Origin of the sequence: Streptomyces sp. NPDC093064 (assembly GCF_044754605.1) — a bacterium.
In the GTDB taxonomy this organism is placed as follows: Bacteria; Actinomycetota; Actinomycetes; order Streptomycetales; family Streptomycetaceae; genus Streptomyces.
In genome coordinates, this window is record NZ_JBIVPK010000012.1 from 57,672 (window position 1) to 114,283 (window position 56,612).

Below are 56,612 nucleotides of genomic sequence, written 5' to 3' on the forward strand. Positions count from 1 at the left end.
GCGTCCACCCAGTTCGGCGGCACGCTCGCGCATCGCGGTCACACCGACACCGGGCAGCCACGGACCGGCGGACGTACCGTCGTCGCCCACCCGCAGCACCAGCTCCCGTGCGGAGGCGTCCAGGCGTACGCGGCACTGCCGCCCGTCGCTGTGGCGCACCGCGTTCGTGATCGCCTCGACGGCGGTGCGGTAGGCGGCGACCTCGACCGCGGCCGGCAGGTCGGGCAGCTCGCCCGCCTCGACGGTGACCCGCAGCGGCGAGCCCGCCGTGAGCCGGTCGGCCTGCGAGCGCAGCGCTCCGGCGAGCCCGAGGTCGTCCAGGCTGGGCGGGCGCAGCCCATGCACCACCTTGCGCAGGTCCGCCAGCGCCTGGGCGGCGGCCTCGCGGGCCTCGGCGATGTGAGTGTCGGCCGCGGGCGGGTCGGAATCCAGCCGCGCGCGGGCGGCATCCAGGGTGAGGCCGATGGCGGTGAGCACCGGACCGAGGCCGTCGTGCAGTTCACGGCGCAGCCGCCGCCGCTCCTCCTCCCGCGCGGCGACCAGGCGCTGCTGCGACCGCAGCAACTCGGCGGTGAGGGTCCGGGTGTGCAGTGCCAGACCGAGCTGGCCGGCGATGTCGGACAGCAGGGCGCGGTCGCGGTCGTCGAAGCCCTCCTCGCCGCGTCGGGCCGACGCGACCAGGTAGCCCTCGATCTGGCCCTCGTACAACAGCGGCCGGCGTTCCAGCGGCTCCACCGGTGTGCCGTAGGACGCGACCGGGGTTCCGTCGGCGCGCTCGACGGCCACGTACGGCAGCCGCAGCGCGGACGCCACCGCGTGGCCGAACGAGCCGAGCGCGTCGCCGCCCGGGACGGCGTTGAGCCGCTGCCCGAGGTCCCGCAGCGTGCGGTACGGATCCTGACGGCCGCCGTAGAAGAGGCGGTCCACCAGGTGTTGCGTGCGGTCGCGCAGCGGCACGAAGGACAAGGCCACGGCCGCCGCGGCGACCGGGGCCGCGACCTGCCGGGAGACCACGCGGGTGGCCAGCCCCGTCAGCACGGCGAAGCCGACCACCAGGGCGGCGGTGATCGCACCGTAGACCAGGGAGCGGCGCAGGATCGTGTCGATGGACCAGAGTCGGTAGCGCAGTACCGGAAGGGCCAGGGTCAGGACGAACACGACCGCGTCCACGCTGTTCGTCAGCGACGGCAGTTGCTCGGTGACGGCGAGCGGGAACAGCGCCAGCGCCACGACCACGCCGACCGCACGCCACTTCAACTGCTGGCGGGCGACGCCCTCGGCCCGGGCGAACCGGACCACGACACCGATGCCCGCGATCAGGCCGAGCAGTACCACCACGGGCGCCAGGAGGGTCGCCGCGTCGGCGATCCGGCCGATCGCGCTCCCGCCGGTGAGCGGGTGGGAGAGGCCGGTCACGCCGTCGCCGACGTCCCGCAGCGTCGTGCCGCCGAGCAGTCCGCCCACCATGACCAGCACGGTGCAGGCGATGATCACCTTCTCGAGGACCGCGCTCCACCGGCCGGCCGGTCGCCCGGACGGGAACCGGATGTTGATCAGACCCTGCGCGGCGACCGGCGCGAAGGCGAAGGTCCCGGCGGTCAGCCCCCAGCGCGCCGGGACGCCGCGGTCTCCGTCCAGGACGGCCGCGTACGCCGGCGGCAGGACCAGCACCAGCACGACGACCAGCACGGCCGCCCCTGCGAGCAGCCACCCGAACGGCAGGTCCGGACGCCGGTCGATGAGCAGGGCCCCCGTCACCCCGTACGCGATCATCGCGACCAGCGGCTCCACCCAGGCCGGGGACCCGCCGGAGTCCGGCATCGGATGCCCCGCCGTCACCCACCACAGCAGGAAGCCCACCCCGACGAGGACAGCCGCCAGCGTCGCGGCGGCCCATCGGCCGCCGTCCCGGGTCCGGTGTCCGCGCGGAGTGTCGATACGGCGAGTATCCCGATCCGTGTCCGCCGCCATCAACGGCCGCGCTTCCCGGATTTCCGGGAAACCTTCCCGGTCCGACTGGGAAACAGGGTGCCCGGCGGCGGACGCGACGGCGCCGACCCGGGAAGGCGAGCCCTGGGCCGGGGATCCCGGCGCGCCCGACGCTGGCCCGGCAATCGCCGTATCCAGGAGGCCGCCATGAGGACCATCCGCCGCTCCGCCGCCATCGCGACCCTCGCCATGTCGCTGCTCAACCTTCCGATCGCCCTCGATGACGGAGGCAACGGCATCCCCGCCCCGGCCGCCTGGCTGATCAGCCTGCTCGGCGTCATCGGCGTCGTCGCCGCGATCGCCCTGCTCCGCTCCGCCGCCTGGGCCGGGCCCGCCGTGCTCACCGTCGGCGCGCTCAACCTGGTCGGCGCGGTCGTCGCCCTCGTCCGCAGCTGGGACGGCGCCGTCATCGGCCTCGTCCTCAGCGCCGCCTGCACCGGCCTGGCCCTCGCGTACGCCGTCGGCCGGCCGGCGAAGACGCCGCAGGCGAGCTGACCCACCCCCACCTCTCCCCACCGGAACGGAGGTTCCACCATGCAGTCCGACACCGGCACTCAGCCGACCCAGGCGGCTTCGCCGCAGCAGCCCAAGCCGCTGAAAGACGTACGAGGGTTCTGGCGCGTCCTGCTCGCCGTCCTCGCCCCGCTGCCGATGACCGGCATGGGACTCAGCTACATCCTCAGCCCCGTCGACGGGGGTTCGTCGTTCGAGGACACCGTGACCGCCTACACCGGCCACCTCGACCAGGCCCGTGTCACCCAGTACCTCGGTGTGCCGTTCCTGGTCCTGCTGATTCCGGCGACGTTCGCCGTGATCTGGGTGTCCCGCCGGGGCGCGCCCCGGCTCACCACCGCCGGGGCGCTGCTGGCACTCCTCGGCCAACTGGCCGGCTTCCCCTTGAACCAGGGCGGCGACCTGCTCGCGTACACGACGGCGAAGAACGGCCTCGACGTGACGACCGTGGCCGCGCTTCAGAAGGCCCTGGAGGAGGACCCGTTGGCCCTGACGGGCGGCCTGCTGTTCATCATCGGCATCGTCCTCGGGCTGCTGCTGCTCGGCCTCGCCCTGTGGCGCAGCGGCGCCGCGCCGGCCTGGGCGGGCATCGCCCTGGCACTGGGCGGCTTCACCCACCCCTTCATGCCGGGGCACATCCCAGCCGGCGTCGGCCTGCTGGTCGCCGCGGCCGGCTTCGCCGGGGCCGGCTGGGCGCTCCTGCGCATGAGCGACGACGACTTCGACCGGGCACCCGGCCGCCCCGCCTGAGAAGGCCTGCGGGACGGCCGGCTACCGGGACGTCGGAATCAAGCGCTGAATCGCGGGCGGCGCGGCCGGGATCCGTTCCAGGACGCCGCCCGCGAACACGTCGTACAGCGGCAGCGTCTCCAGGTGGACGTAGCCGATGTGGCAGTCGCACACGGCCAGCGGGCACGGGCGGGGGCGCAGCGCCCGCCGGTAGGAGCCGTCGTACAGGTTGCCCAGCTCCGATCGGACGAAGTGGCAGCGGCGCACCGTGCCCTCGCCGTCCACCGATATGACCGACTCTCCCGTACGGCAGGGCAGGCCCGCGCTGCGGTGCGGATGGCGGCTGTACGGGAACAGCGGGTCCAGGGCCGTCCACCGGTCGGCCTCGGCGTCGGTGTAGGTGTGGCCCTCCGCGGCGTTGACCCACAGGTACATGTGGTCAGGCAGGTCGTCCCGCAGCCGGCGCGCCTGCTCCAGGTGCTCGGGAAGCCCGACGACGCCGACGCTGTGGCGGACACCGCGGGCGGCCAGATCGTGGCACTTGGTCAGGAAGCGGTCGTACGGTGTCTGCCCGGGGTGGAAGGTGCACCACAGGGCGACGGTGTCCAGGTCGGCCGTGTCCAGCCAGTCCGTACGGCAGCTGAGGTTGGTCTGGATCGCCACCCGGCGGATGTGCGGCAGCCGGCTCAGCTCCGCGAGCGTACGCCGGTACCAGGACCGCACCAGGCCCTCGCCCCACGGCGTGAACAGCAGCGAGAGCCGGTCGTCGCGCTGCGCGCCCGCCCAGGCGGCGAAACGCTCCAGCGCGGCACGGTCCGCGGTGAGTTGGGCGCGGCTGTCCCGTCGCTTGGCGAACGGGCAGTACGGGCAGTCGTAGTCGCACGACGCCAGCGGGCCGCGGTAGAGGATCGTCAGGTCCATGCCCGCTCCGTCACTTCGGTTCGTACGCGGCCATGCGCTCGCGCACCGCGACGGAGAACAACTCGGGCCCCAGCGCGTCGGAGTGGGCCAGGCCCTCGGGGGACAGCCGCAGCAACTCCGCGCCCGCGCGGTCGTCCAGCCAGCCCCGCTCGCGGAACCGGTCCAGCTCGGCGGCGAAGTCGTCGCCCGGCGCGCTGCCGAAACGGGTCCGGTAGTCCGCTACGGGCAGGCCCTCGGCCTGGAGCAGCGACTGGAGCAGATGGCGGCGCCGGGACTCGTCCGCGTCCATCTCCCAGCCGAAGTCCGCGTGCCGGAAGTCGTCGGCCGGGCGTGCCGTGTAGTCGTCGATGATCCCGCGGATGCGGTGCATGTCCACGGCGTAGTCGAAGGAGTAGTGCAGCGTGGAGGTGTACGAGCGGGAGCCGCAGCCGAGGCCGACCATGCCGTCGGTCTGGCACGCGTAGTCCTCTCCGCCGGTGGAGGGGGCGTCCGCACGGCGGAACATGCGCATCGACACCTGCTCGTAGCCCCGCGCGAGCAGGTGGTCGCGGCCGTGGCGGTACAGCCGCAGCCGCTGCTCGTCCCAGTCGGCGTCGCCGCCGGGCGCCGACCCGCGGTGCCGGCCGAGACCGGTGAGCGGGCGCACGTAGAGCGGGTAGAGGTACAGCTCCTCCGGCTGCCAGGCGAGGGCGGCGTCCAGGGAACGGGTCCAGGACTGCTCGGTCTGGCCGTCGATGCCGTAGATCAGGTCGATGTTGAGGACGGGTATGCCGGTGTCGCGGATCCGGGCGAGGGCCGCTTCGACGTCCGCCCGGCGCTGGGGGCGTACGGCCGTGCGTGCCTCGGAGTCGACGAAGCTCTGCACGCCCAGGCTCAGCCGCGTGGTGCCGCGGGCGGCCAGTACGGACAGCCGGTCGGCGGTCGCCGTGGCGGGGGAGGCCTCCACCGACAGCGGGATCGCGGCGAGGTCGGCACCCAGGCCGCGCTCGGCCAGATCGCACAGCAGCTCCAGCTCGGCCGCCTCCAGGAACGTCGGAGTGCCGCCGCCGAAGGCCGCGTTGGCGTAGCGCGCCCCCTCGCCCAGTGCCTCGCGCACCGCGGCCGCCTGACGTTCCATCGCGTCCAGGTAGGCGGTGGTCAGACCCTCCGGCGCCCCGATGCGGGTGAAGAGATTGCAGAAGCCGCAGCGGACTTCGCAGAACGGGATGTGGAAGTAGAGCGAGAGGGTGTCCTTCGGCTCGTCCGCCCACAGTGCGCGCAGGGACGCCCGCTCCCGGGCGAGCGGACGGTACGCGGTCTTGTGCGGATACGCGTAGACGTACTGCTGGTACGGGCGGACGGTGCCGGCCGCGGCCGCCGCCTCGGTGCTGGTGATGGCCATGGTCATCGGGCCCCGTCGACGAAGAAGTGGGCGTAGGGCACGGTCCAGACGACGTCATGGCCGATGCGGTGGCCGCTGTAGCCGTCCTCGCCGTACGCCGTGCCGTGGTCGGAGCACACGACGGCGAAGCACGGACGGCGGCCGGCGACGGCGGCCAGGAGCCGTCCCATGTGCCGGTCCACGTACTCCAGCGCCGCGGCGTGGGTGGCCCGCGTGTCGCCCGCCTCGCGGGTGGCCCCGGGGAGGTGGAACCAGTTGGGCTGGTGCAGGGCCGACACGTTCAGGAACAGGAACAGGCGCTGGTCCTGGGGGAGCCCGGCGACGACCTTCTCCGCACAGGCCACCTGTGCCTCGAAGGACGTGGGGGAGGCCACCCCGAACTCGGGCTCCCAGTGGCTCTCCTGGAACATCCCCGGTAGTACGGAGCCCAGTGGTCCCTGCTTGTTGAAGAAGCCGACGCCGCCGATGCACACGGTGCGGTAGCCCACGGCGGCCAGACCCGAGACCAGGTCGGGAGTGTCGTAGACGAAGGTGCCGTCCGCGGTGGTCTCACTGCCCGCGAAACGGGCGGCGAAGAGCCGAGGATGCGGGCCCGGCGCGGCCGGTGTCGGCAGGAAACCCGCGAACATCGCCTGGTGGGAGGCGTACGTGAAACTGCCGGAGGCGTGCCGGCGCTCCCAGGTGCCGCCGGGCAGATGCCGGGCCAGGTTCGGGATGCGTCCGTCCGCCGCCAGCTCCCGCGCCACGTCGTAGCGGAGTGTGTCGAGCGTGACGAACAGGAGGTCGTGGCTTCCCACGACGTCGTTCATGTCAAGCGGTGGTGTCATGGTGGTGCTCCTTGCGTTCTGCTCGCCGGACGGCGGCCGGGGCGGCGGCTCGTGCGGCGTTCTGCACGGTGGCTGGTGCGGCGGCAGCGGGGGCGGCGGCGGCCGGTGCGGGGGCTGGTGCCGGGGTTCGTGTGGCGTCCTGCACGGAGGCTGGTGCGGCGGCTGGTGTCGGGGTGCGTGCGGTGTTCTGTTGGGCGGCTGGTGCGGCGGTGGGTGCGTCGTCCTGCACGACGGCTGGTGCGGCGGCCTGCACGAACGTTGGGGCCGCCGCGACCTGTGCGGCGTACGTGTCCAGGCCCTCCGCGCCGCTGCCCGGCAGGCCGGTGAGGCGGGGCAGCAAGTCCCCGAAGGCGTTCACCTCGCCGACCGTGAAGCGGCGCCACCCCGTCGCCGGCAGGATGTCCACGCCGACGCACAGGGTGCCCGGGAAGCACGCGGCCGCCCGCTCGGCCACCTTCAGTACATCGGTGAAGTCGCCACCCGCGGCCCGGATCGCCGCGCGTGCCGCGTCCAGATCGCCGCGGGCGCCACCGAGGTGCAGATTCGTCATGGGGTGCCGGCTGGTCCGCACCACGGCATGGGTGGCGCGTCCTGCCACCACGACCACCCGCAGGTCGGCGGCCCGGCCGCCCTGAGAGGCCTTCGGCAGCCACCGCTCGACGTGGATCCCGTCCGGGACCAAGGCGTCGACGAGGGCGGCGACCTCGGTCTCCGAGGTGTAGTGGCGCACCCGGAGGGAGTTGTGGAGGCAGCCGTCGGCGGTGGTCTCCACGGAGGTCGTCGCCCTGACCCGGCCAGGTCCCGCCACCGTCAGCGCCACGACACCGGAGGCCGACGACCCGTGCGCCGGCTTCACGAACGCCCGTGAGATACGGGCCGCCTTCAGCTGCTCCCGGAGCCCGTCCCGCCCGGACCAGCCGCCGATCGGACCCGCCAGGGCCGGCGGGACCGGGACGCCCGCGGCGGCGAGCCGGGCGTGGCAGAGCCGCTTGTCGAACATGACCGCGACGTCCTCCGGGTCGGCGGTCGTCGCCGCGCCCGCTCGCCGTGCCGCGGCGGTCACGTCCCGGACCGCGGCGGTGAAACGGCGGTGCCACAGAGCCGTTCCCTCTACCCGGGTGGGGTCGTCGGTGTCCCGCAGCAACCGGTCGACCTCGGCGTTCTCGCCGGGGGAGTCGATCCGTACCAACTCGCCCGGCGTGAAGGCGTACCGTCCGCGCAGCACGTCCCGCCACGCCAGCACGCGGGGTGCCGGGTGACCGGCCGCGTGAACGGCATCGGCGAACATCGTCGTCCGCCGGTTCTCGGGATTGCCGACGACGGCGAACCGAAGGCCGGTGGTGGTCGCCGCGCTACTCGGAGACCGCGACATAGCGCCACTCCTGGTCCCCCCAGCTGTCCGGAGTCCGGTGATCCGACAGGTCCACCTCGGTCCCGGTGGCGTCGAAGGCCGTACGGATCCGGTCGGCCATGGGCTCGCTCAGGAAGTGGTGGCGCAGGTCCAGCCGCTTGAGTTGGGCCAGCGGCCGGCCGAGGAGCAGCGCTTCGGCACCGGTGTCGGTGAGCGTGCCCATGGACAGGCTCAGCGACTCCAGTTGCGCCACGACCGGCGCCGGGGCGAGGGCCGCCGCGATCTCGTCCTGCACCTCGCTGTTCTGCACACCGAGATGGCGCAGCGCCGGGAAGCGCCCCTGGACGAGGAGCGGCGCGAGGTCGGCCACCGTCGCGTCGCCGCCGTAGTGGGACACGCCGAGCCACAATTCCAGACGCTCCAGCGCGGGCAGTTCGCAAGCGCCGACCGAGCGCACCACCTGGCCGGGCAGGCCGCCCGACTCGAAGCGCAGCACACGCAGCGCGTCGTGGCGCACTGGGCGCAGCGACAGCGGTTCCTCGCCGAGGCCCTGCGAGTCGCCGCCGCGGACGCCCAACTCCTCAAGCAGCGGAAAGTGCTTCAGGACGGGGGTGATATCCGTGAGCTGGAGCCAGGAGATCTCGCACTCCTCGCCGGTGACATCGGCGAGGAACAGGGCGCGCAGCGCGGGGAAGCGCTCCGCGTCGGCCACGATCAGCTCCAGCGCCGGACGCAACTCGGTGTACTCGTCGTCCCACCAGGGCCCGATGACGAGAGCCCGCACCTGAGCGCTCGGCACCCGGTCGGTGAAGCTTCGCCACAGCTCCGCGAACGGAACGTCCCCGGCCGCGTAGCAGTCCAGCCGCCAGGCCACGTCGCCCGCGGCCGGCAGCGCCTCCTCGCCGGGCTCCGGCAGGGTGAAGACCGGCAGCCCGTGGAAGGTCTCGAGGTGATCGAAGATGGTCATGGCGGCCTCATTCCGCGACCGCGGTGAAACGGTGGACGACGCCGTCGTCCTCCCACACCTCGCCGCGCTCCGACAGGTCGGTCTCGACGCCGGACGGCTCCAGCGCCGTACGGATCCGCTCGACCACCGGCTCGCTCAGGAAGTTGTGGTGGAGGTCGAGCCGGGTCAGGTGGGTGAGCGGCTGACCGCCGAGCAGCGCCGTCGCGCCCTCGTCGGTGAGCACGCCGAGCGACAGGTCGAGCGACGTCAACTGGGCGACGACGGGGGCCCCGGCGACGGCGGTGGCGACCTCGTCCTGGATCTCGCTGTTGCGCAGGCCGAGATGGCGCAGCGCCGGGAAGCGTCCCTCGGCCAGGATCGGGGCGAGGTCGGCGACCCCCGCGTCACCGCCGTACTCCTCCACGCCGAGCCACAGGTCGAGGTGCTCCAGCGCGGGAAGCTCGCTGGCGGCGACACCGCGCACGACCTCGCCGGGCAGGCCGCCGGCCTCGAAGCGGAGCGTGCGTAGGTGCTCGTGCCGGACCGCCGGGAAGCGCAGCCCGGTGCCGCCGCGGATCCCGAACTCCTCCAGCAGCGGATACGCCTCGAGGACCGGAGTGACATCGGACTGCTCGATCCAGGAGATCTCCGCCTCCTCCATCTCCAGGTCCCCGATGAACACGGCCCGGAGCGAGGTCAGCCGGTCACGGGCCTCTACGAGACGCCGCACGATGCCGCTGGAGTCGTTGTCGTACGGCTCACCCCACTGACCCACGATGATGGCGCGCACCCCGGCGGGATCGACGGAGTCGAGGAAGCGGTCCCACAGGTCGCCGAAGTCCTGCGGGGAGTCCCCGTAGGGCTCGATGGCCAGCCACCAGGCCGCGGCGCCCGCCTCTGGAAGCTCCCGCTTCCCCGCGAAGCGTGCGAAGTCGAAGGCCGGGAGGCCGTGCAGTTCCTTCAGATGCTCGACGTGGGACATGCCGCTGGCCTCCTGGGGCTCTGACGCATTGCGTTGCTCGCGAAAAGTTGTACCAAGCGGCTCTGACATCGACGTGACGGGCTGGGTGCGTCCGGGGTGCAGTGGATGGTCCGGGGCGTTGTCAGACCCCCCGCGTAGCGTCGTGGACATCGGTCGGTGAGGTGCCGACGGGGAAGGGAGACACGTATGTACCGGCAGGGGGATGTCCTGATCGTGCCCGTGGCGGAGGCGGCCGTGCCGCCGGGCACGGACCGGCTGCCGCACCAGCCGCGGGACGCGCGGGGGAGGCTCGTGCTGGCTCTCGGCGAGGTCACGGGACACGCTCACGCGGTGATCGGACCCGGGACGCTGGTCCGCGAGGCGGGGCCGTTCGGAGCGTCGTACCTCCATCTCCCGGACGGCGGGCGGGTGGTGCACGAGGAACACGCGGCGATACCGCTCCCCAAGGGCTGGTACCGCGTGGTGCGGCAGCGTGAGTACGCGCCCGGCGCGGTGCGCGTCGTGGCGGACTGAGACAGCGGACTTCAAGACAGCCGGATGGCAACGGCACACTGGGACAGCCGGACTGGGACAGCGAAGAGCGGAACGATGACGACCCCCATGAAAACCGTGCATGAGACCCCGCACGAGACCGCCTACGAGACCGCGCACGAGAATCCGTACGAGACCGCGCAGGCGGACACGACGGCGATGTGGCGTGAGGTGGCGGCGGCGACCGACCCGGCCGACCGCCCGGCGGCCGAGGAGGGCGTGCGCCTGGCCTACCGGCTGGCGGGTCTGCCGGAGCCGGAGCACATCGTCTGGGCGGGCTCGCCCAGCGAGGGCGTGGCCGTGGCCGCGCGGCTCACGGCGCAGGGCACGGCCGGCCGCAGTGTCCGCGACGCGGTGCGTACCCGGCCCTGGGCAGCCGCGCGCGAGCGTGTCCTCGACCGGCTCGGACCGGCCGGCTGGGCCGCGCACTGGGCCCTGACGGGCGCCCAACTGTGGTACGGCACGGTCGCGTTGACCGAACGCATACGCACCGGCGTGGTCGAGGCACCGACCGCTGCGGCGGGGGGCGAGCAGGCCGTCCGGCTCGTCCTGCTCGACGCGGTCCTCGGTCAGCACGACGCGGCCTGGCTGTCGGCCTTCGACGGCCAGGACGGCGGGGAGGCGCTCGACGGGATCGCCGCGGTCGCCCGCGCCGCGGGCTGGTGGTGGCCGTACGAGAGGACCGCGGTCGTCTGCGAACGCCCTGTGGAGCTGCACCGGGACGAGGCAGGCCGGCTCGACCGCGGGGACGGACCGGCGCTCGCCTTCCCCGACGGGTTCGCGCTGCATGCCTGGCGCGGAATGCCGGTCCCCGCCGAATTCCTCGCCGGACTCGCCGGGCTGACCCCGCGACGCATTCGCGAGGAGGAGAACGCCGAGCTGCGCCGCGTGATGCTGGAGCACTACGGCTACGAGCGCTACCTGGAGGATTCCGGCGCCGAACCGGTACAACGCGACCAGGCAGGTGTGCTGTGGCGCATCGAACTGGAGGGAGACGAGCCGCTGGTGATGGTCGAGGTGGTCAACTCCACCCCGGAACCCGACGGAACCCACCGTACGTACTGGCTTCGGGTGCCGCCGAGCACCCGGACCGCCCGACAGGGGGTCGCCTGGACCTTCGGCCTGGAGGAGGCCGACTACATGCCGGAGAGGGAGACCTGAGTCCGGAGAGCGCGGCGTCGGCTCTATCCAGGGCCCAACGGCCCCCGGACCCAGGGACGTTGGGGCATTTGCCCCTAATGCCATACTGGCCTGCGGTTTCAGCGGACGGATCGTCCCTTGTTCCCGTCGTGTCCCCCACCGTTCCTCACACGTCTCTTCAGGAGCCCACCCATGCCTCGACTCATCCGCCAGCTCCCGGGCAGCGCACCGGACCACCCGGGAGTCCGGTGCGCTCCGGCCCCGGCCGTCGCCCCGGGCGCCGCTGGACCGGACGCCACGTGGCTGACCGCCGTCGGGCGCGAGGCGCGGAGGGGACGCTGATCACGAGCGCGGAAGACGGGACGTACCACGCACTCCTCGCCCGGCACGACGCGATGCGACTGCGCCGGCAGATGCTCTCCTCCGGAGGCTTCCCGGGCGCGGACGGTGGCAGTGCCAGCGGCCTCCGCGACCCGGCCGGGCAGCCGTACGACGGGTCCGCCGACCAGCAGACCATCATGCGCGACCTGGACCTGGTGGCCCCGTTCGAAGAGCTGATCGCCCACCTCTACCTTTGATCTTGCGCAGTGCGCCGTCCTTCAGGGCGGTGGTGAAGTGCATCTCAGGACTGCTCTGACTTGCACCGTTGGCAGGGGTCTGCACTGTCGGCCTCAGCTCACGGGGCGTTGCTGATTCTCGATGTACTGGCGCACGATGGTGAGCGGCGCTCCTCCGCACGATCCGGCGAAGTAGGAGCCGGACCAGAAGTGCCCGCCCCAGAGGTACCGGCGGACGTGCGTGTCGTATTCCTTGCGCAGCAGCCGGGCGGAGACGCCCTTGAGGGAGTTGACCAGTTTGGAGAGCTGGACTTTCGGCGGGTAGTGGACCAGCAGGTGTACGTGATCGTGTTCGCCGTTGAACTGCTTCAGCTCCGCCTCGAAGTCCTCGCACACCTCCCGCATGATCTCCTCGCACCTGTTGAGCATGGCATCGGTGAAAGCGTCCCGCCGGTATTTCGTGACGAAGACCAAGTGGACATGCAGGTTGTGGATGACGTGACGTCCGGTGCGGACTTCGGGATTCGGATTCCATCGTGGTGACATAAGCCAAATGGTACGGTTGCGTTCGTGAGCCAAGGCACGCTGGTTAAGAGGCAGTTCGGGCATCGTGCCCGGCTTGCGCTGTCGCCTGCAGGGGTGTCGACAGCTGATGCCCAGGCGCACGCGGCCCGCACACTGTGGAACCTGCTGCACGCCTGGTGGCAGATGATGCCGAAGGGCAAGCGGACCCTTGCCGACGCGGACGCGGCGATACGCCAGGCCCGCAAGGACCTGGACTTCCTTGCCGTCCTGCCCGCGCAGGCCGCGCAGGCGGTACTGAAGACGTACTTTCAGGCGTGGAAGAACTGCTGGGACGGGCGGGCGGATGCCCCGAACTTCAAGGGTCGCTTCCGGTCCGTCATGGCGGTGGACATCCCGCAGGGAAGGGATTTGAACGTCAAGCGCGTGCACCGCCGGTGGGGCATGGTCAACCTGCCCAAGATCGGCCGAGTCCGGTTCCGTTGGACCAAGGACCTCCCGGTCGGCAAGCACGCCGGCACCGTCAACCGGATCACCGGAGCCCGCCTGGTCAAAGATGCTCTCGGCTGGCACATCGCCTTCCGCGTGACGACCCTGGAGTCCAGGCCCGAGCCCCACCAAGGGCCGGCGGTCGGCATCGATGTGGGCGTCATCGTCCCTCTCGCTCTTTCGGACGGAACCATCTTCGAGCACGGCGAGTGGCTGACCGAGAAGGACAAGACCAAGCTTTTGCGCCTGGAGCAGCGCGCGGCCCGGCAAAGGAAGCACCGCAAGGCAGGCGAGCGCACCTCGCGTCGCCTGCACCGCACTTATGACCAGACCGCCCAGCTCCGAGCGAAAGCCAAGCGACGGGCAGCGAACTGGCAGCACGAGACGACCACCGGCATCGCCCGCACCTATGGCACCGTCGTGGTCGAGGCACTCACCATCACGAACATGGTCAAGTCGGCGCGGGGCACCGTCGACGAGCCGGGGAAGCACGTCGCCCAGAAGACCGGGCTGAACCGCTCCATCGCCGCCGAGGCGTGGGGCCGTACGGTCACGATGCTGACGTACAAGACCGCCCGGTTCGGCGGCACCCTGGTCAAGGTCCCCGCCCCCGGCACCTCCCAGCGCTGCTCGGCCTGCAGTTCCACCACTGCGGGCAGTCGGGAGTCCCAGGCCGTGTTCGTGTGCAGGAACCCGGACTGCGGTTGGTCGGGCAACGCCGACCACAACGCAGCCCGGAACATCTTGCACCTGTATCGGATCGGCCTCGTGGCGATCCCGGCTGCTGGAAGAGCAGTCGCCAGGCGCGCTCGTCGCGTCAAACCTCCCACCGCAAGGTAGGGCGGAATCTCCCCCCCGTTCACGGGGGAGAGCGCTTCAACAGGCACTGTTCACCCGGCACCCCTCCCTGCGGTCGCTCTTCCCCGCCGAGATGGCGTTCCAGCAGGCCCACCTGGCAAGGGCGTTCTGGTTCCTGCTCGAACACCTCGACAGGCCCGACCAGATCACCGCGACGTTCACCCAGCTGGGCCGCGACCACCGCAAGCTCGGGGTGCGTCCGGCGCAGTACGCGGCGTTCGAAACCGCGCTGTGCGAGGCGCTGCGCATCCGTGCCGGCGAACACTGGACCGCGGAACTCGAGCAGGCGTGGGTGCGGATGGTGCGCTTCGGGGTCACGGCCATGGTGCGGGGCGCGGAGGCGGCGTTGCACGAGCCGCCGTGCTGGCAGGCCACGGTGACGGCGCATCGGCTGTGCGGTCCGGATCTCGCGGTGCTCCGGGTACGGCCGCACGAGACCTTCCGGTACCGGGCCGGGCAGTACACCGCGCTGGAGTCCGCGCGGCTGCCGCACACCTGGCGCCCCTACTACCTGGCGGGCGAGCCCGGCCGGGACGGGGAGCTGGAGTTCCATGTCCGGTGCACCGGCCCCGGCGGCGTGAGTGAGGCCCTGGTGCGCCACACCACGGTCGGGGACCGGATACGGCTCGGTCCCCCAAGGGAAACCTGGCACTCGGCGAGGAGCAGACGGGCGAACTCCGGCTGGTGGCCTGGGACACCGGCTGGGCCCCGGTGAAGGCGCTGCTGTGGGAACTGGAAGGCCGCCTGCGCCCGGCGTCCGAACACCGCCCGGGCCGGGTACGGCTCTTCCTGGGCGCCGACGCGCTGTCCGACCTGTACGACACCGAGTACCTGACCGAGGTCGAACGGAGCCGGCCGTGGCTGACCGTGGTTCCGGTGACGGGCGGGACCCCGGGGGAGGGCGTGTACGACCGTCTGGCCCGCGCGGTGACCCGGAGCCGCCCCGCGGCGGGCGGCCGCGCACTGCTCGCCGGGCCGCCGGTGATGGTCCAGACGGTGACGGCCGCGCTCACCCGCGCCGGGCTGCCCGCCGAACACGTCCGCCACGACCCGCTGCCGGCCGGCCCGAGTGACCTGCCCGGATCCGTCGGGGACTTCGGCACGGCCGGACCCCGGATGTTCCAGGGGCAGTCGATCCCGGCGTGACCGACCGCCGCGGCCGGCGCCGCCTCCCTCCGGAGGAGACCGGCAGCTGACCAAGGCCCAGGTACGCGAGAGCCCTGCCATCCGCAAGGAACGGCAGGGCTTTCTTGTCGCCCGCGCGGCTGGCAGCATCAGGCTGCTGCGACATGTGCGCCCCAGAGGAGTTGACCCCGCCCGGTCGAAGAACGCTCGAGCCGCGACCAACCACAGGGAGCCGCGATGACCCTTCGAACCCGAGTCCTGCTCGTCCTCTCCGCACTGCTTCTCACACTCACGCCGACCGCGCCGATCGCCTCGGCGCACGCCGCCTCACCCGCTGCCACAGGAGTGGCTGACGCCACCGTTCCCGCCTTCGCGAAGTCGCGAGGCGCCGAGGTCGTCGCGGCCACCCGGGTCGCGGACCGTCAGGTCGACCTGTCCGTGCGTTCGGCGGCCCTGGGCGGCCGGACGGTCAAGGTCCGGCTCCTCACTCCCGACGGCTGGAACCCGAGCGACCGACGGCAGCACTGGCCGACGCTCTGGCTGCTGCACGGTTGCTGCGGGGACTACACCTCGTGGACCGCCCTCACAAACGTCGCACGGATCGACAGTCTGCGCAACGTGCTCGTGGTGATGCCGGAGGCCGGCTGGAACGGCTGGTACAGCGACTGGTGGAACCACGGCCAGGGCGGCGACCCCGCATGGGAGACCTTCCACACCGTGGAGCTGCGGCAGCTCCTGGAACGCGACTGGGCCGCCGGCGGCAACCGTGTCGTGGCCGGCCTGTCGATGGGAGGCCAGGGCGCCCTGCTGTACGCCGCCCGGAACCCCGGAATGTTCAAGGCGACCGCGGCGTACTCCGGTTCGGCGCACCCGCTGCTGAACGAGGAGTCGGTGAACCGCATCATGGGCTTCTTCGCCAGCCAGGGCGACGACCCGCTGCGGGTCTGGGGCGACCCGGCCGCCCAGCGCGGCATCTGGCAGGCGCACGACCCGTTCTACCTGGCCAAACGGCTCAAGTCGGTCCCCGTGTACCTGTCGTGCGGTGACGGCACCACCGGCCCCCTGGACTCTCCGGGCAGTACGAGCGCGCTCGAGGCCGACTTCAACCGCCAGAACCACGCCCTGGCCGCCGAACTCGAACGCGTCGGCGCCAAGCACGTCACCACCAACTTCTACGGACCGGGGACCCACGGCTGGGCCTACTGGCAGCGCGAACTGCACGCCTCCCTGCCGATGCTGCTGGGCGCCCTGCGCGTCGACGGCTGACACGATTGCCCGCTCGGGCTGCTTGCCGTTGCCTGGCAAGCAGCCCGACGCCGTTCCGCCGTGCCGCGCCATGGAAGACCGGCCCCGACTGGCCAGACTGTCAGCATGGTTTCCGTCAGACACAAGGTGGTCGTCGAGCCGGTCCCGTACGCATGGCTCGTGGACGCACTGGCTGTGATCCGCACCCTGGCGGAGGAGAGCCAGGCGGATGAGCAAGGGCTCGTACTGCCCGATGGACAGGTGATCCCGGACATCCGACTGATCCACGGGCGGCACCTGCGACCCGGCTCGGTCTACCTCACGGAGGTCGACGTCGAGATCGAGGTCGAGGACGACGACGGGGACGACGGAGACGGGGACGGGAACGCGAAAGCGGATGCGAACGCGGACTGGTCCGGGATCAGCATGGATGCCGAGGCGAGCGAGACCGTACAGATCACCGTCAGGGAGTGGGATCACCGCCGCGCTGTCCGCCTCGAACTCGCCCTGGTTCCGGCCGAAATGGACGTCGAACTGGACGCGGCACTGAGGAGCCCCGACCGCCCGAACCTGGTCGAGATCAGCGGCCGGGCGGGAGGCGGCGCGGCAGCGTGCACGCGGTTCGGTATGGCGGGCCGCGCCCGGGTACGGCTGGACGACTGGTGGCCCGCCGCGGACACCGACCGCACCCCACCTTCAGCCCCCGCCGCGGCCCGGCTCGACCACCCCTGGTTCCGGGCGGACATGCGAGCGGTTCCCCGGCCGTCCCCGGACGACGGCCGATGGCAAATCCACGTCACCATCTCCCTACGCGGCCGCCGACTCCTGCGACCGGTCGCCGCGGTCGTCCTCACCGTTGCCGCCCGCCGGATACGCCGATCCGTCGTGCGGACCCTGGACAACCTGGCCGCACAGTGGAACGACCGCGTGCCACATCTGGTGGCGATGAACGCGGACCAACTGAGAGAAACCCTCCTGAGCGCGCCGTGAGGCGAGCCGGCATCGGCATGAACCCCGTCCCATGCCGGCCACGGTGTCGACGCGCAGTGCGCCGCTCCACGCCGGAGACGGAAGCCGCTCACGAGGATCGAGCCTTGAGTTCAGCCCATACCGTTTTGCCGCCCGGCGGATACGGCTCCGTGGCCCAGCGGTCCGCCAGGGCTGCGACCAGGATCTGACCGCGGCCTGATTCCGCGTCCGGGGACGTGGTGAAGTCCGTGCGGGCGGAGGGGAGCTGATCCCCACGCGCGTCAGTCACCTCGATCCGTAGCAGGCCGGCCACCAGGTCCAGGCGGAGCGCCAGGCGGAAGTCGTGGCCCTGGACCCGGGCCGTGCAGCGCCGCGTTGGCGCTGAGCTCCGCCACGATCTGCTCCGCGTGCTCGACCACGGACGGTGACACCTGCCAGGCCCGCAACTCCGCCGCGGCGAGCAGTCGGGCGAGCCGTGCGCCGCGACGGGTGGAGGACAGTTGCTGCGCGAATGTCCTGACGGCGGTGGATGTGTGGGGCGTGGTCACGTTCATGAGGCCACCGTGAGGGCGCGCGGGGGGCGCACGCCAGGAGGAAGCCCCGTACGCTGCGTGAGCGTACGAAGGCGCGCCTACTCCGGCGGTGTGGGCGTGTCGGGGGTGCGGTACATCGCCTGTACGTCCAGCTCCAGTTGGACGGTCGGTCCGACGACCGCGATGCCGCGGGCCAGCATCGAGCGGTAGTTCAGGGTGAAGTCCTCGCGGTGCAGCTCCGCCTTCGCCAGCGCTGCGCAGCGAAGTTCCTGCTCGTATCCGCCGTTCACCGTCCCGAGGTATGTCGTGTCCAGGCCGACGGAACGGCTGGTGCCGTGCATGGTGAGCGTGCCGTGCAGCGTCCACTTGGAGCCGCCGCGGTAGACGAACCGGGTGCTGACGAAGTCGATGTACGGGTAGCGCGCGACGTCGAGGAAGTCGGCGGAACGCAGGTGGTTGTCACGGGTCTTGTTGCCCGTGGTGATGCTGGAGGCGTCGATGCGCACCGAGACCTGGGAATCGGCCATGTTCTGCGCGACGCGGATGCCGCCGTTGAAACGGGTGAAGCGGCCGTGGACATGGGCCATGCCCACGTGCTTGGCGATGAACCGGATCGCGGTGTGCGGCGGGTCGAACAACCAGGTGCCGGGCGGCGGGAGTTCCAGCTGACGGGCGGGCTCCAGCGTGATGCGCGCCGGGGCAGGGGCCACGCCTGCGGCTATCTCGACGGTCTCGCGGGCGGGCGACAGGCCTTCGGCCGCGGTCCGCACACTGTAGGAGCCCGGTGGCAGCGCCGCCATGAAGAAGCCGTACGGATCGGTGGTGCCGTGGGTCACGACGCGGTGGCTGTCCAGCGCGGTCACCGTGACCTCGGCTCCGCCCATGGGCTGCCCCATGGGGTCGACGACCTCGCAGCCGAACGCGCCCGCGCCGGGCGGCAGGGGAATGGAAAGGCCCGGCGCGGCACCGGAGGCGCTGTGGGAACGCCGACGGCGGAGCAGTCCGAGGGCCATGGTGTTCACCTTTCTGCACACGTGTGGCTGTCGCCCGGGCCGCGCAGCCGGTTGTGATCGCGATTGCCAAGAGCATTCGGAGTCAGGATGCAGGCATGGGGGAACCAGATCGTTAACGATCTTAAAGCAGCTTGTGAGGGGGTAGTGTTTTCCGTGATCAGAGCTGATGTGACGGTGAATTGAATGGCGAGGCCATCGCAAATCTGCACATCCACGGGGCAAATGGTGACACCTCGACCTCACTGCTTTGCGCATCGCTGTGGCGAAGAACACCCGCCGCGCGACGACGTTCACGCGCAGCACGCGGAATCGCCACCGACCCGACACGTCCGGCGCCGGTTCGGCGCGGCGCGGAGCGGGAAAACGCCCCCATCACCACACGAATGCGCAAGCATGGACGCTGCACCTGGACGATCGCCTGGCTCCACCCGGTCGGCGGAGCCAGGAGGCGCGGTCATCCCCGCGGCAGCCACTACGCCGCGGGCCGCCCACCAGCGACAAGCCCTTCGGCCGCTGGGGCGAGGTCTCCGGCGACGACACCGCCCCCGCGTTGATCGACCACGTCGTCCGAGCGCAGCTCGGTTCGTGTGAGGCCCTGGCCCAAGGTATGCGGCCTTTTGGGCGGCGCCGTAGGGTGCGGTGCATGTCGCCGGTATCACGTCCACGCAAGTCGAAGAAGGCCAAGAACTCGAAGAGGGGTAGTGCGGGCTGGGCCGCTGTGTCCCGCGGCGCGGAGCAGACTCTGTTCGGCGGCGCACTCCTGCCTGAGCAACGGTCGGCTCTGGCCGCAGTCGCTCAGGGCCTCGGTCATGACCAGCAGGAGGCCGACTGGTACGCCGAGTCGAGCGCTCGCGTGCTGGACGAGGCGGGTGTGCTGCTCGGGGCCTTCGGGCCACGTGAGTTGGAGGACGCGACGGCTGCGTTGCTGGGGGCCCAACTCTTTGAGCGGGTGCACGGCGATGGCGGCGGTCTGTGGTTCGGTGCCTGGTTCGAGCAGCTTGCGCAGGCAGCGGCCGAACAGGTCCGGGCCGGCCTGGAGGGGACCGGTGGCGCGTGGGAGGCGCCCTGGCGGCTGCTGCACGGTATGGCGTCGATCGGGACGCCCGACCTGTGCGCGGTGACGCTCCGTGCGATGAACCGGGTGCAGAAGCAGGTCCGCAGGACGACGCAACCGCCCGAGTGGTTGCGGTTGTTGCCCAAGCCGACCGCCACAGGCGAGCTTCGGCTGCTGCGGGATCCTCATCTGCCGCGGATGGGAGTGCTGGCGGAGTTCGCCTATCCCGGTGGGGCCGACCGCCATGTCTATCTGTGGGACGTCGATGCCTGCGAGGGCCCGTGCCTGGCCGGTGGCGGCTCCCACGAAGACTTCGCGCAGGCGGCTGCGGCCTGGCGGTCGGCCGTCGGCGAGACGGCCGGACACTGCGCGCCGTACGTACCCGATCAGGCGGATCTGCAATGCCTCGTCCAGTTGGATCTCGGCGAGGAGATGCTGCGGGGCACGGAGAACCGCGAGCGGCTGGACGAGTGGTATCGCGCCAGCCGCCGCCTGTACGACCTGGACCGTGCCCTGCGCAAGCGCGGTCAGGCGCTGCCGCTCCGCCAGTCGCTGTATGCGGACGTCGAGACGCGGTGGGCCGAGGAGGCCTTCGGTGAGTGGTACGCCGAGCGGAACGGCGGCCGGCGCCCCGACGCGGAGGGGGCGGCAGCCCTCGCCGAGGAATGGCTGGAGGGCGCTCTGCCGGGTACTGAACTGCAGCCGTCCCCGCACCGGGTGCAGTCCCAGTACGCCTTGATCCACGACTGGAGGCCCGACCACCCCGTCACCGCGTCGGCACATGCCCTCTTCCCGGACTGGGTCCGCTTCCTGGCCGAGCGCGGTGGCTACCCGGAGGCCCTCGCCGAGCGGGCCGCCACGACCGCGACGACGGGCGAACGTACCCCGGCGGACTGCCCGATCGATGACTTCAGCGGCTTGGGCGAAGCACCGGGCGGGGCGCGCTCGGCGGAGTGACGGGCCGGCAGCCCTGCCGCCGACCGGCCAGGACGGACGGACCTGCCGTTCGAGTGACGGAGACTGGCCGCCGTCGCTCACTGCGCGCCGGCCTCGGGAGGATGTTCCGCCGCGTGGGCGGGGCTGAGGGTGGTCCGGAAGGCGTCAGAGGTCGTCGGGGAGCAGCCGGAACGCGGGCTGGCCGGTGAGTGGCCGCATCATGCGGAAGCGGCGGTCCGAGGTGAACAGGTCCACCGTCCGGAAGGCCGCGGCCAGGGCCACGTTCATCGCGTCCACGAGCCCCACCCCGCTCTGCCGTCCGCGTCTGCGTCCCGCGTACCGGCATGGACTGGAAGACTCAGGTCCGCACGATCAAGGGGAGTGGGCGGCGGTACGCGGAGAGCATCGCCGAGCACGCGCGGGGGAGGGAGCGCAGGGCTGCCTGATCCACCGGCCGGCCAGGGCGTTTCTCCCCGTCCGCTCGCAACCATGTGCGAATGTGTGTCGGAACGCGGACGCCCGCTGACCGGCACGCTTGGCCGGCCGGATCCTGGTGGGCCCAGGACTCGGCCGGCACCGTAAGCCCTCGCTCTCATGTGCTCGTGAGCAGGGACTCCAAGGCCTTCGCCGTGGCTGGATGCCGGCGCGTCAGCGCGGCACCCCAAGGCGCAGAGCCGGACGCCGTCCACGCGCCGTCACAGCCCAGCAAGTCCGCCACCGCGTCGCACGTCGCCGGATGCGCGGCCAGCAACCCGACACCCGACGGGGGCGGGACGTCGGCCGGCGTCCACCCCTGTGTGCAGCCCAGCAACTCCGCCACCGCGTCGCAGGTCGCCGGATGCGCCGGGAGCAGTGCGGCGCCCCGGCGGTCGTGCCCTCCGGACCGCGTCCGGCGGGTGGCGGGTGGGACCGGGGGCATCCGCCACGGTGGGATCCAGGCGTCCAAGGCCGCCAGCCGGCCCGGGAAGATCCGCCCGGCCTCGCGGATCAGCAGCGGGGCCAGCTCCGCGGCGCCGGACCGCAAGGTGGTGATGAGCAGCGGAAGCCATGGCAGCAGCACCGCGTCGGGCAGCCGCCCGAACGCGTTCGACACTGCCTCCACGACCACGTCCGCCAACCCCGGCACCGGCTCCAGCGCGTGGACGAAACCGCTGAGGTAACGGGGATAGGCGGGCACCACCAGCGGATTGTCCAGCAGTGCGTCGCACCGGCCCCGCAGCTCGGCCCGGGACAGCGTGCCGAGTTGCACCTGCGCCGCCCACAACAAGGCTGTCTTCGACGGCTCCTCGGGATGCGACTGGGCGACCGCCAGCTCCAACTGGGCCCGGTCGCAGCCCAGTGACAGCGCGAGGTTCTCCATGCTGAACAGGAAGCCGAGCATCGCCGCGACCTGCCCGACCGTCGCTTCCTCGTCCCGGAACGCCACCGGCAGCAGCGTGCAGTAGTGGGCGTAGCCGGTCTTGACGAACGACTCGATCCACTGCGGCAGCACCGGCTCGCTGGTGCGGTTGTACGCCAGCAGCCCGCGCACCCGGCGCAGCACTTCCGGCGCTCCGTCGACGCTGCGCTCGGTGGCGAGTACCTTCAGCGCGTGCGTGCCGAGTTCGTCGGCGAGGCGGCGGCTGCGCAGGTACAGGGTCGCGTCCTCAACCGCGGCCAGTACGGTCGCGGTCGTGGCCTGCGGGCCGTACGCGTCGCGCCGTAGCCGCTGCTCCAGGACCTGCTCGATGCTGACGCCCTCGTAACCGAGCTCGATGAGGGCCCGCTGATGGGTGCCGAGCGCCAGGTCCCAGGACTCCTGGATCGAACGCTCACCGAGCCGTCGCTCGCCCATGATCGGCCGGGCCGCGCCGTGCGGCATCAGGCGCCGCAGCATCCACAGGACGTCGGAGCAGGTCTGGAGTTCCGGCCGGGAGGCCATGTCCAGCAGGGCCCGTTGCACGCCGCGCTGCTGGAGCTTCATTCCGAGTGGTGCCAGCCGGTCGTGCACGTCGCGGGCGAGCGGCGGCAGCGCCTCGTAGCCGACCTGGCCGATCCGGTCGCCGCCCATCATGATCTCGACGAGGCGCCGCACGTCCCGCCGCCCCGGCACGGCGTCCTTCTCGATACAGGTGACCGCCGCGTCCTGGAAGTCGTACGGCGTGGGCTTGGCCCGATCCCGCATCCCGGCGAGCAGGACCGACGTCTCGAACACCGCGATGGCGTCGGCGGTGGAGGCGAGATAGCCGTTGCGCCGGGCCGCGCGCACGATGTCCACCGACCAGCCGAGCAGTTCGGCCTCGTCCAGGCCGTCGAGCACGGGCGGCCTGCGCAGGAACCCGGACAGCCGGTCCGCGGCGGCGGACTCCGGTGCCGGGGCGGTGGCTTCGCTTCCCCGGGCCTTCGCCGCCGAGGCCTTCTTCGCAAGGGCCTTCTTCGCCGGGGACTTCTTCGTGCCCGCCTGGCCCGCCAGCCGGTACGGCTGCACACGGGTGCGCTTCAGGCTCTTCACCCACTCCGTCGAGGCGATCGACACCGAGCCGGCGGCAAGACCGAACTGCGCCTCGATCGCCGCATGGCTGGACGGGATCAGCCCGTACTGCCAGGTGGTGGCGGTGCGCGGGGAGATCGTGAACGTGTCGGTGCTGCCGTGCACGCCGAACTCCTCGACACGGCTGACCGCGTGGAACGCCCCGCACACGTACAGGCAGTCCGCCGGATCGGTTCCGGTTGCCGTCAGATGCTCGCGCATCCGGGTCCACATGTACCGTTCGCGGTCCTCGTCCACGCGGACCCGGGCGCCGTCGCCCGGAGCGAGGCGCCGGAACAGGCTGCCGACGAGGAGCATCACCTGGCGGTAGGTGTCGTGGTCGGCGGCGCTGTCGCCGAGCGGCACCTCGACGTACTGGTGCCACCACTCAGACCAGTGCCGCACCCTGCCGTGGCGCAGCAGGTGCTCTTCCAGCTCGGCGAAGCGCGGCCGGAGGTCACCGAGTTCGACGCCGACGGCCTCGCCGTGCAGCGCGGCCTCGGCCGGCGGATCGGTGTCCTCCGCGGCGGCCTCCCGCGCCTGCTCGCCGCCGGTGTCCCACTGGAAGACGTGGTCCGCGGACCGGTCCACGAGGACCAGCTCCACACCCGGGGTGTCCAGGGCGTACGCGATGGCCTGGTACTCGGCGGACGCCTCGGTGATCGGCGCGACGACCGACAGCGGAGCCCAGTCCCGGGGGAAGCCGTCCACGTCACCGGCGAACGCCTGCACCGCCACCGGCAGGCGGCAGTTGCGCAGCTCGGTCAGCAGCGGTGCCATGTCCTCGCACAGCTCCAGGTAGACCACCTTGGGCTGCTTCTCGCGCAGCCGCCGGGCCATGGCGGTCGCCGAGGCGGGCGAGTGATGGCAGACGGGGAAGATCTCCAGCGGCTCGCGCACCGCCCGGTCGACGTCGTCGACCATGCCGAGGAGGATGCCCTCCAGGGCGTCGGGGCCGCCCGCGAACGTGGCGGCGGCCTCCTGCAGTTGCCCGCGCAGCCCGGCGAACGTGCCGCTCTCCTGGGGCGCGCTCATGACAGCGTGGCGATCGCGTCGCGGCCGCCCTCCAGGAACTCGGGCCAGGAGCCGCCCTCCTCCTTGCTGCGCGGCTCGACGACACCGTGCAGGTACTTGTTGAGGATGGCCAGGTCCTCGGGCTCGCGGCGGGTGAGGGAGCCGACGAGCGAGGAGGCCAGAGTGCGGGCGGTCAGGGCGCGTTCGCCGAAGAAGTTGCTGTGCAGGACGGCGTCCTCCAGCACGCCGATCTGCTCGGCCGTCGACAGCGCCGACTCCAGCTTCTCGTCGTCGCTGCCGGCCGCGGCGGCGGACGCGCGCAGGTCGGCGAAGCTCTGCAGGAGCACGTCGAGCAGGGTCGGCGGCACGTCGAGGTCGATCGAGTGCCGGCGCAGGAGTTCCTCGGTGCGGAAGCGGACGATCTCCGCCTCGCTCTTCTTGTTCGTCACGACCGGGATGCGGACGAAGTTGAAGCGGCGCTTGAGCGCGGAGGACAGGTCGTTGACGCCCCGGTCGCGGCTGTTGGCCGTGGCGATGATCGAGAAACCGGGCTTGGCGAAGACGATGTTGTCGCTGCCGCCGCTCTCCAGCTCGGGAACGGAGATGTACTTCTCGGAGAGGATCGAGATCAACGCGTCCTGGACATCGCTCGTGGACCGGGTCAGCTCCTCGAAGCGACCGATGGCACCGGCCTCCATCGCGGTCATGATCGGGGAGGGGATCATCGACTCCCGCGACTGGCCCTTGGCGATGACCATGGACACGTTCCACGAGTACTTGATGTGGTCCTCGGTGGTGCCCGCCGTGCCCTGCACCACCAGCGTGGAGTTGCGGCTGATCGCGGCGGACAGCAGCTCCGCCAGCCAGCTCTTCCCTGTGCCGGGGTCGCCGATGAGCAGCAGACCGCGGTCGGAGGCGAGGGTGACGATGGAACGCTCGACGAAGCTGCGGTCGCCGAACCACTTCTGCGAGATCTCCCGGTCCAGGCCGTCGGAGCGCTCGGAGCCCAGGATGAACAGGCGGACCATCTTCGGGGACAGGCGCCATGAGAACGGCTTGGGACTGTCGTCGATCGACTCCAGCCAGTCGAGCTCCTCGGCGTACTTGATCTCGGCGGGGGCGCGCAGCAGGTCGGACATGAGGGAAGGGCCTTTCCACGGGGTGATCACAACGACGCGGACGTACGGTCGGTGATCAGGTGAGAAACGTCTTGAGTTCGTGCACGAGCTTCTTGATGTGGCCGGAGATCACCGGCGTGCCGAGGTCCTTGAAACGCTCCCGGAACCACGGGTTGACGCTGCCGCGCCCGGAGCTGGTCACCGAGCCGACCGGGATGAACTTCGCCCCCGAGCGGTGAATGGCGGCCATGCTGTCGAACAGCTCCTGGTGGCGCCACTCGTAGAAGTCGGAGATCCACACCACGACGGTGTTGCGCGGCTCGGCGATCTTCGGCTGCGCGAGCCGCATGGCGACCGTGCCGTCGGTGCCGCCGCCGAGCTTGGTGCGCAGCAGCGTCTCGAACGGGTCGTGCGCCCAGGGAGTGAGGTCCAGAGCCTGGGTGTCGTAGGCGATCAGGTGGACGTCCACCTTCGGCAGCCCGGCGAAAATGGAGGCCAGGATGGTGCAGTTGACCATCGAGTCGACCATGGAACCCGACTGGTCCACGACCACGACGAGCCGCTGGGGCGTCGTCTTGCGGCTGGTGTGCCGGTAGTAGAGGCGGTCGACGTAGAGCCGCTCCTCCTCCGGGCTCCAGTTGGTGAGGTTCTTCCAGATGGTGCGGTCGAGGTCGAGGTTGCGGAACACGCGCTTGGGCGGGACGGACCGGTCGAGTTCGCCGACCGTGGCCTTCTCCACCTGGGTGCGCAGCACCTCGGTGACCTCGTCGACGTAACGGCGGATCAGCGCCTTGGCGTTGGCCAGGGCGACACCGGAGAGGTTGTTCTTGTCGCGCAGCAACTGCTCGATCAGGGACATGCTCGGCGTCAGCCGCGAGGCCAGCTGCGGGTCGGCCAGCACCTCGCGCAGGTGCATGCGCTTGACGAGATCGCCCTCGATGGATCCGAGTTCCGGGCCGATCGCGGGGATCAGCCGGCTCAGGTCGGGCGCGGGGCTGCCGATTCCGGTGCCGGTCGGGCTGACGCCCCCGCCGACTCCCACACGGTGGGTGCCGCCACGTCCGCCGCGCAGTTCGCCGGGCCGGCAGCCCAGGGCCCGCTCCAGCCAGCCGGCGTCGGACTGCCAGCGGGCCAGTTGCTCCGCGGTGACGGTGCCGGGGCGGGAGGCGAAGACGTTCAGCAGTACCTTCGACGCGAGCGCCGCCCGCCGCACCTCGGCGGCCCGGTCGCGCGCGCCGTCCTCGTCCGGCGCCGGTGCCATCAGCCCGTCGAACTCGGCGGCCAGCTCCGGGTACCGCTGCACGACGGAGTCGACCGACGCACCGGGATCGAGCAGCGCGGACGGCAGACCGATGTCCTCGACCACGGCGAGACTCGCCGACTCCAGGCCGGCCTGCTCCTCCGGGTCGAAGAGACGGGCCAGCAGGCGCCAGTAGAGGACCTGCCGCCGGTTGTCGTACGGATCGGGCTCGGGGTCGGCAGCCTGTCCGGTGATGTCCTCGGTCATTTCCGCAGCAGCCTTCCGGCACGTTCGCGCAGCACGCCGACGGCGTCGGTGGCGGCCTTCTCGGCCCGCACCCCGGTCTTGTCGGTCGTACCTCCGGCCCAGGCCCCCGCGTGCACGGCGACGGTCTTCTTCCGCACGGTCCGTTCGACGGCGAGCGGCTGGAGGAGGAACTCCCCGGCGTCCCAGCGCAGCAGCCCGACACACGCGCCGGACGCGACGACGACCTCGGGCGAGAGCGGACCGGCGGCCGGGACGCGATCGGTGTCGACGGCCAGGCGGTGCCCGGCGACCTGGAAGAAGACTCCGTCGTCACCTTCCTCCACGCCGTACCCCTCAAGCAGGACGGGCACCGCGATCCGGGCCGGGTGCCGGTCGAGCGGCGACACGGCGAAGGCGGCGGCGGTGGGCAGGGCCACCCGGGCGGTGGCGAAGACCTCGGCGGGCTCGCCCATACGCGCACGGGTGTCGTCCCATATCAGGTCGCCCTCGGCGGTGACGGGCATCGCGTCGAGGTCCATGGCGCGACCCTCGCTCACGGCCTCCAGCAGGGACATGCGCGGCCGCAGCAGCTGCCACAGACCGGCGCCGACGACCGTGTCCGGCTTGGGCGCGGACACCGAGGCGCGCATCAGGCGGGGCGTGCCACCGTCCGCGGGCTCGAACACCGCGTGCACCTGCGCCTGTACGGCGGTGGCGTGCTCCTGCACGTCGACACCGAGCGGCAGCAGCCGGCCGGTCACCTCGGCCACGGCGGACGCGCGCGCCGCGCCCGGCAGCGTCAGTAGCAGGGCGCGCGACCACAGGTCGGCCCAGCGGCGCACGGGCACGCGCTCCAGGGTCGCCCCCGGGCAGGAGGCGGCGAGTTCGGCGGCGAAACCGTCGAGCAGCGTGGCCAGGCGGCGCAGCGCCGGGTCGGGCAGCATCGCGGAGACGACCGGCGCGGCCCCGTCGACGAGTTCGTGGTCGATGCCCTGCCAGCCGGCCCGCGCCAGATCGCACAACCAACTGCGCACCGCGGCGTACAGATTCGCCGCCTGTTCGTTGTCGCCGGCCGCTTCGGTGTCGGCTTCCTCGGCCCGCGGCCGGCCGGCGGCTTCCTCGACGCGGGCGGTCAGCGCGTCGTGCACGGAACCGAGCAGGGCGGTGCGGGCCGCGGCGAGCGCGACGAAGTGGTCCTCGCCGGCGGCTCCGGCGGCCGTCTTGTCGGCGGCCTCGGCCACCTGCGCGGCCAGCGGCGTCCCGGCGACGGCGTCCGCGAGCCCGGTCAGCCCGGCGGCCTGGCCGGCCTGCGGACGCAGCAGACCGGCGACGAGGGCTTCGTCGAACCCGTCCACGGCCGTGAGAGCCTCGTCGAGGCCGTCGACGGCGTCGGAGAGCAGATCGGCATGCATCAGGCCACCGCCCTCGTCGTCGGGAACCACTGCATCTCGGGCAGCGGTGCGGTACTCGGCGCGAGTTCGAGATAGGCCAGGTGCCGCAGGAACCGGCTGAACACCCGGGCCGCGGCCGAACTGCCGGCCGTCGCGGGGCGCGTGGCCGTCATGACGGCGGTGACGGCGTGCGCGTCCGGCTTCGCCGTGTCGACCTCGACCTTCAGGTACCGGGCCACGCGCTCGGCGCCGTACTGCAGTACGGCCTCGCCGATGAGCGCGCGTATGTGGTTGCAGAACATGCCGCGGGCCCCGCCGCAGGGGCGGTTGTTGTTGGTGCTGCACGCGAACGCGTACGTCCCCGCCTCGACCGAGGACACGTACACGCGCCCGATGTCCGACCCGCTGGACACCACACCCTGCAACCGCCCGTCGGCCAACTCGACGAACGGCACCTTCGCGAGCTTCCGCGGCCGCGCCGACGGCACCACCCGTGCCGTGCTCGACTTCTCCCAGACCGACAACGCACCATCTCCCATGCATGCGAAAGGGGGCGCTCACGCCACCTCGGCGGAACATGATCGAAGCTATCGGCGACCACTGACATTGATAGTGGTAGGCGGGTTCCGGTGGTCGTGGCTCTCCCACTGACTGACGCCCTTCTGGGCTGTCTTCGCGTTGTTCTGTCCGGCCTTCGGGGTCTGTTCTGATGGCTTCGGCCGGGCGGAACATGACGTGATAGTCGAGCGCTTGGCCAGAAGGCCCTTCAATGTCCTGTCTGCGCCACCCGGCCGACGCCCACCTCCGGCTAGGAAGGCGTTTCCAGCATGGCGGCAGTGGCCGTAGAAGACACAGCCGACCAAGAGGTGTTCGGCGGGGTCGACTCCCACGCCGACACCCTTCACGTTGCTGTGATCAGCGACAACGGCGGTCACCTCGCAGACGCGGAGTTCAGCACCACCGCTGCCGGATACGCCGCGGCCCTGGCCTTCCTGACCGCGCACGGCAAGGTCATCGCGATCGGTGTGGAAGGCACCTCCTCCTACGGAACCGGCTTCACCCGCGCCGCCCGCTCCCAGGGGCACCGCGTGATCGAGGTCAACCGGCCCGACCGGGCCGAGCGCCGCCGCAGTGGCAAGTCCGACCCCATCGACGCCTACGCCGCCGCCCGCGCCGCCCTGTCCGGACGGGGCCTTCAGCCGTCGTACGGGACCCAGGCACGCTTGCCTGCGCGGTTTGTGCCGTACCAGTAGTGCGGTGCTCCCTTGATGCTGGTGGTGCGGAACGGGTGGCCGTGGTCGTCGATGCGGATCGTGCCGGTGCGGCCCTGGGAGGACCAGTCGAGTTCGAGGTACCAGCGGGCGTCGTAGAGTTGTGTCGCCGCGACGACCAGCAGCACCTCCGCGTCCTCGGCGGAGACGCGGTACGGGAAGTCCACGGCCGCGATGGCGTGTCCTGTGCCGGTGCCGCTCCTCGCACGGATGACAGGGCGGTCGGCATCGAGGTCCACGGTGAAGCGGCGGGGTGCCAGCTCGCTGCCGCAGCCCTGGTCCATGGCGTACGCGCTCCCGGCGGCCGGGTTGCCGCGGTTGGCGATGCGGACGCGCAGCGCCTCCAGGACCACGGCCGTGGACGACCGCCCCTGCACCGTGACCTGCACCAACGTCTGCCGCCCGGGCACTGCGCCCTGCGTCGCCGCCCACGGCCCGGCGTCCTGCTGCACCGGCGGTGGAGGCACCTGTGCGGGCGGCTTGTCGATGACGTAATCGTAGCTGCAGCCCATGTCCCAGACCTGGGAGTCGGCGCTCCAGGTGAGGGGCAGGCCGGTGGCCGGCTTCGCGGCCGAGGCGGGACCGCTGCCGGTGGCGGACGGGCCGGGGGCCTTCTGCGGGGGGCCGGGCGGCGCGGACCTCCGGGAAGGGGAGGGGGAGGCGGTGGCTGACGGTTTCGCCGGGCGGTGGGGTGCGCCGGGGGCGGTCGTCCGCGGGCCGGCGGAGCCGGAGGCGTCCGCCTCAAGGGAGTGGCCGCCCGACAGGACGGACACGCTGCCCGCAGCAGCGAGCAGTGCGCAGGCGGCAGCGGTGGACGCCAGGATCCGTCGGCGGCGGTACCGGGGGCGGGGAGGGGGGGAGGGGACGGGCCTGTCCGGGTCGGGATCGTTCCCGGGCTGCTCCGCGGGACCGCTCTCCTCGGCGAGCGCCCGGTCCGGGACCGCTGCGGGTGGCGGGATCGCTGCGGGTGGCGGTGCCGAAGCGGCCGTACGCGCCCGCTGCCGAGCCGCCACCACCGACAGCCACAGCCGGTGCAGTTCGAGCCGCTCCTGCGGTGTCGCCTCGCAGAAGGCCGCGAGCCGCTCCACGGGCGCGAAGTCCTGAGGCACCGCCTCGCCCGCGCAGTACCGGTGCAGTGTGGAGGTGTTCATGGTGAGGCGGCGGGCCAGGGAACCGTAGCTGCGGTCCGTGCGGTCCTTCAGCCGGCGCAGCAGCGCCGCGAACTCCTCGGCATCGTCTCGAATCGGCACTGTTCCCCCGTTGTCCGCCTGCGATCCCGCATCCCAGACACTCACATACCTGCACGTCAGATGGGCTGGGATGGTTCCACCGTCGCCAAGAGGGCGTCAGTCGTTGCGCGGGGCTGCGGTGACCGCCGATGCTCTGGGTGTCGCACCGACCAGGGCCGGACCGGCCAACTGGCGGCAGGCGACGTCCGAGACGCATGCACTGCACTCATGCGTTCACCGCACTCATTCACGGGGGGACAGTCATGCGTGAGCGCACCCGAGCAGGTCCGCTCCTCGCAGGCGCCGTCACGGGTCTGGCCGTGGCGCTCGCCGGACCGGCCGCCGCCGCTTTGGAGGTGCCTGGCTTTCCTGGCGGCCGCGGACCTGCCGCCGCGCTCCATCTCGTCTTGGACGGCCGGCAAGGTCACCGCCGGCGTAGCGGCCGCGGACCTGCCGCCGCACCGGCCTGGACACGAACGCCCGGCGGATCACCGTGGTCCTGCCCGGGACCTGCTGGGCGAAGCAGCCGGCCTCGTGGCTGAACGGGGGCATCACGTCCTGCGCGACCGCACCGAGCGGCGGGGCCCGGGCACCGAGGCCACCGGCAAGGACTGCGGAAGCTGTCCGTCGAGGAGGGCTCCCGCGTCTGCGGTGTTCTCACCGAGACCTCCTGGGGTGCGGGCGACGTCCGCCTGCTGTCGGTCGGCCGGGACGGCCGCATCGTCAGGGTCTTGCACGGGGCGCAGTTCGGCGGCTTCGAGGGCGCTCCGGTGAAGGCTTTCCAGCAGACGGCCGCCAAGGCCGCGGACAGGCTCCGCTGACGGGGCCGTCCGGGGCCCTCCTCCCGTCACGGGGTCGGAGGGGCGGCCCGGAACCGACCAGCACAGCCCGGCCATTCGGCCATTCGACCATTCGAAAACGGAGAACAGACATGAACAGTAAGACCCGCACCGCTCTCGTCGCCGGCGTCCTCACCGTCGGTCTCGGTCTCGGCACCGCCGTCCAGGCCTCCGCCGGGACCCCGCGCAGCGTCAGCGGCAAGCCGTCCGACAACCTCACCCGCGTCGCCGACTTCTACGGCGCCTACATCGACGCGCTGATCGACGAGGACAGCGGCCACCTCGGGAAGGCCCTGCGCAGCCACTACCTCACCGCCGGCTTCCAGAAGAAGCTGAACGCCTGGGAGGCGAAGAACCACGCCAACGGCGTCCTGCGCGCCCAGAACGTGCCGCTCGCCTGGAAGGTCGCCGACAACGGCAGCATCGGCCGCAACACCGAGGCCGTCGTCACTTTGACCTTCAGCTCGGGGAAGAAGAAGCTCTTCGTCGATGTGAACCGCGGCCACCAGGTCTTCCGCATCGACACCAAGAGCCTCCGCAAGTAGCGCAGCACTCCTGCCTGGGCCACTGCGTTGCCGATCCGAGGCAGTGGCCCGGGCAGGCGTCTGTGCGGAGCGGGGGAATGCGCGTGTCAAGCCCCGGTCAACGCCCCGGAAGACGTTGTGGGTGCGGGGGAGCGGGGACGTTCGTGCGCCAGGAGATCGTCGGTCAGCTCTTGGCCCGGTACGGTTGTATCGGCCGTAGGCAAAATGCCCTGCAAAACGCCCTGTTGGAGATTCAGACGTGGCGATTCCATGCCTTGGGCCACGAGCTGAGGCCGCCGATCTGCAGCGGAGGGAGAACCGATGAGTGCCGCCCACCGTGGCAAACGCCGTGGCGCGCTGTCGCCCCGCGCATGGATCGTGCTCGCGGCGTCCGTCGGGTCGATCGCACTCTCCGGCGCGGCCCTGTCGGCCACGGTCCCGGACGCGGGCGGCTCCGACGGTGTGGTCGTGCACCGCGAGACGGCGTCCCCCGAGGAGATCCTCGAGTACTGGACTCCGGAGCGGATAAAACAGGCGAAGCCCGCCGAGATGCCGGTGCAGCCGGTGGAGTGCGTGGGCTGGAAAGGGTTCGTCCGTCCGCACTGCTGGTGATCCAAACCGAAGGGTGCACACTGCAGCTGAGGGCCGGCGCATGGTGCGGAACTTCTCCAAGCTGATGCGCGGGCCCCGACGGATGATGCCGCCGGGGCCGCGGCTGCCGGCTCGGCGAGGTCCGGCGCGCACCGCTCAACCCGCGCCAGCGGCCTCACTCGTTGCGCAGCGCCTCCGCCACAGTCAGCCGTGCCGCGCCCCGTGCCGGGATGTACGCGCCCAGGACCGCGATCGCGACGCCCGACAGGGCCAGGAGAGCGAGGGTGCCGGCCCGCCAGACGTCCGTCATGAAGGTGGGCAGGACGATGTCCACGGCGTCCGCCATCCGCGGCACCACCAGGTCGTAGCCCGCGATGCCCAGGGGGACACCGAACAGGGAGCCGACCGCGCCGAGCAGCGCCATCGACGTCACCACCATCACGGTTACCTGACGCGGTGTCATGCCGATCGACTTCAGCATGCCCAGGTCGCGGCGGCGGTCGCGGGTGTTGAGGACCGCCGTGTTGAGGACGCCGAGGGAGGCCACCACGGCGAGCATCGCGGTGAGCAGCGCCGCGGAGCCGACGATGGTTTGGGTGACGGTGTTCGGGCCTTGCGGCACCGGGTCGATGCCGCGGTCGACGGCCCTGGCGGCGCGCGCGTAGGCGGCCGGGTCGGCGCCGTCGCGCAACGCGATCAGGTACGCGATGGGCTTCTCGCCCGGGGACAGCGCCGTCAACGTCGACCAGTCGGTGAAGACCAACTGGCCGTTGGTGTCCATGGACTCGCCGACGACGACCGCCTTCTCCCGGCGGTCGCCCTTCTCCAGGACGAGACGGTCACCGACCCGCAGGCCGTGCCGGTGCAGAAAGGCCGAGGGGGCCACGACCTCGCCGGTACGGCGCGTCCACCGGCCTTCGACGAGCACGGTGTCCGACTGCGGCCGGTCACCGCGGCGCCCTTCGATCATCACCGACCGCACCGAGCCGGCGATACGGGCCTCCGCGACCCCCCGCGCGGTGACGCCGCCGGCGCCGGGCAGCGAGCGAAGCAGCGACTGGAGCGCGAGGTCCCCGTGCTCCGGCTCGATCACCTTGCCGTGTTCGGCCCTGCTCGCATACACCGAGACCTGGTAGGCGTCCCGTCCCGCGTTCCCGAACCTGGTCATCGTCGTGCCCAGGCCGGTCGTGAACGTCACGGTGGCCACCCCGAGGACCACGGCGGCGAGCGTGAGGCCGCTGCGGCCCGGCCGGGCGAACGGCAGGCCCATCCCCAGGCTCACCGACCGCGGCAGCCCGCTGCCCGCCAGCCGGCGCTGGATGCCCAGCGCCCGCCCGGCGCGCGGGGCGCTGCCCGCGCTGATCGCCCGCGCCGCTGACAGCCGGTGCGCACGCGACGCCGGAACGAGCGCGGCGAGCACGCAGACGGCGGGCATGCCGAGCAGTGCGAGCACGTTCACCCAGGGCGCGATGCCGACGCTGCGGTGGAACATCCCCGCGTCCGGCCCCATGAACACGAACTCCAGGAGGGGGCGCGCCAGCAGATTGCCGACGACGGTGCCGATCACGCAGCCCACGACCGCGGGGACGGAGACCATCGTGAGGTAGACGGCGACGACCTGTCCCGGCGTGAACCCGAGGGCCTTGAGGATGCCGATGTGCCGGAAGCCGGAGATCACCGCGCCGCTCACCACGTTGCCGACGATGAGCACCGCCACCACGATGCCGAGAATCCCGAACGCCATCAGGTACGGGGCGTAGGCCCGCGCCGAACTCCCCACCTGGCTCTTGAGCGTGAGATACGACTGGGAGGCGGTGAGGGCGTCCTTGGGCAGTTCCGCGGTCACCGCGGACAGGTCCGCGCGGAGCCGGCTCTCGGAGGAGGCGTCCGTGAAGCGGAACAGCATCTGGGTGGCGGTCGGGTGCAGGGCCGGCATCTGGCCGGGTGCGACCCAGGCGTCCGCGGTGCGGCTCATGTCGAAGCCGAACCCGACGATGGTGAGGGTCGGCCCCGAGGGAACCTTGATCCGCTCGCCGAGGTCGTGGGGCGTCCAGTCCGACTGCCGGTTCACGACGATCTCACCGGGCCGGGTGGCCCAGCGGCCCGCCCACAGGTCCACCCGGTCCACCGGGCCCCCGGGACCGGGACGGCCCACGACCGTGACCGCGCCGGGAAGGCCGTGCGCGCCGTCCCTCGGCAGGTCGAGCACGGCCTGCGCGAAGGGTCCGGCGGCGGCCTCGACCCCGGGCCGGCGAGCCGCCCGCGTCAACTGCGCGTCCGAGACCTTGGCGGGATCGAACGCGGCGACGACATGGGGGCCGTGCTGCTGGGCGAACGCCTTGTCGAACGGGGCGGACGCCGAGTCGACCAGGCCGAGCGCGACCACGATCGCCCCGGTCGAGGTCAACGTGACCAGCCAGATGACGATCGACTGGAGCCTGCGCCGCCGCACGGCCGCGTGCGCGGCCCGCCACACCGCCCTCATGCGGACGGCTCCAGGGCGTGCTCGCCGGCCACCCGGCCGTCGGCGAGGAGGACGAGCCGGCTGGCGCAGCGCCGCGCGAGGTGCTCGTCGTGCGTGACCAGGATCAGTGTCTGGCCGATCTGGTTCAGGTCGAGCAGCAGGTCCATCACCTGCTCGCCGGAGCGGCTGTCCAGGGCGCCGGTCGGTTCGTCCGCCAGCAGCAGGGCGGGACGGTTCATCAACGCCCTGGCCACAGCGACGCGTTGCCGTTCTCCGCCGCTGAGTACGGCGGGATAGGCGTTCCGGCGCTCGCCGATGCCGAGTTCCTCGAAGAGTTCCAGGGCGCGGCGGCGGGCCTGCCGGGCCGGGGTGCCGGTCAACTGCGCGGCCAGGGCGACGTTGTCCAGGGCGGACAGGTCGTCGATGAGGTTGAAGAACTGGAAGACCATGCCGATCCGCCGCCGCCGGTACAGGGCCAGCCCCTTTTCGCTCAGCTTCCCGACGTTCTCCCCGTGCACCCGGACCGTGCCGCCCGTCGGTCGGTCGAGGCCCGAAATCATGTTGAGCAGGGTGGACTTGCCGCATCCCGAGGGTCCCATCACCGCGACCGCCTCCCCGGCCCGGATCTCGAGCGACACCCCGTCCAGTGCCGTCGTCCCGCCGTACTCCTTGCGCACACCGTCGAGTTGTACGACGGCCTCTCCGCTGCTGTCCTCAGTGACCATGCACGGGACGCTAGGCGAAGACACGTGCGTGGACATCGCCCCCTGGATGGCACTCCGACCCGCACCTCATCCTCCGGATGCAGGCCCATGGATCCGCAGGCTGATGCGGATGGGGCGCCGTTCTGCGAAGGTGGCCTCCGTGTGGGAGTGGGAGCCGGACGCCCTGGTGGCGGCGCTGGGGGTGACGTGCGCGGCCGCCGGATGGCTGGCGGTGGCGCTGGTGCGTACGAGGCGCCGCTGGCGGACCGCCGTGGGAGAACGCGGCTGGCTGCTGGAGCGGGAGCGGGCGAGCGCCGCCCGTACCGCGGTGGCGGCCGAACGCGACCGCATCGCCCGTGAGTTGCACGACATCGTCAGCCACAACGTCAGCCTCATGGTGGTTCAGGCCGGGGCCGCGAGGGAGGTGCTGGACACCATGCCGGACGAGGCCGCGGCGGCCCTGCGGGCCGTGGAGGACGCGGGGCGCGGCGCGATGACCGACCTGCGGCATCTGCTGGGCCTGCTGGCGCCGTCGCAGAGCGGCGAGGACACGGACTACGAGGATCTGGTCGAGGGCGTGGAGGGCGACCCCGGAGCCACGGGGCCGGCGCCGCAGCCCGGCCTCGACCGGCTCGGCCCGCTCGTCGACCGGATCTCGTTCGCCGGACTGCCCGTGGACGTACGGATCTCCGGCGAGCCGCGCCCGTTGCCCGAGGGCGTCGACGTGACCGCCTACCGCATCATCCAGGAGGCGCTGACCAACGCGCTCAAACACGGCGACGGCGGCAAGGCCGAGGTGACCGTGCGATACGCGGACCACGCCCTGCGGGTGGAGGTGCTGAACACCGGCCCGAGCGTGCTGACCGGCACCGCGCCCGCGCGGCCCGCCTCGACACCGGCCGCCCCGCGACACGGGGACGGCACGGGCCGCGGACTTCTCGGTCTGCGGGAGCGGGTCGCGGTGTACGGAGGAGACCTGGACGCCCGCCGCCGCCTCGGGGGCGGCTACCGGGTGAGGGCACGCATCCCCCTGGACCGCCCATGACGACGGCCGCAGCAGGGCCCGCCCCCCGCGTCCTCATCGCCGACGACCAGACCCTCATCAGAACCGGCTTCCGGCTGATCCTGACCGCCCGCGGCATCGAGGTCGTGGGCGAGGCGGCAGACGGCGCGGAGGCGCTGGCGGCGGCAGGCGAACTCAGGCCGGACGTCGTCCTGATGGACATCCGCATGCCGAACATGGACGGCCTCGAAGCCACCCGCCGCATCCTCGAACGGCTCCCCGACTGCCGGGTCCTCATCCTGACCACCTTCGACCTGGACCGCTACGTCTACACCGCGCTGTCCATCGGGGCCAGCGGCTTCCTGCTGAAGGACGTCACCCCGGAACACCTGGCGGCGGCCGTACGCCTCGTCGACACCGGCGACGCCCTGCTGGCCCCGTCCATCACCCGCCGACTGGTCGAACGCTTCGCCTCGGACTCCACCCGCACACCCGCCGTCCACACCGACCTGGCCACACTGACCCCTCGAGAACTGGAAGTCCTGACCCTTCTGGCCCGCGGCCTCTCCAACGCCGAACTGGCCACCGAACTGACCCTGAGCGAGGCCACGGTGAAGTCCCACGTGGCCCGCATCTTCGCCAAGCTGGCACTCCGGGACCGGGCGCAGGCGGTGGTGCTTGCGTATGAGACGGGGCTGGTGCGGCCGGGGGATTCCGGGGCGAGTAGATCTTCGGGCCCGTGACCGGGCGCATGGCACACGCGGTGGTGTCCCGCCTCTCTGGCCACCGACGCGAGCGTGAGGTGCGGGACCTCTTCAAGTACTTCGACAGCTTCATGACAGCCGAGAAGAACACCCTCGACGTCCTTGTCTGCGAGGAGGCCCACCGCATCCGCGAAACCTCCGCCAACCGCTACACCCCGGCGGCCCGCCGTGAGATCAGACGTGGAGCTGAGTGGTTGGCTCCGGAAGTCCTTCGGGGGTTGACTCCGGAGCCGGAGTTGCGGCTATCGACCAGCCAGGCGATGTAGTCAAGATGACGCCGGATCCGCTGCGGGAGTGCGAACGTCGCCGTCGCCGCCCGGCCTTCCTGATTCCGGACCGTGCGCCGCGCAGATGTCCCGTACCCGCTCCATGCGGAGGACCTCAACGCCGCTGATGGTCGGCGTTCGGAGTCGCGCACAGGGCGTCGTCGATCAGCTTGCTTGCGGCCTGTTCCACGTGCAGGACGTCGTCCGCCGATTGGACGAACACGCCTGACAACGAGACTGTGACGCTGCGCCGGCCGTCGGCGGTGACACCGTCGGCGGTGATCCACCCGGAATCGCCGCCCTCGTGGCCCCAGTACGTGCCGCCGCACGACAGTGGGCGCGAGAAGAGTCCCAGCCCATCACGGACGCCCGGCATGAGCTGCTCGAACTCCTTGCTGACCGGGCTGGTCCGTTTCATCTGCGTCAGCTGCGCCGGGGCCAGGAGCCGGCCGCCGAGCAGTGCGCGGAAGAATCGGTTGATATCGGCGGTGGTGGAGACGAGTCCGGCCTCTCCATTGGTGCCCGAGCCGACCTGCTCGGTGACGTCCACGGGCGGTTCGCCGGGCTTGAACCTTTGGTAGGTCTCGGCGTGTGGCTGGGGCAGCTTGGGTGAAGTACCCGGCCAGAAGGTGTGCTTGAGGCCGAGCGGCCGGACGATCCGATCCTGTACCTCCTGATGCCAGGGATGTCCGGTGACCCGCTGGATGATCATGCCGAGCAGGACGTAGCCGGTGTTGGAGTAATTCCAGTCCTTGCCGGGCTGGAAGTCCGGCCGGTGGCGCATCGCTCGGCCGACGGTCTGCTCGGGGGTGTAGGTGTCGTATCGGTGCTGGTAGAAGTTCTTCGCCGAGGCGTAGTCGGGGTAGTCGTCGTGAAGGCCGCTGGTGTGCTGGAGCAGTTGGCGGATGGTGATCGCGCGGCCGTCATTGCCGTTTCCGGAGACCACGCCGGGCAACCATCGCTCGACCGTGTCGTTCAGGGAGAGCTTGCCGTCGCCGGCGAGTTGCAGGATCACGGTGGCCACGAACGCCTTGGTGACGCTGGCTATCCGGAAGTAGCCGTTCGAGGGGATCGGCCGCCGGGCCGTCAGGTCGGCGACGCCGCTGGTGGCGGTCAGGTTCCGGCCGTCAGGGGTGACCAGGCGGGCCTGCACCCCCGTCACGCCGAGTGCGGTGATGGCGTCGGCGTCGCGCCGAAGCTGGGCCTGGTCGTCGTGCTGTTTGGCGGCCCTCGCGCCGGACGTACAACTGGTGGAAAGGGTTGCGGCCACGATGGCGGCCAGGGCCAGGTTTCGTCGGATGGATCGCCCGCGCCGCCGTGGTGAATGAATCGGTGAACTCGTCATGGGCGTTGACGCTAGATCTGGCAGGGGGAAGCGGACGATACAGCTCACCAGTGAGAACAAGGGGTAGTGGGCTGTAGTGCCAGGCTCGGTCGCCATGGCTCAGACTTGTGCGAATGAACCACCATGAGGCCAGTCGGCTTTCGGCGATGTGGCGCGGTCTGGGTTATCTAGTGGGAAGCCTGTTCACCGCTGCGGTCGCCCTGTTCGCGCTACCCGTACTCATCGTCCCGATGATGGCTCGCGCTTGGGCGTCCTGGCATCGTCGCCGCGCCGACCGGCTGCTGCTTTCTCCGCGTTCTGGTCCCGTCCGTGTCGGTACGTGGCGTGTTCTCGGGTGGCTGTGCACATGCATCGTGACCAGTCTGGTGTTCGGGCTCGTCGTGGTGCTGTGCGCAGGTAACGCGGTGGCCACGGCCATCACGGTGCCCTTGTGGTGGGCGTTGCCCGCCGGCACCCGCGCGGGCGGCTTCGCCGCCGGTGTTCCACTGTCCGGCTGGGGCACGGCGTTGACCCTGGGGACCGCACAAATCGTCATCTTCGCGGCCCTGACCTACTGGCTGGTTCCACTGCTGGCGCGCCTACACGCCCGGATCTGTGTTGCGTTGCTGTCCCCCTCGGCCACCGAGAGGTTGACGCAGCGTGTGGAGACGCTGACCGAGACGCGGACCGACGCCATGAACGCGCACGGCGCGGAACTCCGCCGGATCGAACGTGACCTGCACGACGGCACCCAGGCCCGGCTGGTGGCCATCGCGATGCGGCTGGGCCTGGCCCGTGAGTCGCTGAGCGAGGACCCCCAGACGGTGGCCAGACTCTTGGAGGAAGCGCATGAGAGCACCGAGGAGGCCATGGCGGAGCTTCGTGTGGTGATCCGGACGATCTACCCGCCGGTCCTCGCCGATCGCGGCCTCGCCGGGGCGCTGGCCGCGCTGGGGACCCGATCGGCGATCGACACCACCCTCGATATCGGCGATCTCGGCACGATCCCCGCCGCGGTCGAGGCCGTGGCCTACTTCACGATCGCCGAGGCGCTCACCAATGCTGCCAAGCACAGCCAGGCCACCCGGACCACCGTCCGCGTCGCACGCGACGGTGACCGGCTGTCGATCGAGGTCACCGACGACGGAGTCGGCGGCGCCGACGAGACGCTGGGTACCGGCATCGCCGGAATCCGCCACCGTGTCCTGGCGCTCGACGGCACCGTCCACATCCACAGCCCCAGCGGCGGCCCGACCACGATCACTGTGAGCCTGGCATGCGGGTCGTGATCGCCGAGGACAACGTCCTGCTGTCCAATGGGCTGGAACTCCTGCTGACCGCCAAGGGCTTTCACGTCGCCGCGATCACCCAGGACGCCCCCGGCTTCGTCGCTGCCGTCACCGAACACCGACCGGACGTCACCATCGTCGACGTACGGCTACCGCCAACCTTCCGCGACGAGGGCATCCACGCCGCCATCCACGCCCGCCGCCGGCACCCCGGCCTGCCCGTGCTCGTCCTCTCCCAATACGTCGAGCAGCAGTACGCCGGCGAGCTGATCTCCGATGGACGCGGCGGCATCGGCTACCTTCTCAAGGACCGGGTGAGCCGGGTGAGCGAGTTCATCGACGCGCTGCGGCGGGTCGCCGCCGGCGGTACCGTCATGGACCCCGAGGTGATCAGGCAGCTCCTCACCCGTCACGCCCACGACCCGATTGCCGCCCTCACGCCACGCGAACGCGAAGTTCTCGCCCTGATGGCCGAAGGAAAGGACAACGCCACGATCGCGGCCCGGCTCGTCATCACCGAGAACGCCGTCCACAAGCACATCGGCAACATCTTCGCCAAGCTCGGCCTCTCGCCGGCCGACAGCGGTCACCGCCGCGTCCTCGCAGTCCTCACCTATCTAAGCCGCCACTAACCAAGTCGTTTGCGTTGGAAGTCATTCGGGGGTTGACCCCGGAGCCGGCAGCCTGCCTGTCGCTGTGTCAGATGCCGAAGGCGACGAGGTAAAGGCCGCCGGCACAATCCAGGGCGTCCTCGGGGCTGCCGACGAAGGTGCCCGTGGGCAGGATGGCGTCTTCGTGCTTATCGGTGCTGGCGACGTAGCGAGCGAAGCCCGCTTGATGGTCTCACCGTCTGGCAGCTCGCCGTCGACGTAGGCGAAGGTGCCGCGGCGGCGCACATGTACGGCGGCCAGCTGGGGCGAGTGGCAGAGTCACGACCGTGGCCGGGGACGAGGCCCTTGCCCGGGGCCGGCGCCGTGGCGTCCCCGTGCCCGGACGAGCACGAGGTCAGCAGGACGGCTGCCAGCAGGACCGGTGCCGCGCGCCGCGCGGCTGCGGCTGAAGGCATGAGTATGCCCCCGGTGATCGACTTGTGGTGGTCACTGCCCAACAGCTCGACCGGTATCAGCGCCGGTTCACGGGCCCGGGGCGAGGCCTACGGACAGGGCTTCGGTCATCGCGGCGATGTGGTGGTAGGCCCGGTGGGCGGCGGTGATGACGCGGCCTTGCGCCTCCGGCTCGGAGAGTGCCTGGTTCATACGGGCTGTGAAGCGCGCCCAGCGGTCACGGTCGCCGCTGCCGTAGTAGGCCGTGCCGTCCGCATCGCTCAGCCGGTAGGCCGTGGTGACGTACTGGCGCAGTACCAGGCCGCCGAGCGTGGAGCCTTCCAGGACGTACAGGAACCCGAGCAGAGTCTGAGGGGCCGATACCGCGGTGTGCCGGATCTCCTGTGCGAAGGCCGCTGTCTCTCCGGCTGCCCAGGGCTTCGGATGGACGTCGGACTCGGCGAAATACCGCAAGTCGCGCTCGATGAGGGGGAGTTTGACCAGGTCCGCCGACCACACCCGGTCGACGGACGGGCTTGCGGCGCGTGACAGTTCGCCTTCGAGCGTCTCCAGGACCACGCGGTAGGCGGCGAGTTGCCCGACGTACCGGTCGAGCGGGAGCGTCCCGGCGACCATCGCGGTGGCGAACCCGCTGGTTTCCAAGGCATCGTGCCATGCCCGGGTGCTCGCGCGCAGGCGCTCGACCACCGCGGCCGTCATGCGCCGCTCCGCTGCCGAACCGTCTGGTGGAGGCGGTCGATGAGGTGTCCCTTGCGTTCGATCGTCAGGTCGAAGTACGCCGCGCTGCGGTCGGAGCGGCACACGCGGTGCACGGCCTCCTTTGCCGCACGCTTCAGTTCGACCGCTTCGGCGGCGAGCGCGAGGAGGGTGTGCTCCAGCATGGGATGGCCGAGGACGAACGACTTCATCCGGTCACCGTCCAGTTCGCCCGAGGCACGCTGTGCGGGCGGCGCGGAGTCGAGGAGTTCTAGGAAGACACGGTTGCTCAGTCCGTCGAAGTCCTCGTGGGTGTTGGCCCCGCCGAGTTCGGGCACGACGTCGGTCAGGTCGTTGAACAGCTGGCTCGCCAGCCCGAGCTTGCGCATGGCGTCGTCCAGTGTGCGCCGCTCGTCCTCGACGACGTGCAGGGCTGCGATCGCCGCGTCGAGCGGCATCCAGAACAACGTCCCGGTCTTGAGCGCGGCCATCGACGCCCAGAAGTCCACCCGCACATCGTGGGGCGCGTCCACCAACTCGGCGCGGGTGCGCGCCGACCGCGTGGCCATGTCGACGGCCTGGCCGGTGAAGCCGTTGCCGACCGCCTGCACCAGGCTGCCCACGACCGTCGGATCGGCTGCGTGCCGCAGTGCGGCCGTGATCAGCCAGGAACCGGTGTTGAGGGCGAGCGGTACGCCGTGGGTGACGTGGAGCGAGGCCTCACCGTAGCGGACGTCGCTGCCGTCCTGGATGTCGTCGAGTGCGACCGCGGCCTTCAACAGGATCCGCACCGCCACCGCCGCGCGGCGGATCACCGCCAGGTCGGCCGAGGAAGCCTCGTCCCCGACCTCGTCGGGGAAGCCACGGTAGTTGCGGTACGCCCAGTACACCATCGAAGGGCGCAGTGGTGCCCTGGTGCCGCCGGGCGCCCCGGCAGCGGGCGGCATCGCCTCCTGCCCTACCTTGGATCCGACGGCATCCGCGACCGGCTCGTACAACGCATGCCGTAACGCCCCGTCGTACACCGATGCCGACCCCGGGCCTCCGAGCGCCGGTGCGACGGTCAACGAGCCGAGGAACTCGGCCAGGTCGTCCTCCAGCAGTGCCGCGTCACTGCGCACCACCACTTCCACTCCGGTCAGGCCCACCGTGGCAGTCACTCCCACCTCCGCGATGCACAACGCTCGACGCGGAGAAGGATGATCGTAACGGCCGGGCGCCACAAGTACTACAACCGGAGATCTTGTGGGTTGGCGATGGGCGGCGCTGGTCCCTTGCTGCTCGGGGTCCACGTCGGGCGGCGTGATCGTGTTCGCAGGAGTGATCAACACGCACGTCATCGGCTCGGCGTCGGGGTGTTGGCGTTCCGCGCGTGGAGTGTCAACTGTCCTTCTCCAGTGACCCGCAGGTGGGCCTGGGGGCCGCCGGGAGTGCAGTTTCGGCCGTTGGGACGGACCACTTGGGGAGTGACGCGGATCCGTTCACGGAGCACAGGGGCACCGTTCTGGTTCCTGAGTACGACGGTGACGTCCACCGGCTTTGCCGGCAGGCTGTTCAGGCCGACGAAAACATGACGTTCGTCCGGATCCGATGTGTGAGTGGGGCTCGCTGCAGGGCTTTCCGCCGCTGCGGCGGATTCGGTCGACATGACGGGGTCTCCCGCCGACAGCCCGCTCTGCTGGTACATCCCATGCCCGAAGGGACGCTCCTGGCACGCGCCGTCCCAGCAGGCCGTGAGTGTTGCCTCAGACACTGTATTCGCGATCGCCGGGACGATATCGACACTGATTCCAGCTGGTGTGGCTTCCAGGGTGCAGATGTGACGGTTGTCCAGGTGAGCGAAGGCGAATATCACCGAGCAGAGCACCGTCGTTGCACCAAGCAGTCCCAGCACGGCCCAGAGCGCGTACGGCCGGTGCTTCTTCGGCGGCTTCTGCGCCGGGCGGGCAGAGGGCGGTAAGACTGGGGTATTACTCAAGACTTTGTCTCCCGGGCAGACGGGGTGCGGGACGGGACCAGCACCCTAGCCGCCTCGCAGCGTCGCGGTGACCGAGCCCTTGGTCAACCTGATCTCCCTGCTCAGGTACGGATGCTCAGGCCCGGTTGAGCGATCGTGCGGACGTTACTCAATACACCCCGCCCCGTATCGTCTGGGCCAGGTCAGGCATTGCCAGCGGTTGATGCCCACGGTGGCGAAGAGGGCCAACTGGTCCGAGTCGCCCGCGAACAGGACCTGGGAGTTCTCCGGGCAGAACAACGGTGCCGTGGCGAGCAAGGCGTCCGAGCGCCTCCCGCAGCCCGACCCCGGCCCTGAGCGGCAGGGCCGGGCCGGGCCGCAGGAGGTGATGCCATGTCAGCGGCGAGGCACTCGAACCGTAATCGCGGAGCTCTCGCGATTGGCGCGGTCCACCGACGTGACCGTGTACGTCGCGCCCTCCGGAGCCGCCGGAGCGGTCCACTCGGTGTGGCGGGCGCCCGCGAGTACGGCCACGAGGCCGGCGTCGTCGGCGGTGTGCTGCCGCAGGGCGTACAGCGCGGGGACGTGGTTGCCGCGGGAGCGCACCTCGATCCGGATCCCGCCGTCGGCCGTCCGGGCAGCTGACGCGAGCGGGGGCAGTGGTGCGAGCCCGCGGGCGAGCCTCGGCAGGACGGGTGGCAGCGCGGGCCGCTGCCAGTGGTCCGCGGTCAGCCTGCTGATCGCGCCGATCGGGTCGGCGGTCACATCCGTGGCGCTGAACAGGATCTCGCCGCTGATCTCCGGCAGCCCCCTGTCCATCGTCAGATGCCGGGAGAGCTCGGCCGGGTCCTGCCAGGCGGCCGGCTGGGCGGGGTCGCCGACCTTGTACACGGCCTCGCCGATCCACAGTTGTACGTCGGTGCCGCGGACCGCCTGTGCCCACCACGGAGCGAGGACGGCGTAGTCGGCCACCGGGAGACCGATGTTCCAGTACAACTGCGGGGCGATGTAGTCCAGCCAGCCCTTGCGCACCCAGCCCAGGGTGTCGGCGTTGATCGCGTCGTAGGACTGGGTGCCGTTGGTGGCCGAGCCCCGTGGGTCGCTCGAGACGTTGCGCCAGATGCCGAAGGGGCTGATGCCGAACGCCGCCTCGGGCCGGACCTCGCGTACCCGGTCGCGCATCTCCTGAACCAGCAGGTCCACGTTGTGCCGACGCCAGGCGGCCCGGTCGGTGAAGCCCGCGCCGTACGTGGCGAAGGCTTCGTCGTCGGGAAAGTCCTGGCCGCCCACCGGGTAGGGGTAGAAGTAGTCGTCGAAGTGGACGCCGTCGATCTCGTAGCGCTCCACCGCGTCCATGATGGCGTTCTCGACGAAGGCGCGGGCGGCCGGGATACCGGGGTTGTAGTACAGCCGGCCGCCGTAGGAGACGATCCATTCCGGGTGCAGCCGCGCCGGGTGGCTGGGCACGAGCTTGGTGACGTCGGACTGCTGCGAGACGCGGTACGGATTGAACCACGCGTGCAGGGCCAGCCCGCGGTCGTGCGCGGCCTTGACCATGAAGTCCAGCGGGTCGTAGCCGGGATCCTGGCCCTGAGTGCCGGTCAGGTACTGCGACCACGGCTCGTAGCGTGACGGCCAGAAGGCGTCCGCCGCTGGGCGGACCTGCGCGAATATCGCGTTGAGGCCGATCGATCTGGCGTGGTCGAGCAGCGCGATGAACTCCGCCTGCTGTGCGGCGGGGCTCAGTCCGGTCCGTGAGGGCCAGTCGATGTTGGCGACGGTGGCGATCCACTCGCCACGCAGCTCGCGGTCGCGGTACGCGGTCGGGGTGCCGTCGGCGGCGGCCGCCGCAGCAGCGGGGACGGGCAACCCCGTGGCGGCCAGGCCGGCCATCAGTCCTGCGGCCCGCAGCAGCACGCGGCGCGTGGGGCGACGTGCGGCCGAGCCGTGGTTCGCGGTGTCGGTCACGCGGACTCCTTGAAGAGAGACGGGAGCGGCTTGATCGGATCACCGTTCCCAGCGCGCCGCGCCTGGTCAACGAGTCGGGTGAAAATAGTTACCAAATCGCTAGCGCTCGATGTAAGAAACTTACATCGACGCGGAGTTGGGTTCCGCATCCTGTCTCGCTGCCCGGTTCGGCTGTCGGCGGGCGGGCACCTCCTCGGCTGCCGGGCAGCCGGTTTCTCCCCGGCTTGGCGAACCGCTGCACCGCGAACAGGTGCGGTGCAGCGCCCAGGGTGCTCCCTCCGTACACGGGCCTTCAGAACGAACCGACCTGACGGGCTCTGACCAATGCCCGCTCGCCTCGCTAGTGGCGTCGCCGTTCCCGGACGCCGGCCGTGGCGGGGCGCGTCGCGTGGGCGTACCCGGCTGCCGCGGTGAGGAACACGCCCATGACGGCGACGGGGGCCGCGGCCGTCAGCCAACGGGGGCCGCCGGCCGGGCCGGAGAAGGCGTGCAGGGCTGCCACGGCCACCGCCGTGGCCAAGCCGCAGGCGAGGACGGTGGCGACGACGTTGCGGGAGTGGGACGGGCCGGTCGGGGGTGGGACGTGGCCCAGATGAGTCCAGTGGTGGGCCATCTCGCGGGCCTCGCGTCTGCGTCGGGCGGCGGCGTGCAGGCGCAGGGCGCCGGCGACGGTGGCGCCGGCGACGGCCGCGGCGACCGGCGTCCACCATGCCTCGGCGACGAGCAGCAGCACGGCGAGAGCGCCCGTGCCGGCCCAGCCGGTCACGCAGGCCGCGGCGGCGATGCGCCGGGACTCGGGCCGGTCCGCGCCGGCCCGCAGGTCGGCGAGGGCCGGCACGTACCAGACGGAGCCCGCGGTGGTGAGCGCCGCGGCTCCCATGGCGGCGACGGCGTGGGGCACGGCCTACCTCGCCGCCTCTTCCACCTCGGCCCGTCCGGCGGCCCCTGCGGCCCCGACCGCCCCGGCGACACCGGCGGCCACGCCCACCCCGGTGACACCCGTGATCCCGGAGATCTCCGGGTGGTGCAGGTCGAACGCCGGGGACTCGGTCCGAATGCGGGGCAGGGAGGTGAAGTTGTGCCGCGGCGGCGGGCAGGAGGTGGCCCACTCCAGGGAGCGGCCGTAGCCCCACGGGTCGTCGACGCCGACCGGCTTGCCGTACTTGGCGGTCTTCCAGACGTTGTAGAAGAACGGCAGGATCGACAGGCCGAGCAGGAACGACCCGACCGTGGACAGGGTGTTGAGCGTGGTGAAGCCGTCGGCAGCGAGGTAGTCGGCGTACCGGCGCGGCATGCCTTCCACGCCCAGCCAGTGCTGCACCAGGAACGTGAGGTGGAAGCCCACCGTGAGCGTCCAGAACGTGATCTTGCCGAGTCGTTCGTCGAGCATCTTGCCCGTGAACTTCGGCCACCAGAAGTGGAATCCGGCGAACATCGCGTACACCACCGTGCCGAAGATCGTGTAGTGGAAGTGCGCCACCACGAAGTACGAGTCGGACAGATGGAAGTCCAGCGGCGGGGAGGCCAGGATCACTCCGGTCAGACCGCCGAAGAGGAACGTGATCAGGAAGCCCACCGTCCACAGCATCGGTGTCTCGAAGCTCAGGGACCCCTTCCACATGGTGCCGAGCCAGTTGAAGAACTTCACCCCGGTCGGGACCGCGATCAGGAACGTCATGAAGGAGAAGAACGGCAGCAGCACGCCACCGGTGACGTACATGTGGTGCGCCCACACGGTCAGCGACAGGCCCGCGATGGAGATGGTGGCGCCGATCAGGCCCATGTAGCCGAACATCGGCTTGCGGGCGAAGACCGGGATGACCTCACTGACGATGCCGAAGAACGGCAACGCCAGGATGTACACCTCGGGATGGCCGAAGAACCAGAACAGGTGCTGCCACAGCAGTGCCCCGCCGTTGGCCGAGTCGAAGATGTGGCTGCCGAACTTGCGGTCCATCTCCAGGGCGAACAGCGCCGCCGCGAGCACGGGGAAGACGAGCAGCACGAGGAGCGCGGTCAGCAGCACGTTCCAGGTGAAGATCGGCATGCGGAACATCGTCATGCCGGGCGCGCGCATGCAGATGATCGTGGTGATGAAGTTGACCGAGCCGAGGATGCTGCCGAAGCCGGACAGCGCCACACCCATGATCCACATGTCGGACCCGATGCCCGGCGAGTGGACCGCGTCCGACAGCGGCGCGTACAGGAACCAGCCGAAGTCGGCCGCGCCCTGCGGGGTGAGGAAACCGCCCGCGGCGATGAGGGAGCCGAGCAGGAACAGCCAGTAGGCGAGCATGTTCAGCCGCGGGAAGGCGACGTCGGGCGCCCCGATCTGCAGCGGCATGATCCAGTTCGCGAAGCCGGTGAAGAGCGGCATCGCGAACATCAGCAGCATGATCGAGCCGTGCATCGTGAACGCTTGGTTGAACTGCTCGTTCGACATGATCTGCAGTCCGGGCCGGGCGAGTTCGGCCCGCATCGCCAGCGCCATCACGCCACCGAGGACGAAGAACGCGAAGGCGGTGACGAGATACAGCGTCCCGATCTTCTTGTGGTCGGTGGTGGTCAGCCACTCGACCCACGAGGGCCGCACGGCGCCGTGTCCTGGGACCGGGGCCGCCTGCCCTCCTGTCACTGGGCCACGGGCCGCGTCCTTGTCCGCCACCGCGGTACCGGTGGCCGGCGTGGCCTTGCCCCCGTCTTGCGGGGCTTCCGGCCGCGCTGCCGCCGCCTGTTGTATGCGCACCTCGTCCACCGGACGGTGCCCTCCGCATCTGCTTGGTTCATCGACACAACGACGAGCCCGGAGGTGCTCCGGTTGAGGAACGGACCCGGCCCTCCCGGCCGCCGCCTCATGATCGCCGGAGGGGTACGGGGTGCCGATAGGGCCGAACAGTCCCTGCACGGGAATGCGGGTAGGGCCCAAAAGCCCTGCTTGGTCCCAGCGGGCGTCTCGGGGCCCCACCGCCGACGCCTCCCCGTGCATCGGTAGGGGCCGACTCGTCCCCGCACACTGGGAAGGGGCCGGCTCGTCACCGCACCGCCAGGCCATGGGAGTGCGGCGGGACAGAGGGATGGAGCGATCTCTCCTGTTCAGGAAATGAACGGTGGGGGGTTCGAGAGCGCTCTCTTGACCGTGAATGCTTCATGCGAGTGAAGGAAGCGTCAAGAGGTGCGACGGAGTTCGGCCAGACAGGAAGTGACATCGTGTCAAGTCCTGCTGTCGCCGACAGGGATGCGTCGTCCCTCGCCGAGCGCGTCCGCGTCGGGCGCCGAGACCCAACCGTTGTACTGCGTCTTCCCCGCCCTCCTGTCGCAGGTCAGGCGGCGCGTGCCGGCCGCATCGGGTCGGCGGCGCCGCCTCCGCCGTCGCCGACCGCCGATTCGCCCTTGCCGGATCCCTTGACGAGTCCTCTCCCGGAGGTTTAACTCACGTCCTAAATTAAGCCCTGAGGCGCCTTCGGAAGTCGAACCGAGCGAACCGGACCCGATCGCACGAGAACGAGCACGGGACACGGGAGCGAGAGCGGTGTCGGCCTCCGGAGGACTCCTCGCGGTTCTCGACTCCCGGAAAGGGACACCAGGAGCCATGCGCAGCATTCGAGCCGCGGCCGTAGGCGCCGTCACCATGTCTCTCGCCCTTGCCGTCTCGGCCTGCGGAGGCGGTTCGTCGACGGGCGGCGGGTCCAACGACTCGCCGAAGACGCTCACGTACTGGGCCTCCAACCAGGGCGCCAGCATCGAGATCGACAAGAAGGTCCTCCAGCCCGAACTCGACAAGTTCCAGAAGCAGACGGGCATCAAGGTGAAGCTGGAGGTCGTGCCCTGGTCGGACCTGCTGAACCGGATCCTCGCCGCGACCACCTCGGGCCAGGGCCCCGACGTCCTCAACATCGGCAACACCTGGAGTGCCTCCCTCCAGGCGACCGGGGGGCTGCTGCCCTGGGACGCCAAGAACTTCGACAAGATCGGCGGCAAGGACCGCTTCGTCGACTCCGCGCTCGGCTCGACCGGCGCCCAGGGCCAGGACCCGGCCGCCGTGCCGCTGTACTCGATGGCGTACGCGCTCTACTACAACAAGCAGATCTTCGCCGACGCGGGAATCTCCAAGCCCCCGGCCACCTGGGACGAACTGGTCGCCGACGGCAAGAAGATCCAGGCCAAGGGGAAGCAGGTCCTCGGCGCCGAGGGCGCCAACGTCTCGGAGAACATCCACCACGTGTTCGTCTTCGCCAAGCAGCACGGCGCCGACTTCTTCACCGCCGACGGCAAGCCCGACTTCACGAGCGACGGCACGGTCGCCGCGGTCAAGCAGTACGTCGACCTGATGGCCAAGGACAAGGCCATCCCGCAGGGCAACGCCGAGTACGCGCAGAACCAGTCGGTCAGCGACTTCGCCAAGGGCAAGACGGCGATGCTGCTGTGGCAGTCCGCCTCCTCCAACCTCAAGTCCCAGGGCATGAGCGCGGATGCCTACGGCATCGCCCCGGTCCCCGTGCAGTCCGGCACCCCCGGCACCGGCACCCAGGTCAACTCGATGGTCGCCGGCATCAACCTGGCCGTCTTCAAGAACAGCCACAACCTCGACGGCGCCACGCAGTTCGTGAAGTTCATGACCAGCGACGAGGAGCAGAAGATCCTCAACACGGCCTACACCTCCATCCCGCCGGTCAAGGCCGCCCAGGCGGACGCCGCCTTCAACACCCCGGACAACGCCGTACTGAAGGAAACCCTCGCCACGAGCGCCGCCGCGCTGCCGCAGGTCGCCGACGAGTCCCAGTTCGAGACGACCGTCGGCACGGCCGTCAAGGAGCTGTTCGCCGATGCCGCCGCCGGACGCACGATCACCACGGAGTCGGTGAAGGCCAAGCTGCTCAAGGCCCAGCAGCAGATGCCGGCGAAGTGAGCGCGGACACCCACATGACGACCACCGCTCCCGCGCACACCGGCGGGACGACGGCACCCGTGAAGTCACCCGGGGCGGCGCGCGGACCGCGCCGCCCCGGGTGGCTCGGGCGTGTCTCGCTGCCGTACCTGCTGCTCCTGCCCGCCCTGCTGCTCGAACTCCTGGTCCACCTGGTGCCGATGGTGATCGGCATCGTGATGAGCTTCAAGGAGCTCACCCAGTTCTACATCCGCGACTGGGGCACGGCCCCCTGGTCCGGCCTCGACAACTACCGCATGTCGGTGGACTTCAACGCCCCCGTCGGCGAGGCGCTGCTGCACTCCTTCCTCGTCACCGTCGCCTTCACCCTGCTGTCGGTCGGCCTGTGCTGGCTCATCGGCACGGCGGCCGCGATCTGCATGCAGGACACCTTCCGCGGACGCGGCCTGCTGCGCGCCCTGTTCCTGGTGCCCTACGCGCTGCCGGTCTACGCGGCCGTCATCACCTGGGTGTTCATGTTCCAGCACGACAACGGCCTGGTGAACCACGTGCTGCACGACCAGCTGCACCTCACCGACAAGCCGTCGTTCTGGCTCATCGGCGACAACAGCTTCATCGCGCTGCTGACGGTGTCGGTGTGGAAGGGCTGGCCGTTCGCCTTCCTCATCGTCATGGCCGGACTCCAGAACATCCCGCGCGAGCTGTACGAGGCCGCCGCGCTGGACGGCGCCGGCATCTGGCAGCAGATCCGCCGCATCACCCTGCCGTCCCTGCGGCCCGTCAACCAGGTGCTGATCCTGGTGCTGTTCCTGTGGACGTTCAACGACTTCAACACGCCGTACGTGCTGTTCGGCAAGGCCGCCCCCGAGGCCGCGGACCTCATCTCGGTCCACATCTACCAGGCCTCGTTCGTCACCTGGAACTTCGGCACCGGCTCCGCCATGTCCGTCCTGCTGCTGCTCTTCCTGCTGGTCGTCACCGGCGGCTACCTCGCGCTCACCTCACGCGGACGGAGGTCCGCCGATGTCTGACACCACCCTCGAGGCCGCGACGGCCGCAACCCACCGGTCTCCGATGGCGCCGCCGCGCACCTTCCTGTGGACCCGGCGGATCTTCCTCACCCTGCTGACCGGGTTCGTCCTGGTGCCCGTCTACGTGATGGTCTCCAGCTCGCTGAAGCCGCTCGCGGACGTCACCGGCAAGTTCCGCTGGCTGCCGAGCGGTCTGACCTTCCGCCCCTACATCGACATCTGGTCGACGGTCCCGCTCGCCCGGTACTTCGTCAACTCGCTCATCGTGGCGGGCGCGGCGACGGTCTGCTCGGTGGTGATCGCGGTGTTCTCCGCGTACGCCGTCAGCCGTTACAACTTCCACGGCAAGCGCGTCTTCACGGTCACCGTCCTGTCGACGCAGATGTTCCCGGGCATCCTCTTCCTCCTCCCGCTGTTCCTGCTCTACGTCAACATCGGCAACGCCACCGGCATCGCCCTGTTCGGCTCGCGCGGCGGCCTCATCCTGACGTACCTCACCTTCTCGCTGCCGTTCTCGATCTGGATGCTGATCGGGTACTTCGACTCGGTCCCGCGCGATCTGGACGAGGCGGCTCTGGTGGACGGCTGCGGGCCGCTCGGCGCGCTGTTCCGGGTCGTCGTGCCGGCCGCGATCCCCGGCATCGTCGCCGTCGCCGTGTACGCCTTCATGACCGCCTGGGGCGAGGTGCTCTTCGCGTCCGTCATGACCAACGACACCACCCGCACACTCGCGGTGGGCCTCCAGGGCTACTCCACGCAGTACGACGTGTACTGGAACCAGATCATGGCCGCCTCGCTCGTCGTCAGCGTGCCCGTGGTCGCCGGCTTCCTGCTGCTTCAGCGCTACCTCGTCGCGGGGCTCACCGCGGGAGCGGTGAAGTGACCGCCAACACCCCAAGTCTCGAAAGGACTTCCGTGTTCGACGCCATCGACCTCGCCGCACTCCCGCACGACTTCCGGTGGGGCACGGCCACATCGGCGTACCAGATCGAGGGAGCCGTCGCCGAGGACGGCCGCTCGCCGTCCATCTGGGACACCTTCTCCCACACCCCCGGCAAGATCGACAACGACGATCACGGCGACACCGCCTGCGACCACTACCACCGCTGGCGCGAGGACGTCGCGCTGATGAGCCGACTGGGCCTGAACGCCTACCGGTCGTCGATCGCCTGGCCGCGCGTGATGCCGGACGGCGACGGCCTCGTGAACCCCAAGGGCCTCGACTTCTACGACGAGTTGATCGACGGACTGCTGGCGGCGGGCATCACCCCCTCCGTCACCCTCTACCACTGGGACCTGCCGCAGGCCCTCCAGGACCGCGGCGGCTGGCCAGAGCGCGAAACCGCAGAGCACTTCGCCACCTACGCCTCGGTCGTCGCCGAACGCCTCGGCGACCGGGTGTCCCACTGGACCACCCTCAACGAACCCTCGTGCTCCGCCTGGATCGGACACCTCGAGGGCAAGATGGCCCCCGGCCTGACCGATCTGACGGCTGCGGTCCGCGCCTCCTACCACCTGCTCCTCGGCCACGGCCTCGCCGCCCACGCGATCCGCGCCGCGACGTCCGGCGCCGAGGTCGGCATCGTCAACAACCTCTCCACCGTCTTCCCGGCAAGCGACAGTCCCGAGGACGAGGCCGCCGCCCGCCGCCACGACGGCCACGTCAACCGCTGGTGGCTGGACCCCGTCCACGGCCGCGGCTTCCCCGCCGACATGCGCGAGGTCTACGGCGTCGACCTCCCCGAACGCCCCGGCGACCTCGACATCATCGCCGCCCCGCTGGACTGGCTCGGCCTCAACTACTACTTCCCGGCGACGGTGGCCGACGACCCCGCGAGCCCGGTGCCCCACGCCCGCTCCGTACGCCGCCCGGACGTGCCCCGCACCGGCATGGACTGGGAGATCGACGCGTCCGGCATCGAGACGCTGCTGCTGCGCCTCACCCACGAGTACGGCGCCCGGAAGCTCTACGTCACCGAGAACGGCTCCGCCTTCCCCGACACCGTGGGCCCCGACGGCACGGTCGACGACCCCGAGCGCCAGGACTATCTCGTGGGGCACCTGGCCGCCTGCGCCTCCGCCGCCCGCAAGGGCGCCCCGCTGGCCGGCTACTTCGCCTGGTCGCTGCTGGACAACTTCGAGTGGGCGTACGGCTACGCCAAGCGCTTCGGCCTCGTCCACGTCGACTACGCCACCCAGGCCCGCACCATCAAGGGCAGCGGCCACCGGTACGCCGACATCGTGCGCGCGCACGGGGAGCTGGGGCGCGCGGCCGCCTGAGCCCGGCCCCGCGGGCGGACGGGCGCGGCCCCTCGGCAGGGGCGCGGCGGCCCGGCACCGGCGCTCCACAGTCCGCACGCGCCGCGCCCCTCGCACGCGGTACGGGCCCGGATCACATCCCCCGTGATCCGGGCCCGTCGGCGTGGTGCGGCGTCACGCGGCCCGCGCCGGCTCCAGTACCTCCTCGACCGGGGCGGCCCGCAGCACGCCGCCGGTCCCGGTGGCGGCGCCCCGCACCCGCGACGTCCACCACAGCCACAGCACGTCCCGTCCGAACGACCACACCAGCAGTCCCAGCGCCAGCAGCACCACACCGGCGGTGGCCGGCAGGGGCAGCAGGTCCGCGCCGGCGAGCAGCAGGCAGACGCCCTGGAGCGCGGCGACCGTCTTGCGGGCGGTGCTCGGCGGCAGGGGCGCGTTCAGCCAGGGCAGCACGCGGGCGGCGGCGACGAAGACGTACCGCATACCGCCGATCAGCAGCACCCACGGGCCGAGCATCGCCGAGACGTACACGCTGAGCACCAGGATCAAGAACGCGTCCACCTCCATGTCGAAGCGGGCGCCGAGCGCCGTGGAGGTGCCCGTGCGGCGGGCCACTTTGCCGTCGACGCCGTCCAGGATCAGGGCCACCGTCGTCAGCGCGACCAGCAGCGACACCGGCGGCGCGCTCTCGAAGGAGTCCGCGACCAGCGCCGTCACCCCACCGACGAGAACGGCCCGGCCCAGGGTCACCCGGTTGGCCGGGCCGAAGGAACGCAGCCGCGACCGGTGCAGCGCCCGGGAGAGCACGGCCCAGGTGGCGACCGCGAAGACCAGACCGGTCACCCAGCCCGCGGGACCCATGCCGATCGCCGGGCCGAGCAGGGCCAGCAACAGGATCTGCGCGCCCGCTCCCACCGCGGTCTCCTGCTGGACCAGCCGTGCGTCGTACGTGTTGTTCAGGGCCACCGAACACCCTCCGGCCGAGTGACAGAGTCGATCAACGCCGCGTACGTTGTGCGCGGCCTGTGCACTTCTCGGTACGTGAACAACTTCCCGATCGTTCAGGAGGATTCTCGATGAACCGCTCCGCGCGCGCCTTCTGGCTGACCTCGCCGGGGCACGGCGAGATACGCCGGACGGACCTTCCGGAACCCGGGCCGGGCGAGGTGGTCGTCCGCGCGCTGTACTCCGGGGTCAGCCGCGGAACGGAGTCGCTCGTGTTCCGCGGTCAGGTGCCCGAGAGCCAGTACGAGGCCATGCGGGCGCCGTTCCAGGAGGGCGACTTCCCGGGCCCGGTGAAGTACGGCTACCTCAGTGTGGGGGTGGTGGAGGAGGGCCCGCAGGAGCTGACCGGGCGCACGGTCTTCTGCCTCCATCCGCACCAGAGCCGCTACGTCGTCCCGGCGAGCGCGGTGACCCGTGTGCCGGAGAACGTGCCGGCCGGGCGGGCGGTGCTCGCGGGCACCGTCGAGACCGCCGTGAACGCGCTGTGGGACGCCGCGCCCCTGGTCGGCGACCGTATCGCCGTCGTCGGCGGCGGCATGGTGGGCTGCTCGGTGGCCGCCCTCCTGGCCCGGTTCCCCGGAGTGCGCGTCCAGCTGGTGGACGCGGACCCGGCCCGCGCCGAGGTCGCCGAGGCGCTCGGCGTGGGCTTCGCGCTGCCCGGGGACGCGCTCGGCGACTGCGACCTCGTCGTGCACGCCAGCGCCACCGAGCAGGGCCTTGCCCGCGCGCTGGAACTGCTCACCCCCGAGGGCACGGTCCTCGAACTGAGCTGGTACGGCGACCGGCGCGTGGCCCTGCCGCTCGGCGAGGCCTTCCACTCCCGCCGGCTGGTCATCCGCGGCAGCCAGGTCGGCACCGTCTCCCCGGCCCGCCGCTCCAGCCGCACGTACGCCGACCGGCTGGCCCTCGCGCTCGACCTGCTCGCCGACCCGGCCCTGGACGCCCTCGTCACCGGGGAGAGCGCGTTCGAGGAACTGCCGGAGGTGATGCCGAGGCTCGCCTCCGGGGAGATCCCGGCGCTGTGCCACCGGGTCAGGTACGGCGACCGATCATGACGGATCGTCCGATCCGGGACGACAAGAGCGCCTGACCTTGAGAAAAGAGTGAGAGGGCGCTGAACAACGGGAAGCGAAGAGCCGTACTACACGGCATCCCCCGGCAGGCACCGGCCGGGGGACCAGACGCGCCGCACCTGGAGGGTCGTCCGTTGTTCAGCATCACCGTCCGCGATCACATCATGATCGCCCACAGCTTCCGCGGCGAGGTCTTCGGGCCCGCGCAGCGTCTGCACGGCGCCACGTTCCTCGTGGATGCCACCTTCCGGCGCGAGCAGCTGGACGACGACAA

49 protein-coding genes and 4 pseudogenes (2 of these 53 cut by a window edge) are annotated in these 56,612 nt (G+C 71.0%); 25 read left to right on the plus strand and 28 right to left on the minus strand.

Going from position 1 to position 56,612, the window contains the following annotated elements:
* A protein-coding gene (locus ACIQFZ_RS16820) for a sensor histidine kinase (RefSeq protein WP_383056789.1) crosses the window boundary here: on the minus strand, window positions 1-1,971 show its 5' portion. Its footprint begins 69 nt before the window's first position; the window shows 1,971 of its 2,040 coding nt (coding positions 1-1,971); it begins with the start codon at window positions 1,969-1,971; the stop codon falls past the left edge of the window.
* A gap of 165 nt (window positions 1,972-2,136) precedes the next feature.
* Here ACIQFZ_RS16820 and ACIQFZ_RS16825 point away from each other — a divergent pair, with 165 nt between their 5' ends.
* Window positions 2,137-2,484 carry a hypothetical protein gene (locus tag ACIQFZ_RS16825; RefSeq protein WP_365416804.1) on the plus strand — a complete coding sequence of 116 codons (348 nt, stop codon included), beginning with the start codon at window positions 2,137-2,139 and terminating at the stop codon, window positions 2,482-2,484.
* A 39-nt stretch (window positions 2,485-2,523) separates the two neighbouring features.
* A complete protein-coding gene (locus ACIQFZ_RS16830; RefSeq protein ID WP_383056792.1) occupies window positions 2,524-3,252 on the plus strand; it encodes a hypothetical protein in 729 nt (242 codons plus the stop codon).
* Between the two features lie 21 nt (window positions 3,253-3,273).
* On the opposite strand, the gene ACIQFZ_RS16835 is transcribed toward ACIQFZ_RS16830, so the two are convergent.
* From ACIQFZ_RS16835 to ACIQFZ_RS16860, 6 genes are read right to left on the minus strand one after another with little or no spacing between them, the layout of a single operon-like run.
* Window positions 3,274-4,152: an STM4011 family radical SAM protein gene (locus tag ACIQFZ_RS16835; RefSeq protein ID WP_402691531.1), complete on the minus strand. Its 879-nt coding sequence runs from the start codon at window positions 4,150-4,152 to the stop codon at window positions 3,274-3,276.
* A 10-nt stretch (window positions 4,153-4,162) separates the two neighbouring features.
* Complete coding sequence (locus ACIQFZ_RS16840; RefSeq protein WP_402691532.1) at window positions 4,163-5,533, minus strand: STM4012 family radical SAM protein; 1,371 nt, start codon at window positions 5,531-5,533, stop codon at window positions 4,163-4,165.
* A gap of 2 nt (window positions 5,534-5,535) precedes the next feature.
* Window positions 5,536-6,342, minus strand: coding sequence for an STM4013/SEN3800 family hydrolase (locus ACIQFZ_RS16845; RefSeq protein ID WP_402691606.1), 807 nt, complete (start codon window positions 6,340-6,342; stop codon window positions 5,536-5,538).
* Window position 6,343: 1 nt separating this feature from the next.
* Window positions 6,344-7,732 (minus strand): STM4014 family protein, encoded by a 1,389-nt coding sequence (locus ACIQFZ_RS16850; protein ID WP_402691533.1) that lies wholly within the window; start codon window positions 7,730-7,732, stop codon window positions 6,344-6,346.
* Window positions 7,713-8,678 carry an STM4015 family protein gene (locus ACIQFZ_RS16855; protein ID WP_402691534.1) on the minus strand — a complete coding sequence of 322 codons (966 nt, stop codon included), beginning with the start codon at window positions 8,676-8,678 and terminating at the stop codon, window positions 7,713-7,715. Before ACIQFZ_RS16855 ends, ACIQFZ_RS16850 begins: the two co-directional genes overlap by 20 nt.
* A gap of 7 nt (window positions 8,679-8,685) precedes the next feature.
* Entirely contained in the window at window positions 8,686-9,639 is a 954-nt protein-coding gene (locus ACIQFZ_RS16860; RefSeq protein ID WP_402691535.1) for an STM4015 family protein, read from the minus strand.
* Window positions 9,640-9,825: 186 nt separating this feature from the next.
* On the opposite strand from ACIQFZ_RS16860, the gene ACIQFZ_RS16865 reads away from it, so the two are divergent.
* From ACIQFZ_RS16865 to ACIQFZ_RS16875, 3 genes and pseudogenes are all read left to right on the plus strand, one after another.
* Complete coding sequence (locus ACIQFZ_RS16865) at window positions 9,826-10,152, plus strand: hypothetical protein (RefSeq protein WP_141356511.1); 327 nt, start codon at window positions 9,826-9,828, stop codon at window positions 10,150-10,152.
* Between the two features lie 177 nt (window positions 10,153-10,329).
* Complete coding sequence (locus ACIQFZ_RS16870) at window positions 10,330-11,331, plus strand: DUF6745 domain-containing protein (RefSeq protein WP_402691607.1); 1,002 nt, start codon at window positions 10,330-10,332, stop codon at window positions 11,329-11,331.
* Window positions 11,332-11,609: 278 nt separating this feature from the next.
* Window positions 11,610-11,882, plus strand: a pseudogene (locus tag ACIQFZ_RS16875) (flavohemoprotein); the annotation flags it as partial.
* Window positions 11,883-11,981: 99 nt separating this feature from the next.
* Here ACIQFZ_RS16875 and tnpA read toward each other — a convergent pair.
* Window positions 11,982-12,413, minus strand: coding sequence for an IS200/IS605 family transposase (gene tnpA, locus ACIQFZ_RS16880; protein ID WP_383056801.1), 432 nt, complete (start codon window positions 12,411-12,413; stop codon window positions 11,982-11,984).
* 93 nt (window positions 12,414-12,506) lie between these two features.
* On the opposite strand from tnpA, the gene ACIQFZ_RS16885 reads away from it, so the two are divergent.
* The 5 genes from ACIQFZ_RS16885 to ACIQFZ_RS16905 all read left to right on the plus strand — a co-directional run bounded on the left by ACIQFZ_RS16885 (window position 12,507) and on the right by ACIQFZ_RS16905 (window position 17,096).
* A complete protein-coding gene (locus tag ACIQFZ_RS16885; protein WP_402691536.1) occupies window positions 12,507-13,718 on the plus strand; it encodes an RNA-guided endonuclease InsQ/TnpB family protein in 1,212 nt (403 codons plus the stop codon).
* Window positions 13,719-13,809: 91 nt separating this feature from the next.
* Entirely contained in the window at window positions 13,810-14,451 is a 642-nt protein-coding gene (locus tag ACIQFZ_RS16890) for a globin domain-containing protein (RefSeq protein WP_383056804.1), read from the plus strand.
* A complete protein-coding gene (locus ACIQFZ_RS16895) occupies window positions 14,421-14,882 on the plus strand; it encodes a hypothetical protein (protein WP_383056806.1) in 462 nt (153 codons plus the stop codon). The genes ACIQFZ_RS16890 and ACIQFZ_RS16895 overlap by 31 nt, the downstream gene beginning before the upstream one ends.
* A gap of 216 nt (window positions 14,883-15,098) precedes the next feature.
* On the plus strand, window positions 15,099-16,127 hold the full coding sequence (locus ACIQFZ_RS16900; protein WP_402691537.1) for an alpha/beta hydrolase: 1,029 nt from the start codon (window positions 15,099-15,101) through the stop codon (window positions 16,125-16,127).
* 105 nt (window positions 16,128-16,232) lie between these two features.
* On the plus strand, window positions 16,233-17,096 hold the full coding sequence (locus ACIQFZ_RS16905; RefSeq protein WP_402691538.1) for a hypothetical protein: 864 nt from the start codon (window positions 16,233-16,235) through the stop codon (window positions 17,094-17,096).
* An 88-nt stretch (window positions 17,097-17,184) separates the two neighbouring features.
* Here ACIQFZ_RS16905 and ACIQFZ_RS16910 read toward each other — a convergent pair.
* From ACIQFZ_RS16910 to ACIQFZ_RS16920, 3 genes and pseudogenes are all read right to left on the minus strand, one after another.
* Window positions 17,185-17,629 (minus strand): annotated as a pseudogene (locus ACIQFZ_RS16910) (ATP-binding protein).
* 77 nt (window positions 17,630-17,706) lie between these two features.
* Window positions 17,707-18,621 carry a YceI family protein gene (locus tag ACIQFZ_RS16915; RefSeq protein WP_365416822.1) on the minus strand — a complete coding sequence of 305 codons (915 nt, stop codon included), beginning with the start codon at window positions 18,619-18,621 and terminating at the stop codon, window positions 17,707-17,709.
* 5 nt (window positions 18,622-18,626) lie between these two features.
* Window positions 18,627-18,836, minus strand: coding sequence for a hypothetical protein (locus ACIQFZ_RS16920; protein WP_402691539.1), 210 nt, complete (start codon window positions 18,834-18,836; stop codon window positions 18,627-18,629).
* A gap of 428 nt (window positions 18,837-19,264) precedes the next feature.
* On the opposite strand from ACIQFZ_RS16920, the gene ACIQFZ_RS16925 reads away from it, so the two are divergent.
* Entirely contained in the window at window positions 19,265-20,632 is a 1,368-nt protein-coding gene (locus tag ACIQFZ_RS16925) for a hypothetical protein (protein ID WP_402691540.1), read from the plus strand.
* 144 nt (window positions 20,633-20,776) lie between these two features.
* Here the strand turns inward: ACIQFZ_RS16925 and ACIQFZ_RS16930 are convergent, their stop codons facing one another.
* From ACIQFZ_RS16930 to ACIQFZ_RS16955, 6 genes are all read right to left on the minus strand, one after another.
* Entirely contained in the window at window positions 20,777-20,908 is a 132-nt protein-coding gene (locus ACIQFZ_RS16930; RefSeq protein WP_402691541.1) for a hypothetical protein, read from the minus strand.
* Window positions 20,909-21,203: 295 nt separating this feature from the next.
* Complete coding sequence (locus ACIQFZ_RS16935) at window positions 21,204-24,155, minus strand: hypothetical protein (RefSeq protein WP_402691542.1); 2,952 nt, start codon at window positions 24,153-24,155, stop codon at window positions 21,204-21,206.
* Window positions 24,152-25,273, minus strand: coding sequence for an AAA family ATPase (locus ACIQFZ_RS16940; RefSeq protein ID WP_365416830.1), 1,122 nt, complete (start codon window positions 25,271-25,273; stop codon window positions 24,152-24,154). Before ACIQFZ_RS16940 ends, ACIQFZ_RS16935 begins: the two co-directional genes overlap by 4 nt.
* 55 nt (window positions 25,274-25,328) lie before the next feature.
* Window positions 25,329-26,759, minus strand: coding sequence for a VWA domain-containing protein (locus ACIQFZ_RS16945; protein ID WP_402691543.1), 1,431 nt, complete (start codon window positions 26,757-26,759; stop codon window positions 25,329-25,331).
* Window positions 26,756-28,150: a hypothetical protein gene (locus ACIQFZ_RS16950; RefSeq protein WP_402691544.1), complete on the minus strand. Its 1,395-nt coding sequence runs from the start codon at window positions 28,148-28,150 to the stop codon at window positions 26,756-26,758. The genes ACIQFZ_RS16945 and ACIQFZ_RS16950 overlap by 4 nt, the downstream gene beginning before the upstream one ends.
* Window positions 28,150-28,668, minus strand: a complete 519-nt coding sequence (locus tag ACIQFZ_RS16955; RefSeq protein ID WP_402691545.1) for a hypothetical protein — start codon at window positions 28,666-28,668, stop codon at window positions 28,150-28,152. Before ACIQFZ_RS16955 ends, ACIQFZ_RS16950 begins: the two co-directional genes overlap by 1 nt.
* A gap of 297 nt (window positions 28,669-28,965) precedes the next feature.
* On the opposite strand from ACIQFZ_RS16955, the gene ACIQFZ_RS16960 reads away from it, so the two are divergent.
* Complete coding sequence (locus ACIQFZ_RS16960; protein ID WP_383056822.1) at window positions 28,966-29,382, plus strand: transposase; 417 nt, start codon at window positions 28,966-28,968, stop codon at window positions 29,380-29,382.
* On the opposite strand, the gene ACIQFZ_RS16965 is transcribed toward ACIQFZ_RS16960, so the two are convergent.
* Window positions 29,325-30,650 carry a helix-turn-helix domain-containing protein gene (locus tag ACIQFZ_RS16965; RefSeq protein ID WP_402691546.1) on the minus strand — a complete coding sequence of 442 codons (1,326 nt, stop codon included), beginning with the start codon at window positions 30,648-30,650 and terminating at the stop codon, window positions 29,325-29,327. The two genes, ACIQFZ_RS16960 and ACIQFZ_RS16965, sit on opposite strands and share 58 nt — an antisense overlap.
* A 910-nt stretch (window positions 30,651-31,560) precedes the next feature.
* On the opposite strand from ACIQFZ_RS16965, the gene ACIQFZ_RS16970 reads away from it, so the two are divergent.
* Window positions 31,561-32,013 (plus strand): hypothetical protein, encoded by a 453-nt coding sequence (locus tag ACIQFZ_RS16970; protein ID WP_365416842.1) that lies wholly within the window; start codon window positions 31,561-31,563, stop codon window positions 32,011-32,013.
* 300 nt (window positions 32,014-32,313) lie between these two features.
* A complete protein-coding gene (locus tag ACIQFZ_RS16975; RefSeq protein WP_365416844.1) occupies window positions 32,314-32,604 on the plus strand; it encodes a hypothetical protein in 291 nt (96 codons plus the stop codon).
* Between the two features lie 154 nt (window positions 32,605-32,758).
* On the opposite strand, the gene ACIQFZ_RS16980 is transcribed toward ACIQFZ_RS16975, so the two are convergent.
* Together ACIQFZ_RS16980 and ACIQFZ_RS16985 are read right to left on the minus strand one after the other, a co-directional pair.
* Entirely contained in the window at window positions 32,759-35,068 is a 2,310-nt protein-coding gene (locus ACIQFZ_RS16980) for an ABC transporter permease (protein ID WP_402691547.1), read from the minus strand.
* Window positions 35,065-35,772: an ABC transporter ATP-binding protein gene (locus tag ACIQFZ_RS16985; RefSeq protein WP_402691548.1), complete on the minus strand. Its 708-nt coding sequence runs from the start codon at window positions 35,770-35,772 to the stop codon at window positions 35,065-35,067. The genes ACIQFZ_RS16980 and ACIQFZ_RS16985 overlap by 4 nt, the downstream gene beginning before the upstream one ends.
* Window positions 35,773-35,881: 109 nt before the next feature.
* On the opposite strand from ACIQFZ_RS16985, the gene ACIQFZ_RS16990 reads away from it, so the two are divergent.
* From ACIQFZ_RS16990 to ACIQFZ_RS17000, 3 genes and pseudogenes are all read left to right on the plus strand, one after another.
* Window positions 35,882-36,796 carry a sensor histidine kinase gene (locus ACIQFZ_RS16990; protein ID WP_402691549.1) on the plus strand — a complete coding sequence of 305 codons (915 nt, stop codon included), beginning with the start codon at window positions 35,882-35,884 and terminating at the stop codon, window positions 36,794-36,796.
* Window positions 36,793-37,497 (plus strand): response regulator, encoded by a 705-nt coding sequence (locus ACIQFZ_RS16995; protein ID WP_383056828.1) that lies wholly within the window; start codon window positions 36,793-36,795, stop codon window positions 37,495-37,497. The genes ACIQFZ_RS16990 and ACIQFZ_RS16995 overlap by 4 nt, the downstream gene beginning before the upstream one ends.
* A gap of 23 nt (window positions 37,498-37,520) precedes the next feature.
* Window positions 37,521-37,688, plus strand: a pseudogene (locus tag ACIQFZ_RS17000) (DNA/RNA helicase domain-containing protein); the annotation flags it as partial.
* Between the two features lie 211 nt (window positions 37,689-37,899).
* On the opposite strand, the gene ACIQFZ_RS17005 reads toward ACIQFZ_RS17000, so the two are convergent.
* Window positions 37,900-39,054: a serine hydrolase domain-containing protein gene (locus ACIQFZ_RS17005; RefSeq protein WP_402691550.1), complete on the minus strand. Its 1,155-nt coding sequence runs from the start codon at window positions 39,052-39,054 to the stop codon at window positions 37,900-37,902.
* Window positions 39,055-39,242: 188 nt separating this feature from the next.
* On the opposite strand from ACIQFZ_RS17005, the gene ACIQFZ_RS17010 reads away from it, so the two are divergent.
* Together ACIQFZ_RS17010 and ACIQFZ_RS17015 are read left to right on the plus strand one after the other, a co-directional pair.
* On the plus strand, window positions 39,243-40,397 hold the full coding sequence (locus tag ACIQFZ_RS17010) for a histidine kinase (protein WP_402691551.1): 1,155 nt from the start codon (window positions 39,243-39,245) through the stop codon (window positions 40,395-40,397).
* A complete protein-coding gene (locus ACIQFZ_RS17015) occupies window positions 40,385-41,029 on the plus strand; it encodes a response regulator transcription factor (protein WP_365416856.1) in 645 nt (214 codons plus the stop codon). Before ACIQFZ_RS17010 ends, ACIQFZ_RS17015 begins: the two co-directional genes overlap by 13 nt.
* 501 nt (window positions 41,030-41,530) lie before the next feature.
* Here ACIQFZ_RS17015 and ACIQFZ_RS17020 read toward each other — a convergent pair.
* From ACIQFZ_RS17020 to ctaD, 6 genes and pseudogenes are all read right to left on the minus strand, one after another.
* Window positions 41,531-42,160 (minus strand): biliverdin-producing heme oxygenase, encoded by a 630-nt coding sequence (locus ACIQFZ_RS17020; protein WP_402691552.1) that lies wholly within the window; start codon window positions 42,158-42,160, stop codon window positions 41,531-41,533.
* Complete coding sequence (locus tag ACIQFZ_RS17025; RefSeq protein ID WP_402691553.1) at window positions 42,157-43,317, minus strand: polyprenyl synthetase family protein; 1,161 nt, start codon at window positions 43,315-43,317, stop codon at window positions 42,157-42,159. The genes ACIQFZ_RS17020 and ACIQFZ_RS17025 overlap by 4 nt, the downstream gene beginning before the upstream one ends.
* A gap of 176 nt (window positions 43,318-43,493) precedes the next feature.
* The gene (locus tag ACIQFZ_RS17030; protein ID WP_402691554.1) at window positions 43,494-44,051 is read right to left on the minus strand and encodes a hypothetical protein; all 558 of its coding nucleotides are present in this window, start codon (window positions 44,049-44,051) and stop codon (window positions 43,494-43,496) included.
* Window positions 44,052-44,807: 756 nt separating this feature from the next.
* Window positions 44,808-46,007 (minus strand): annotated as a pseudogene (locus ACIQFZ_RS17035) (glycoside hydrolase family 10 protein); the annotation flags it as partial.
* 415 nt (window positions 46,008-46,422) lie between these two features.
* Entirely contained in the window at window positions 46,423-46,983 is a 561-nt protein-coding gene (locus tag ACIQFZ_RS17040) for a hypothetical protein (protein WP_383056836.1), read from the minus strand.
* Between the two features lie 3 nt (window positions 46,984-46,986).
* A complete protein-coding gene (gene ctaD, locus ACIQFZ_RS17045; protein ID WP_402691555.1) occupies window positions 46,987-48,675 on the minus strand; it encodes a cytochrome c oxidase subunit I in 1,689 nt (562 codons plus the stop codon).
* A gap of 996 nt (window positions 48,676-49,671) precedes the next feature.
* Between ctaD and ACIQFZ_RS17050 the strand changes: the two genes are divergently transcribed.
* The 4 genes from ACIQFZ_RS17050 to ACIQFZ_RS17065 are packed head-to-tail and all read left to right on the plus strand — an operon-like array spanning window position 49,672 to window position 54,278.
* On the plus strand, window positions 49,672-50,988 hold the full coding sequence (locus ACIQFZ_RS17050; RefSeq protein WP_402691556.1) for an ABC transporter substrate-binding protein: 1,317 nt from the start codon (window positions 49,672-49,674) through the stop codon (window positions 50,986-50,988).
* 14 nt (window positions 50,989-51,002) lie between these two features.
* On the plus strand, window positions 51,003-51,998 hold the full coding sequence (locus tag ACIQFZ_RS17055; RefSeq protein WP_376399591.1) for a carbohydrate ABC transporter permease: 996 nt from the start codon (window positions 51,003-51,005) through the stop codon (window positions 51,996-51,998).
* Window positions 51,991-52,881: a carbohydrate ABC transporter permease gene (locus tag ACIQFZ_RS17060; RefSeq protein ID WP_365433840.1), complete on the plus strand. Its 891-nt coding sequence runs from the start codon at window positions 51,991-51,993 to the stop codon at window positions 52,879-52,881. The genes ACIQFZ_RS17055 and ACIQFZ_RS17060 overlap by 8 nt, the downstream gene beginning before the upstream one ends.
* A gap of 32 nt (window positions 52,882-52,913) precedes the next feature.
* Entirely contained in the window at window positions 52,914-54,278 is a 1,365-nt protein-coding gene (locus tag ACIQFZ_RS17065) for a GH1 family beta-glucosidase (RefSeq protein ID WP_402691557.1), read from the plus strand.
* A 153-nt stretch (window positions 54,279-54,431) separates the two neighbouring features.
* Here ACIQFZ_RS17065 and ACIQFZ_RS17070 read toward each other — a convergent pair whose 3' ends face one another.
* Window positions 54,432-55,226, minus strand: coding sequence for a CDP-alcohol phosphatidyltransferase family protein (locus ACIQFZ_RS17070; protein ID WP_383056841.1), 795 nt, complete (start codon window positions 55,224-55,226; stop codon window positions 54,432-54,434).
* A gap of 110 nt (window positions 55,227-55,336) precedes the next feature.
* Here ACIQFZ_RS17070 and ACIQFZ_RS17075 point away from each other — a divergent pair, with 110 nt between their 5' ends.
* Both ACIQFZ_RS17075 and ACIQFZ_RS17080 read left to right on the plus strand, forming a co-directional pair.
* Window positions 55,337-56,320, plus strand: coding sequence for a zinc-binding alcohol dehydrogenase (locus ACIQFZ_RS17075; protein WP_402691558.1), 984 nt, complete (start codon window positions 55,337-55,339; stop codon window positions 56,318-56,320).
* Window positions 56,321-56,472: 152 nt separating this feature from the next.
* Window positions 56,473-56,612 carry the 5' end (the start) of a 6-carboxytetrahydropterin synthase gene (locus ACIQFZ_RS17080; protein WP_361410197.1) on the plus strand. It continues 259 nt past the right edge of the window, so 140 of the gene's 399 nt are visible here — the first part of the coding sequence; its start codon is at window positions 56,473-56,475; the stop codon falls past the right edge of the window.

Bases quoted from the DNA above. Each gene is read 5' to 3' on its own strand.
- ACIQFZ_RS16830 (WP_383056792.1), top strand. From the start codon at position 2,524: ATGCAGTCCGACACCGGCACTCAGCCGACCCAGGCGGCTTCGCCGCAG.
- ACIQFZ_RS16970 (WP_365416842.1), top strand. From the start codon at position 31,561: ATGAACAGTAAGACCCGCACCGCTCTCGTCGCCGGCGTCCTCACCGTC.
- ACIQFZ_RS16995 (WP_383056828.1), top strand. From the start codon at position 36,793: ATGACGACGGCCGCAGCAGGGCCCGCCCCCCGCGTCCTCATCGCCGAC.
- ACIQFZ_RS16925 (WP_402691540.1), top strand. From the start codon at position 19,265: ATGTCGCCGGTATCACGTCCACGCAAGTCGAAGAAGGCCAAGAACTCG.
- ACIQFZ_RS16865 (WP_141356511.1), top strand. From the start codon at position 9,826: ATGTACCGGCAGGGGGATGTCCTGATCGTGCCCGTGGCGGAGGCGGCC.
- ACIQFZ_RS16905 (WP_402691538.1), top strand. From the start codon at position 16,233: ATGGTTTCCGTCAGACACAAGGTGGTCGTCGAGCCGGTCCCGTACGCA.
- ACIQFZ_RS17055 (WP_376399591.1), top strand. From the start codon at position 51,003: ATGACGACCACCGCTCCCGCGCACACCGGCGGGACGACGGCACCCGTG.
- ACIQFZ_RS16945 (WP_402691543.1), bottom strand. From the start codon at position 26,759: ATGACCGAGGACATCACCGGACAGGCTGCCGACCCCGAGCCCGATCCG.
- ACIQFZ_RS16950 (WP_402691544.1), bottom strand. From the start codon at position 28,150: ATGCATGCCGATCTGCTCTCCGACGCCGTCGACGGCCTCGACGAGGCT.
- ACIQFZ_RS17015 (WP_365416856.1), top strand. From the start codon at position 40,385: ATGCGGGTCGTGATCGCCGAGGACAACGTCCTGCTGTCCAATGGGCTG.
- ACIQFZ_RS16840 (WP_402691532.1), bottom strand. From the start codon at position 5,533: ATGGCCATCACCAGCACCGAGGCGGCGGCCGCGGCCGGCACCGTCCGC.
- ACIQFZ_RS17020 (WP_402691552.1), bottom strand. From the start codon at position 42,160: ATGACGGCCGCGGTGGTCGAGCGCCTGCGCGCGAGCACCCGGGCATGG.
- ACIQFZ_RS16855 (WP_402691534.1), bottom strand. From the start codon at position 8,678: ATGACCATCTTCGATCACCTCGAGACCTTCCACGGGCTGCCGGTCTTC.
- ACIQFZ_RS16890 (WP_383056804.1), top strand. From the start codon at position 13,810: ATGGCGTTCCAGCAGGCCCACCTGGCAAGGGCGTTCTGGTTCCTGCTC.
- ACIQFZ_RS17075 (WP_402691558.1), top strand. From the start codon at position 55,337: ATGAACCGCTCCGCGCGCGCCTTCTGGCTGACCTCGCCGGGGCACGGC.
- ACIQFZ_RS16835 (WP_402691531.1), bottom strand. From the start codon at position 4,152: ATGGACCTGACGATCCTCTACCGCGGCCCGCTGGCGTCGTGCGACTAC.
- ACIQFZ_RS16845 (WP_402691606.1), bottom strand. From the start codon at position 6,342: ATGAACGACGTCGTGGGAAGCCACGACCTCCTGTTCGTCACGCTCGAC.
- ACIQFZ_RS16900 (WP_402691537.1), top strand. From the start codon at position 15,099: ATGACCCTTCGAACCCGAGTCCTGCTCGTCCTCTCCGCACTGCTTCTC.
- ACIQFZ_RS16850 (WP_402691533.1), bottom strand. From the start codon at position 7,732: ATGTCGCGGTCTCCGAGTAGCGCGGCGACCACCACCGGCCTTCGGTTC.
- ACIQFZ_RS17010 (WP_402691551.1), top strand. From the start codon at position 39,243: ATGAACCACCATGAGGCCAGTCGGCTTTCGGCGATGTGGCGCGGTCTG.
- ACIQFZ_RS16940 (WP_365416830.1), bottom strand. From the start codon at position 25,273: ATGTCCGACCTGCTGCGCGCCCCCGCCGAGATCAAGTACGCCGAGGAG.
- ACIQFZ_RS17060 (WP_365433840.1), top strand. From the start codon at position 51,991: ATGTCTGACACCACCCTCGAGGCCGCGACGGCCGCAACCCACCGGTCT.
- ACIQFZ_RS16825 (WP_365416804.1), top strand. From the start codon at position 2,137: ATGAGGACCATCCGCCGCTCCGCCGCCATCGCGACCCTCGCCATGTCG.
- tnpA (WP_383056801.1), bottom strand. From the start codon at position 12,413: ATGTCACCACGATGGAATCCGAATCCCGAAGTCCGCACCGGACGTCAC.
- ACIQFZ_RS17050 (WP_402691556.1), top strand. From the start codon at position 49,672: ATGCGCAGCATTCGAGCCGCGGCCGTAGGCGCCGTCACCATGTCTCTC.
- ACIQFZ_RS16975 (WP_365416844.1), top strand. From the start codon at position 32,314: ATGAGTGCCGCCCACCGTGGCAAACGCCGTGGCGCGCTGTCGCCCCGC.
- ACIQFZ_RS16870 (WP_402691607.1), top strand. From the start codon at position 10,330: ATGTGGCGTGAGGTGGCGGCGGCGACCGACCCGGCCGACCGCCCGGCG.
- ACIQFZ_RS16980 (WP_402691547.1), bottom strand. From the start codon at position 35,068: ATGAGGGCGGTGTGGCGGGCCGCGCACGCGGCCGTGCGGCGGCGCAGG.
- ACIQFZ_RS16985 (WP_402691548.1), bottom strand. From the start codon at position 35,772: ATGGTCACTGAGGACAGCAGCGGAGAGGCCGTCGTACAACTCGACGGT.
- ACIQFZ_RS16935 (WP_402691542.1), bottom strand. From the start codon at position 24,155: ATGAGCGCGCCCCAGGAGAGCGGCACGTTCGCCGGGCTGCGCGGGCAA.
- ACIQFZ_RS16915 (WP_365416822.1), bottom strand. From the start codon at position 18,621: ATGGCCCTCGGACTGCTCCGCCGTCGGCGTTCCCACAGCGCCTCCGGT.
- ACIQFZ_RS16860 (WP_402691535.1), bottom strand. From the start codon at position 9,639: ATGTCCCACGTCGAGCATCTGAAGGAACTGCACGGCCTCCCGGCCTTC.
- ACIQFZ_RS16990 (WP_402691549.1), top strand. From the start codon at position 35,882: ATGGGGCGCCGTTCTGCGAAGGTGGCCTCCGTGTGGGAGTGGGAGCCG.
- ACIQFZ_RS16955 (WP_402691545.1), bottom strand. From the start codon at position 28,668: ATGGGAGATGGTGCGTTGTCGGTCTGGGAGAAGTCGAGCACGGCACGG.